This window comes from Trinickia sp., from assembly GCF_051961175.1.
Lineage (GTDB): Bacteria > Pseudomonadota > Gammaproteobacteria > Burkholderiales > Burkholderiaceae > Trinickia.
On sequence record NZ_JBQCDN010000446.1, the window covers coordinates 1 to 45,007 of the forward strand.

Consider the following 45,007-nt stretch of genomic DNA (forward strand, 5'->3'; position numbering starts at 1 on the left):
GCCGCATCGGCCGGGCGACTGCCCGCAAGTTCGCCGCCTTCGGCTGCCGCGTGCTGGCGCACGATCCGTTCATGCCGGCAGATGCGGCCGGGGTGGAGCCTGCCAGCCTCGAGGATGTGCTCAGGCAAAGCGATATCGTGGTCATCCATGCGCCGCTGACCAACGGCACGCATCATCTCATCGATCCAAATCGAATTGCGCTGATGAAGGCCGGGAGCCTGCTGATCAACGTGAGCCGCGGCGCGATCGTCGATACGGAGGCTGTTGTCGAAGCCCTGCGGCGCGGCCATCTGTCGGCGGCTGCGCTCGATGTCATCGAATCGGAGCCCACGGTTCCTCAGGCGTTGCTCGATCAACCCGGTGCGATGTTGACGCCGCATGTCGCGTTCTCCTCGGATGCTTCTCTACTCGAATTGCGCCGCCGCGCAGCCGAAGAAGTTGTGCGTGTGTTGCGTGGCGAAGCACCGCGCAATCCGTGCAATTTGCATAAAGCTTGATCCCGACGCCGACGTTCCGTTTTCCAATGACTGCCCTGCCCATGATGAACGAACAAAATAGCCCCGACGCGCGGCTCGATGCCTTTCTGGTCGAGCAGCGGCTCGCGGCGCCGAATGAATCCGCGTCTTGGCACGCGTTGACGGGCGGCGTGTCGTCCGACATTTGGCGCGTGGATCTGCCGGGCCGATCGCTTTGTGTGAAGCGAGCCCTGTCCACGCTGAAAGTTGCCGCGCAATGGCAAGCCCCGGTCTCGCGAAACGCGTTTGAATGGGCCTGGATGCAGTTCGCGGCGCAGCACTGCGCCGACAATGTGCCCACCCCGCTTGCGCATGACGCGGGGCTCGGTGTATTTGCCATGTCCTTCCTCCCACCCGACGAACATCCGGTATGGAAGCAGCAACTCATGGCGGGCCAAGTGGACATCGAGACCGCAAAGGCGGTCGGCCATCTCATCGGCAATCTGCACTCGGCCAGCGCGGACAGCAGCGAGTTGGCGCAGACCTTCGATACGAGGGAGAATTTTTATGCACTGCGCCTCGATCCGTATCTCATGGCCATGTCCTCACGGCACCCGGCGTTGGCGGAACGGTTCGCAACGCTGGCTCGCCGTACGGCCTCCGTCCGTACCGCACTCGTACACGGCGATGTCAGTCCGAAAAACATTCTCGTCGGGCCAAAGGGCCCAGTGCTGCTCGATGCCGAGTGCGCGTGGTTCGGTGATCCGGCATTCGATCTCGCGTTCTGCCTGAACCACCTGCTGCTCAAATGCCTCGCCCGTCCCGACAAGACGGAAGCCCTGATTTTGTCCTTCAAGGCGTTGACCGAAGCCTACTTCGACGAAGCGGACTGGGAATTGCGCGCGGGCCTCGAGGCGCGCGCCGCGGCATTGCTGCCCGCGTTGCTGTTGGCGCGCGTGGATGGCAAGTCGCCCGTCGAGTATCTGAACGATGACCGGCTGCGAGACCTGGTCCGCTGGGTTGCCGTTCCGCTTTTGTGGGAGCCCGTGGATCATCTCTATCAGGTGGCGGCGGCATGGATCGAAGGCATCGAACGGTATACGCGGCAGGGGTAAAGCTCGCCTTTTGAACGGGGCGATCGCGAACAATACTTTAGGAGACCCGCGACCATGCACGGCGACAGGGCGATCAGCGGCGTCGAGTATGTGCTCGACGATTCGATTGCGATGATTTCGAAGGGCGATCTTGACGGCAAGATCACCTACGCCAATCGGGATTTCGTTCAGGTAAGCGGATATTCGGAAGACCAATTGCTCGGGGCACCGCAAAGTCTCCTCGCGCATCCCGATACGCCGCGTGAAGTGTTCGAGGACTTCCTGCGCACAGTCGGGGCCAACAAGACCTGGACCGGCATAGCCAAGGGCCTTCGCAGGAACGGCGATCATTTCTGGGTCGAAATGACCGCCGCCCCGATTCACGCGAATCATCGCACCGTCGGCTACATCACGATTCGCGCGAAGGCTGCACCGGAGAAGGTCCGGTTGGCGAACCAAGCGTATAGCGCCATGAAATCCGGTCGTGCCGACTTCGCGCTTCAAGGCGGCACGATCGTCAAACGATCGCCGCTTACACGCGCGCGTGGTTTGTCCAGGCTTTCCGTCGCGACGAAGATGAATGTGCTCACCGCACTCACCACCGTATTGTGCGCAGGCAATCTTGCCGCGCTCGCGTATCAGGGCAGTAGCTCGATCCGATGGGTGATATCGTCGTCGGCCGCCAGTGTCGCCTGTTGCCTGCTGTCCTCGCTGCTTTTTCGTCGAGGCGTCCTCGCGCCCTTTGCACAAGTCAAAGACCACATCGACGATTTAGGAGAAGGCAATTTATCCCGAGCCATCGAAGCCCTCGGGCAGGACGAAGCCACACAGATCCGGCACGCGCTGCGCATTCTGCAGATCAACCTCACACTGCTCGTCTCGCAGATCAAGGAAACCACTGCGCTCGTCGGCAGCGGCGTCGCCGAGATCGCATCGGGCAACGCCGACCTTTCCGCGAGAACGGAGGCGCAGGCCGCTTCCTTGACTCAGATCGCAGCATCGATGGCCGAGCTCACCGCCATCGTCGCAAAAAATTCGGAAAGCGCACGCGAGGCCAACGGGTTGTCGATGACGACGTCGAGTGTCGCCGCAAAAGGCCGGCAGGCCGTTGGCAAAGTCATCGAAACCATGGTGTCGATCGAAGATAGTTCGCGCAGGATTGTCGATATCATCGGCGTGATCGACAGCATCGCGTTCCAGACCAACATCCTCGCTCTGAATGCCGCGGTGGAAGCTGCGCGGGCGGGCGCACAAGGGCGCGGCTTTGCAGTCGTCGCAGGGGAAGTCCGCAATCTGGCGCGACGTTGCGCCGACGCAGCCAAGGAAATCAAATCGTTGATTGGTGATTCCACGGCCAGAGTGGAGACCGGGAGCCGGCTCGTGAGCGAGGCCGGAGCGACCATGACGGACATCGTTGCGGCCGTCGAACGGGTGGCCACGGTACTGAACGATATTTCAACGGCCAGTCGAACGCAAAGCGACGGGATTGCGCAAGTCAACGAAGCGTTGGCTCGCGTGGAGCACACGACGGAGCGCAATGCGAGACTCGTGGATCAGGCCGGCGCCGGATCGCGCCGCATGCAGGAAGAAGCCGGCAAACTGGCGAAATTGGTCGAAGCGTTCAAGCTTTCGAGCGTGGCGTAAGTGTTGCGTTAGCCGCACGGGAATCTTCGCCGGGCACTCGCGCCGCCGCTTGATGCAAGCGATGAAGCTCGGCGGCTCGTGCGAATGCGCCGCCCCGAGGCCGAGGCGGCGTGAGGATGGACTAAAGCAAACTTCCGCGCTGCGCCTCAATCGTCGAGATTGAGCGAGCGCGCCTCAGCTACGACGGAATTGCGCAGCACACCGATCGGGGGGACTTCGACCTCGATAGTGTCGCCGACTTGGATCGGACCTACGCCGGCCGGTGTTCCTGTCATGATGACATCGCCCGGCAGCAGCGTCAGATATCGGCTGAGGTAAGCGATCAAGCGCGGCACCGGAAACAACAAATCGGCCGTATTGCCGTTTTGCCTGACTTCACCGTTGACGCGCGTAATGATCGGCAGACTGGATGGATCGAGGTCTGTCGCTATCACCGGCCCGAGCGGTGCGAAGGTATCGTAGCCTTTGCCCGCGAAGAGACACCCGAACGCACTCTCTCTACGCTGCAGCACTCTATCGCTGACGTCGTTTCCGCAGGTATATCCGAGCACGTATTCCAAGGCGCGGGCTTCGGGCACGTAGCGCGCGGCCTTGCCGATGACGATGCACAATTCGCCCTCGAAATGGATGATCTCTCCATCCGCAGGGTAGATGATCGCCTCGTCGGGACCGATCACGGCGGTACTGGGCTTCATGAAAAGAACCGGCAAGTCCGGTACGGGCTTGCCGACTTCGTTCGAATGCGCCTTGTAGTTATAGCCAAGACCGAAGATGCGCGGCTGGTGGACAGGTGCAAGTAGGCGTACATCGCTGAGCAGATCGCACACCCCGCTCCTCTGCAAACCCTGATACGGCGATCCGGCTAAGCGCACGATGGCCGTATCGCCCTCGAGGAGGCCATAGTGAGTCGATCCGCCTAGCGCGTATCGAACAATGTGAACGGATGACACGGGTGACTCCCTGTTCCAGACGTTTTGCTAACGTTAGCACCATCAAAGCATTCAGTCAATCGATGCCGGGAGGCGCAAATTGCACATCGCGCTATTGACAATCGGAGCAAGCCTCCGCCAGAATTGATGCAAACGTTAGCATTCAAGGAGACAACGCCGCTATGAGCACATCGGATTCCACTTCGGATGCCGGCGTACCCCTGGCAATGCGCCGCGTCGTGACCGGCCACGACGAGAACGGCTCGTCGATGGTGGCGCTCGACGGCGCCGCGCCTCGTTCCGATGCATTCGTCCACATACCCGGCATGATGTCCCGGCTCATTTGGTCGACCGAGCCTGATCCGACGTTGCCGTCCAACGCGGCAGACCCGACAGTATCCGTTGCGAGCATCGTGCCGCCCCAATCGGGAACGCGATTCCTGGTGGTCACGTTTCCGCCCGACAGCGTGTTTTTTTCGCCGGATTTCGATCCCGCCGCTGCCGCGGCGGAAAACTCGGCCATCAGTCCTGGCCTCGCCGAGTTGTTCGAGGCCGACGGAATGCATGCCACGCCGACAATCGACTACGGCATCGTGCTCGATGGCGAAATTTGGCTCGAGCTCGACGACGGTCGTGCCGAATTGCTGCACCGGCATGACGTAATTATCCAGAACGGAACGCGCCATGCTTGGCGAAACAAGAGCGAGCGCTCCGCGACGCTCGCGTTCATCTTGATCGGCGCCGTACGCGCGCGCTGATCATGGCGAAGTAGCGTTCGACAACGAACTCCATAGAGAAAATAGAGAAAACATATGACAGACACAACAATCGCGCAGGTCCGCGGCCGCCGCGTGTGGGATTCACGCGGGCGTCCGACGGTGGAAGTGGAGGTCACGCTGAAAAGCGGCGTAACCGGTCGAGCCATCGCTCCGGCCGGTGCCTCGATGGGAACCGGCGAAGCCGTTGACCTGCGTGACGGAGGCGATGCTTTCGGCGGCCTCGACGTAACGAATGCGCTGGCCGGCGTCAACGGGGAAATCGCGAACGCGCTTTCTTCGATGGACGCCTACGCTCAATCGGAAGTCGACTCGCAGCTGGTGCAATTGGATGGCACACCGAATCGCAGCCGGCTCGGCGGCAACGCGATCGTCGCGACGTCGATGGCTGTGCTGCACGCAGCGGCCGCGGCCAGTAGCCAGCCGCTCTGGCGCTATCTGGCGGGCGACGGCCCCGTACGAACGCCGCTGCCCGAGATACAGATCTTCGGCGGCGGTGCGCATGCGGCACGGCGTGTCGACGTGCAGGATTTCATGGTGATGTGCCCATCGGCGAGCAGCTTCGGCGAGGCGCTGGAATGGACAGCAGAAGTTTATCGGGCGGCCGGCGCCCTCATGAAACAAGCCGGTAAGTTGCAAGGCGTGGCCGACGAAGGGGGGTACTGGCCCGCTTTCGACAGCAACGAAGAAGCACTCGAAACGCTAACGCATGCTATTTCCGAAACGGGGCTGCGCCCCGGCAAAGACATCGGGATTTCGCTCGACATCGCCGCATCCGAATTCGGGCGCGACGGCCGTTATACGCTGGCACTCGACGGCCGCACACTCGACACCGCGCAAATGATCGATATGCTCGGCCGCTGGCTCGACGCCTATCCGATTCTGTCGATCGAGGACCCGCTTGCCGAAGACGACCCGGAAGGATTTCGTCAGTTTAATGAACGATACGGCTGGCGCTGCCAGATTATTGGCGACGATTTCCTCGTCACGAATGCCGCGCGCGTCGACGCGGCCGCAGCGGCCGGTGCGCTCAATGCCGTCTTGATCAAACCCAATCAGGCGGGAACCATCAGCGAAGCGCACGCGGCATTGATGGCCGGCAAGAAGGCAGGGTTCGGCACGATCGTTTCAGCGCGTTCCGGTGAAACAGAAGATGTGACAATCGCGCATCTGGCCGTCGGCTGGAACGCGGGCCAACTCAAAGTGGGCTCGTTCTCTCGTTCCGAACGCATGGCTAAGTGGAACGAAGTTCTGCGCATCGAAGAGTCTCTCGGCCGGCTGGCGTTGTTCAGCGGGTGGGCGGCCCTGCCCTTCCACAAGCGGCCTGCGCCTGCGGCCGGTCAGTCTCATCGTCAGTGCTAACGTTAGCTATAAAGTGCACGATTTGCTTGAACGACAATTCCAGCGAGGTCAATCATGCTGCCCCCAGTCAATCTGAAGCCGCCATTCAACATCACACGCGCGAGCCACATCGTTTTGAACGTCGCCGACTTGGCGAAGAGCCGTGCGTTCTACGTCGACATCGTCGGCTTGATCGTCACAGAGGAAACGGCAGACACGTGTTATCTGCGGGGACTGTCCGAGGCTTGCCACCACAGCCTCGTGCTGATTCAGTCGAAGGATGCCGCAGCCACCTGCAAGCGCATCGGCTTTCGCGTGTTCCTCGAGGAAGATCTGGATCTTGCCTATACCTTTTTCAAGGAGAAAGGGCTTCCGGCCGAGTGGGTCGAGGTCGCGCATCAAGGTCGAACGTTGCACGTCGCCGATCCATTCGGCACGAAGATCGAACTGTGCGCGCAAATGGAAACGCGTCCTCGCCTCTATCTCGATCGCGACAAGTTCAAAGGCGCGCATGCGCAGCGGATCGATCACTATCAGATCTTCTCACCCGATACTTACCAATCCTGTGAATTCTACAGCCAGCTCGGTTTTCGTAACTCTGAATACCTCGAGCACGGCGATACCCTGCTCGGCGCGTTCATGTACCGCAAAGGAACGTGCTTGGACTTGGCGATCGTTCAGAACGACGGCCCGTGCATGCACCATTTCGCGTACATCGTGCCGGAGTCGCACAACATCTTCACGGCCTGTGACCTGGCCGGGATTTACGGGTACGCGCACGAGGTGGAGCGCGGCCCGGGCCGGCATGGCCCCGGCGGCATGCTGTTCGTTTATCTGCGGGATCCGGACGGCCATCGCGTGGAATTATGCGACGGGCACTACCAAACGATCGACGTCGAGATCGAGCCGGTGCGGTGGGATGCGGCTTCGCTGAACACGAGCGTTCGCTGGGGACTGCCTGCGCTTCATCGGTGGTATTTCGAAGCATCGCGCTTCGAAGATACGGCGCTCATCGAAACGCCGAGCAAGCCGACGCCCGAAACGCTCGAAAGTTATGTGAAAAAACTTTCGGCACACAACTAACCTGACTTCAACTAACGGCAACAATGACATGGCACGCGTCAAATATCTTCAGCGTTCGGATGTCGCAGGCGTCAACGACGCCCTGTTCGACCGGCTCGAACGCGAACGCAAAGTCCCGACCGCTAATATCTTTCGCGCGCTTGCGCATGCACCAGACATCCTCGATCAATTCCTCTCGTACGCCAATGCGATCAGGGCATCGTCCATCAACCCCAAGCTTCGTGAGCTGGCGATTCTCACGGTTGGACACTACACGGGATCGGTGTACGAAATCGCGCATCATCAATCGCATGGTTTGAAGGCTGGCATCAGCCCGGAGCAGTTGAGGGCCATCCCCGACTTCGATGCGTCGCCGCTCTTCGACGATGAAGAGCGCGCCGTCATGGCAGTGGCCAGAGAGTCCACGCTGAAAGTCGACGTCAGCGACACAACGTGGCAGCGCGCCGCCGCGTTCCTCGACGAACGTCAACTCGTCGAACTGGCACTCAACGTAGCTTGGTACAACTCGGGCGTGCGCATCATGGGTGCACTCGGTATCGAACTCGAAGAAAGTTATCGCTGAACGATTCGGCAGTTGCGATCGGATGTCAGTGCATGCAGATTTGATAAGGAAAGAGGTAGACATGGAACGAACAATGGTTGCAGCGCGGCTGCACGCGCTCGGCACACCGATGACGCTCGATACGATTCCGCTCCCTAAGCCGCGGCCGACGGATGTGCTCGTTCGCGTCAAGGCATGCGGCATCGTGCCGAACATGGCCAACGTCATCAATAACTGGCCTACGTGGTTTCCGCATCAGCCGCTGCCGAAATTCCCTGCGATCTTCGGGCTGGACCCGACCGGCGTGGTCGAGGAAGTCGGCGAGGCCGTCATCAACGCCAAACCCGGCGATCGCGTGTACGTGAGCCCGTTGCGCTCTTGCGGCTCATGCAAGGCATGCCGCGGTGGCCGGCGCAGCGAGTGCCGCTACTACACGCTCAACGGCTACTTCAGCACGAGCCGCGACGGCCAGCGCATATTCGACTTGTACCCGTACGGCGGCTTCAGCGAGTACATGACTGCGCCGGAATACGCGCTCGTCAACATTCCCGATAATCTGAGCTTCGAACAGGCAGGACGCTTCGGCTACCTCGGCACGTCGTACGGCGCGTTGAAAAATGCCGGGGCGGCGTCCGGTCAAGTCGCATTGATCGACGGCATTACGGGAACGCTGGGCGTCGCATCGACGGTGCTCGGCCTGGCCATGGGGCTGACACGTGTGCTCGGCACGGGGCGCGACAAGCGGCTGCTCGAACGCGTCAAGTCGCTTGCGCCGGATCGCATCGAAGTGATGGAGCTCGGGGAAGGATCGGTCGGCGATTGGGCCAAGTCGCTTACAGGTGGCGAGGGCGTCGATTTTGTCATTAGCGCGCTTGGCGCGAAGGCGCCCGCATCGACCATGCTCGATTCGATGAAGGGCGTTCGCCGCGGCGGAAAGGTCGTCAACGTAGGCGGTGTGGCGGAAGAGCTTCCGATCGATGTCAAGTGGCTCATGGACGAGCAGGTTCACCTGATCGGCTCAAATTGGTTTACCACCGAACAAGGGCAAGAGATGGCCGATATGGTTGGAACAGGTGCGCTGAATCTGTCGTATCTCGAGCATCGCAGGTTCCCGCTGTCGCGCGTCAACGAGGCGATCTCCGGCCTCAAGGATCGAGACGGCGGTTTCAGCAACTATGTCGTCATGCCTTGAAATCCAGCTTGCGCCGCGCGTCGGCGCATCGATGCAGCACCAGGTGTGATGCACCCATTGGCCAGCCGCTCGGTTGGCCTTTTTTTATTGCACTTCCTTCCCCATGCATCGGGGGCGTTGCAGCTCGCCTCGACTCCCGCACACACGTGATTACCGCTGCGGCCTGCAACACTGCGTTCGCAGTCGTAGGTATTCACCCTAATCGCTAGTCTCTCTACACTGCATACATCGGTTAAGGAAACCAAGCCGATAACACTAATGCGACAACGAACGTCGCAGTCAACGCAGAGGTTAGCCATGAAGAAGTCGCTGATGCAGGCCATTGTCATTGCTGTCGCCGCTACCGTGCCCGTCGTCTCGTTCGCGCAAGCGAGCGCACCGGTTACGCGCGGACAACTGAAGCGCGAGATCGCACGGCTCGAGCAAGCCGGCTACTCTCCCGCCGATAGCAACATCGACTATCCCACGAAACTGCAAGCTGCTGAAGCGCGCATCGGGGAGGAGGAAAGCCCGGCTGTGACAACGACCTATGGCGGCGAGATCGCAGGAAAAAATGCAGCGGGTTCGCGCGCCTCACGCGCGGATCGCTCGAAGTCGCCCTACGTCGACAACGCAAACTCGCTGTATGTCGGCGACTGAACGGCGCACCGCCCCTACACGCTCGACGCGAGGATCAATCAACGCTGGTGCCGATAGGCGCGTTGCCTTCGATGCGGGCGACCGCTTGACGATCCGCCGCGAGCGTCGCGCTCAGGTCCTCGCGCAAAAACGAGATCCACGTGCGAATCTTTGCATCGACGAATCGCCTCGAGTGATACAGCGCGTGAACCACGACGGGCTGAACTTCGTAGCCGTGAAGCACCCTGACGAGCTCGCCCGATGCAAGACCGGGCAACGCGACACCCGCGGGCAGGATGCCGATCCCGAGGCCTGCTCTGATGGCGGGCTCCAGTGCCTCGATGACGTTGACGGCGTAGCGCGGCGCGCCGAAGTCCACCGCGGAGGGCGTATCGGGGCCTTCGAACATCCATTTATTGATGGGAAAGACCGGAGTCGCAAGCTGAAGACAATGATGATCGCGCAGATCGCCCGGTTGCATCGGCTGGCCGCGGCGGGCCAGGTATCGCGGAGAGGCGCAGACGATACCGGGGATGCTGCCGAGCCTGATGCTGATCAGACCGGAATCCGGCAATCCGGGGGCAACGACGATCGACACGTCGTATCCGTCCTCCAAAATATCCGGCACCGCACCCGATAGCGTCAGCTCGACCCGCAGGGATGCGAACTGCTGTTGATATCGCAGCATGGCGGGCACGACGAGATGATGTCCGAAGCTCGATAGGGCATGCACGCGAAGGCAGCCGGACGGATGCTGTCTCGCGGAACTCGCCTCAGACTCCGCCTCCTCGACGTTGGCCAGTATTTGCCGGCATCGATGCAGATAACGTTCGCCCGCTTCGGTAAGCGCAGTGTTTCTCGTCGTTCTGTGCAACAGGCGGGAACCCAAATGATCTTCAAGCGAGGACACTGCCCGCGAAGCGACCGATGTCGTGAGATTGAGCTTGCGCGCAGCCGCGGCAAAACCGCCCTCCGCCGCTACCTTCGCAAAGATGCGCATACTTTGAAGTGTGTCCATCGCAAATTTCCTGCATTCCTCGACGAGTGACGGCGGCCGGTTATTCGGCGACGCGACAAATCGACAAGCTTCCTCTCGTGCACCGAGGGGCTTCCAATCCATGCGGTGACCACGGTCGCGAATTGCGTCGATGCTTTCATGCTATCGTTAGCATAGCATAATCGCTCGGATGCAGCGCCTTCGCACGCATCCGGTCACTGCGTCGTATCTCGACCCATCCGAATTCCGATGCCACCCTCGCTTCGTACGGGTCTGCCGGGGCGATCCTAGGCCGAATTCGCGCTACCATTAAGCAGCGCATCCGCGAGGCGCTTGATATGTTCCGGGCCAATACCGCAGCAGCCGCCGATTAGCGATGCACCGGCCTCGGCCCACGTTTGCGCAAACCGCGCATATCCGTCCGGCTCAAGATCTGCACGCAAGCCGCTCAAGCCGTCATTGGCGGCACGGCTACTGCGCTCCGGCTCAAACGCATTCGCATAGACGCCCAGTTCCAACGATGCGCCGCTGCCGTCGCGCACACGCCGTGCTTCGACAACCGCCGCGCGCATGATCTCCGCTTGGCTGCAGTTGAAGAGAAACGCCTCGGCGTTTAGCGCGATTGCAGTCTCGATGGCGTCCTCGATACGTTCACCGGAACGCAACCGTGCCCCTACACTGCCTTGCGCGATCGCATCAACATCCTCGCTGTCGTCCAGCGTGAACGAGAGCCAAAGAGGACGTGTATCGTTGCCGATCGCCTTGCGCACCGCGCGCGCCTCGGCGGTCGAACTGAGCGTTTCGCCCAGCCATAGATCGACGTGCTGTGAAAGACCCTGAACCAGCGCATCCAAAATCGGTGCGGCTTTGTCTGCGTCAAATAGGTCCGGGCGATAGGAGCCAAACACGGGTGGCAAGGAGCCCGCAACCAGCGCTCGGCGCGAAGCAGCATCGGCCGCTTCGCGGGCAAGCCGTCCCGCTCGCGCCGCAAGTTCGACACCCTGCCGCGCGAAACGCTCCTCGCCGATATGAAACGGCACCACCGCATACGAATTGGTGGTGACGACATCGGCGCCGGCGCGCAGGAATGCGTCATGTGCCGCACGCACGTACTCAGGCGCTTCGATCAGCGCAAGCGCCGACCATTCCGGCTGTTTGAAAGGCGCGCCCATGCGCAATAGTTCGCGGCCCATGCCGCCATCGAGAATCCGGATCATTTACGTCATATCTCCATTCGTCCATTGCGCCACCCGCACTTCGCTGCATTGAGCGATTTGGCGGTTCCCAGATAGCGATTGAGGTGTCGTTCGAGCAATGCGGCGGGCAACGCCAGTGCAATCACGAGCGCCACATAAACAATCGCCGCGCCCGCGAGCGGTTCGTACACACGGAAGGTCTCGAAACGCAGCGCGTTGGCAGTGCCCAGAACGTCAAATACGGTGATGGTCGAAGCCAGCAGCGTCGACTTCATCAGCAGGATCACTTCACTGATCAGCGCGGGCAGCGCGAGCCGAAATGCGCGCGGGCCAACGATGCTCAGCAACACGCGCGTGCGCGTCATGCCGAACGCAAACCCCGCTTCCACCTCGCCGCGCGGCACGCCGGCTATCCCGCCGCGCAATATCGTCGCCACATAGGCACTCTCATTGACAGCAAGCGCAAGGACCGCATACCAGTATGCATCGCGAAGAAACGGCGATGCCCAGCTGTCGCGCATCCATTCGCGCGGCACCATTTGACCAAAACCATAGTAGAGCAGATAAATCTGCACGAGCAGCGGCGTGCCGCGTATCAGGGTGATCCAGGCCCGTGCGGACCAGCGCGATACACGAGACTTCGCCGCATAAGCAAGCGCGAGTGGCACGCCAATCACGAAGCTTGCCGCGCCGGAGAGCAGCGTGAGCGAGAACGTCGTAGGCACGGCTTCGATGAGCTTCGGCATCACCGTGCCGGTCAGGAACATGAGTGAGAACATCAGAGCGCCGCGATCACACCACGATTGACACGTCGTTCGATGCAGCCAAACACAGCCATGGAGCCGATGCTCAGCGATAAGAACAGGCCGGCCGTGACCAGATGAAAAAAAAGATAGTGGCGCGTCGCGCCCGCGGCGAGCTGGCTGGCCTTGAGCAGATCGGAAAACGAGCCAAGTACGCTGATGTAGGAAGCATCCTTGGTTGCATTGAGCCAGACGTTGCTCACCCCGGGCAGTGCGAGGCGTGACGCGAGTGGCAACTGTACGCGGCGAAACGTCTGCGTGCCCGTCATGCCGAACGCTTGCGCCGCCTCCACCTGCCCAGTTGGCACTGCGACAAGCGCGCTGCGAAAGATATCGGTCAAGTAGGCGCCCTGGATCAAACCCAACGAGCCGATCGCGACAGCCAGCGGGTCGAAGGCAAAGCGGGCGGAAACGATGTTCAATGCGCGCAACGTCGCTTCGACGGCGGGCGCAAGCGCATAGAACGCGATCAGCAGGCAGAGGAGTTCAGGCAACGCCCGTACGATGGTCGTATAAGCTCCGCCCAGGAACCGGGGCAGCGCATGCGGCGAGAGCTTCGCACTACCGCCAGCAAGCCCGGCCAGTGCGCCAACTCCGAAGGACCCCGCCGCCACCGTCACCGTCTGCACGAAGGCGGCGGCAAATTCATGGCCGTAGCCGCCATCGCCGAATGACAACAGCGCGAAGACCGAGGTGTCGTTCGGCACGCCTAGTGGCCTTTCACAATCGTGCCTTGAAGCTTCGGATAGCGCGCCGTGATCGCATCCCAGGTACCGTCGCTCTGGACTTGAGCGATGGCGTCGGAAAGGCGCGCACGCAACGCGTTGCCATGTCGTACTCCGCCGCCAATTCCCAAACCCAACACCGGATTGTCCGGGCATGAGCCCTTGATCTCGAAGTCCTTGCCGTCCGGCGAATTGAGGAATGCCGTGAAGAGGCCCTTGCCCTCTTGCACGTAGTCGACTCGACCGGCAACGAGATCCGCGAGCGCGTTATCGAGCTTGTCGAACGATTTTATCTTGGCATCGTGCGAGAACCGGGAATCGAGGAATGCGGAGAAGTTCGTACCGGCTTCCACGCCGATCACGCTGCCTTTGAAGGTTTCAGGTACGGCGCAATTGACTTTACGTCGGTCGCTTTTCGCACCGACGAACACTGTCGGCGACTCATAATACGGGCGAGTGAAGTCGATCACCTTCTGGCGCTCTGCGGTAATCGTCATCGACGACCAAATCACATCGATCTTGTCGTTCTGCAACGACGGGACGAGTCCATCCCACGCCACGTCGATCAACTGGCAATGGACATTCAGTTTCGAGCAAACCGCATTGAGCAGATCGATCTCCCAGCCCTTCCACGTACCGGACGCGTCCTTGGAAAAGAACGGCGGATACGATTCCGCGTCGATGCCGATCCGCAGCGTCGGCTGGGCAGCGAAAGAAAGCGAGCAGACACTCGCGGCGAAGAAGGCTGCAGCGAGGCGAACGGCACGAAAACGCATGTCAATGAATCCCATGATTGTTGTCGGACAGCGGAGAAAATCGCAACGGCCATCCGGGGTAGGCAGCGACTTTATTCGCAATGCAGAGGGGCGACAAACAATCAATGGTGGTTTAGATATTCTTAGCGCTTGCAACGCGGCGTCTCAAGATTCACATCCAGTGATTGCGTCAGGGCATGGCCATCGACGGCGCTGCGGCCGCACCGAGCCTCATGCGCCGGTGCCGCTCGGCGGTCATCCCTGATGCGGACTAATGCCGATGCCGATGATGAATATCCGGAAAATGCGCGTGCGAATGCGTGATGGGCAGATGGACGTGCGGATGCGTGTGCGGCTCGTCGCCTTGATAGGGAAAGTCGTGCCCGTGCTGGTGGTGCTGGTCGTGCCGGTGCCGGTGCGTATGCTCCATCCTTTCATGCGTATGCTCATGCAGGTGCCGTTCCCGCACGTGCAGCCAGATGCCTAGCGCCATCAACGCCGCGGCGATCCAGAAAGTCACCGAAGGCATCTCCGGCCAGATCAGCAGCGACAGCGCGACGCCGAACAGTGGCGCGACCGAGAAATACGCGCCGGTTCGCGCGGTTCCCAAGTTGCGTAATGCGACAACGAACAGTACGAGGCTGATGCCGTAACCGCCCAGCCCCGTCAGCATGGCGGCTGCCGTAGTCACGAACGCCGGCAGTGTCGCGCCGGTTGCGGCAGCGATCGCTATATTCACCGGGCCGGCTATCAACCCTTTGAGGCAGGCAATCACCATCGCGTCATTCGCGGACACCTTGCGCGTGAGATTGTTGTCGATCGCCCAGCACAGACAGGCGCCGATGATCAGCAGGGCCCCTACCGACACTGTCGCGCCGGCATGCCACGAGAGCAGTACGCCACCCGCAACGATCGCCACCATCCCGAGGAACACCTGCACATCGACGTTCTCTTTGAAGACGACCCACGCAATAACGGCGGTCAGGACACCTTCGAGATTGAGCAGCAGTGCGCTGGTGGCAGCAGGGGTGCTGGATAGGCCGACCATCAGCAGCGCGGGCCCAGCCACGCCACCCGCCGCGATCGCGCCGGCGAGCCAAGGGATTTCTGCCCTTTGCAGATGTTGGCCAGGATCGATCTGCCCCGCCGGCCGCCGGAGCCGGCGAATAACGATGCCGATGCCAAGGCCAATCCCGCTCCCGAGGTAAAACAGCCCGGCCACCATGAACGGCGACAGCGAACCGAGCAAAGCCTTGGCCAAAGGCGTGGCGACACCGAACAAGGCGGCGGCAGTCAGGGCGATTACGATCGCATTGATTCTTAAGTTCATTGCTTCGGAAGCATCATTGATGGCCCGCGTCGAGCGTTCGAATCGACAGTTTACCGGACGCACTTCAAGAACCTTGTGCTCGGGGCCCAAAACGCCAAGACGGCCATCGTGAGCAGTAAAGTAGGATGCCATCGAAAAATCCTACTTTGGTGCGCTGATATTTTGACGAGGTGTGAGCAATAGAGTATGATTTTCGTAAGACATCCTACTTTGGTGCTCATGCAAACGCTAACGGACATCGCCGGTTTTCTTCGGCAGCAGCTGAAAAATATGTCGATCACACAGCGGGAATTGGGTGCCGAGGCCGGCCTCGCGCGACGCACGCTCACTGGCGTGCTCAGCGGCCAAGCCGATTACAAGGTCACGACACTCATCGCTGTGCTGGACCGCCTGGGTTATGAACTCACCTTCGTCCCCAAAGAAGCCGCTGCCGGATTGACCGCACAAGCATCGCTTGCTCCGACTACCCCGACAGTCAAGACTCGAGTCGAGCGAGCGCGGGATCAAGTCAAATCTCCCATGGCCGTGATCGCTCCGAAGAGCGGGAAGACCGAGTAAAGAGCGCGACGACAGCGGGTGCAGGACAGAGTAAGGCCAGGGTACGAATGAACGTCAAAGCACTAGGTATCTTCATCGGCACGGGGCAGCGCATTGGCGTGCTTTTTCAATACGCCCTGGGCGACAGCCAGGTTCTGAACCGCTTCGTAGCCGACGACGCGTTCGCGAACGCCGGTCGCGCCCCCAGTTTGTCGCTATCGATGCTGGCGGACGATCCCGCGGCACAGAGAGCGCTTTGGGCCGACATCGGATCCACGCTCTTTAACGGTTCGTATAGCCACACAAACAGCTGGCTGCTCCCCGCTTTTTTTCAAAACCTGCTGCCTGAGGGCGTGTTCCGCGATCATGTCGCAGCGCAGCGCCACTGCAATCCGAAGGATCACTTCGAGATGCTGGCCGCATGTGGTCGTGACCTGCCCGGCAATGTGTATGCCCTACCGCTCGAGCTCACCCGAGGCGAATTGGCCCGCTACGTGACACAGGACGCTGATTCGCTAGAGATGTCCGTGACTGCCGAGCCGCTCGACGACGGGGTTTCTCTTTCCGGCGTGCAGCCGAAAGTCGGCGTGATCAAGGAAGGGGGGCGTTACGTCGGCCGCACGAAAATGCAGGACACGCACATCATTGCCAAGTTGCCTGTCGTCGGCCAACCCCTGCTGCCCGAGCTCGAATATGTGTCGCTGCGCTTGGCGGCCGCCGCGGGCGTGCGTGTTACCGAAGCGCACCTCGAGCCACTTGAAGCGCTGGCGGTCGAACACGGCTACGACCTCGGTGAAGCGGACAAGAAGACGAATTTCCTCGCCGTGACCCGCTATGACCGCACGCCACATGGTCGGATCCATTGCGAGGACTTTGCGCAGGTGCTCGGGATACAGCCGGAGCAGAAGTATCTCGGCGCCAGCTATCTGGATATCGCGAGTGTGATGATGGCATTCCCGTCTCTAGGGGAGCCGGCCGTACACGAGTTGCTGAGACGCATCGTCGTCAACGAGATGCTCGGCAATCCCGACATGCACCTCAAAAATATCGGCATCTGGTATCCGGATGGGCACACCCCTGAAATGCCTCCCGCATATGACATAGTGGCCTACGCGGCCTACCACCGACGCATCGGGCACGCGCTCCACATCCTGCCTGCCGGGCAGGAAAAGCCACGGATGCGTGTCGAAGATGCCCGCGAAGGGAGAGCGGCAAAGCCTCAAATCGGTCCAAACGTTATCCGGCAGTTTTGTGCGAAGTTGGGGATTCCGGAGAAGCCCGCGGCGGCTGTCATTCGCAAGTCCGTGACCAACGCTGTACAGGCGTGGCCTGCGATGATTCAGGGGGCGCCGCTGACGGCCACTCAAAAGGAACGGTTGATCGCGCATTTCAACGCTCACCCGCTTGTCGAGTCGCTGATGCGGCGGCGATCGGCCGTGCAGCACGCATCGCGATAGACGGCGCGTAGCTCAAATAATCAGTAGCCGCTTCGTCGACTTAACCTGACGCAGCGAAATGTTCGAGCGAATTCCAAAAACGCCAGAGCGCTTTTTGGTCAGAGAGGAAAAAATGAAAGCTATAGTCTACGAATCGTTTGGCGCCGCGCCGAAACTGATCAACGTCGCCGACCCAACGCCGGCTCCGCACGGCGTCGTGGTCCAGGTGATGGCCACCGGCGTGTGCCGCAGCGACTGGCACGGCTGGATGGGCCATGATCCCGACATCGTGCTTCCGCACGTGCCGGGTCACGAACTGGCAGGCGTTATCTCGGCGGTCGGCTCCGACGTCACCCGCTGGAAAATCGGCGACCGCGTGACAGTTCCGTTCGTCGCCGGTTGCGGCCACTGCCCGGAATGCCACTCCGGCAACCAGCAGGTCTGCGAAAGCCAGTTTCAGCCCGGATTCACGCATTGGGGTTCGTTTGCCGAATACGTGGGCATTCATTACGCCGATCTCAATCTCGTGCGTTTGCCGGATGCGCTCGACTTCACGACCGCGGCCAGCCTCGGCTGTCGATTCGTCACCTCGTTCCGCGCGGTGGTCGATCAGGGTAAGACGTCGGCCGGACAGTGGGTGGCCGTGCACGGCTGCGGCGGGGTCGGCCTGTCGGCGATCATGATCGCGAACGCAATCGGTGCGAATGTGGTGGCAGTCGATATTTCGGATCGCGCGCTCGAGCTGGCGAGTTCGTTGGGCGCCGTCGCGATTGTCAACGCATCGCGCGTCGCCAATGTCGTCGAAGCCGTGAAAGACATCACGCACGGGGGTGCGCACGTTTCGCTGGATGCGCTCGGTCATCCGACAACCTGCTTCAATTCGATCAGCAACTTGCGCCGCCGCGGCAAGCACGTGCAGGTCGGTCTGATGCTGGGCGAACATTCGACGCCGCAGGTGCCCATGAGCAAGGTCATCGCGCATGAATTGGAAATTCTTGGCAGCCACGGCATGCAGGCCCACCGCTACGACGCGATGCTGGACATGGTTCGTACAGGCAAGCTGCAGCCGGAGCGTTTAGTCGGCAAGGAAATCAGCCTGAGTGCATCGGTTGATGCGCTGATGGGCATGGATCGTTTCGAAGGTGCGGGCGTGACGGTCATCACCGATTTCGCCTCCTGAAGCGGCAAGGGCCACGCGCCCTGCCGTCTTTCCCTGATCTTGGCGCGTATGACGCGATGGCATCCATCCGCCTGCCAACGCACGTTCGTCAGACGGGAAGCTGCCCGCGCTCGCGCCGGCTCTGGCCACGGGCTCGCGCTTGCGTTTGCCCGCGCGCTGGGAGAGTACGGTTCGGTTAAGCGCGAACAAGCCCTGTTCATCCGCCCCGCCTCGCTCATTTGGTACGATCGCCCCTTTCGCCTTCGTACAGATCGATGATCGAGCCCGCCCAACGATTGCTTTTGTCCGCGCGCAAGCTGGCGCTTGCCGGGCTCGCGCGCGTGCGTCACCCCACGCGACGGGGCGTGCTGCTGGCCCTTGCCGCGCCGCCTGCGTTATTGCTGCTCTACGTGCTGGTGTTGATTCCCTTCACACCCGGCATTGGCGACATCCGTAAAGCGCGTGTCGACCGCCCGGCCCGAATCCTATCGTCTGATGGAAAGCTGCTGGCCGAATTCAAACCGTCGAACCGTGAGTGGGTCACCCTCGCCGAGATTTCGCCGCACGTCGTCGATGCCCTTATCTCTACGGAAGATCATCGCTTCTACGAACATCACGGGATCGACTGGCGGCGTACGGTCGGCGCGGCACTGCATACATTCTCGGGCGACCGCCAGGGCGGCTCGACCATCACGCAGCAGCTTGCCCGCAACCTCTATCCGGACGAAATCGGGCGCGCACCCACGCTCACGCGCAAAATTAAAGAGGCGATCACCGCGCTGAAAATCGAAGCGATCTATAGCAAGCAGCAGATCCTCGAGACTTACCTGAACACGGTGCCGTTTCTTTATAACGCGTACGGTATCGAAATGGCCGCTCGCACCTACTTCGGCGAGTCGGCTTCCGATCTCGACGTGCGCGAAGCGGCGACATTGATCGGAATGCTGAAAGGCAATGCCTATTACAATCCGCGGCTCAACCCCACCCGTGCGCTGCTGCGGCGTAACACGGTGCTCGCGCAAATGGTCAAATACGGGCGGCTTACTCCGCCCCAATTTGCCTCGCTGAAAACGCGTCCGTTGGGAATCGATTTCGAACGGCAAACCGAATCGCCCGGCCCTGCGCCTCACTTCGCGCAGCAGTTGCGCAAGTGGCTGATTGCCTGGGCCGACCGCAACGATTACAACATCTACGCCGATGGCCTCGTCGTGCACACGACGATCGACTCGCGGCTGCAGGCGATGGCGACGCAGGCCGTCGCGTCGCAGGCCAATCAGTTGCAAGGGGTCGCCAACCGCGCATGGTCGGGGCGTGACGGCTGTTCGGCGGCCAACCCGTTGTTTGTCACATTCATGCGCGAGACGCCCGACTATCACGCCGCTCGCACAGCGGGACAGAACGACGCCGACGCGATCAAGGCGCTCGCTCGTAACCGGGCTTTCATGCGCGACCTGTGCACAAGCAAGACCGACGTGCAGGCCGGCTTGCTCGCGATCGATCCGCGCAACGGGCAGATTCGCGCATGGGTAGGTAGCCGCGACTTCGTGCGCGAGCCTTTCGATCATGTCGAGCAAGCGCGCCGTCAACCGGGTTCGACCTTCAAGGCGTTCGTCTACGGCGCGGCCTTCGCTGGCGGAGCAAAAGAGGATGATGCGTTCGTCGATCAACCTGTCCAGATCGCCCTCAAGGGCGGAGAGATTTGGAGCCCGGAAGACGAAACGCCGCCCAACGGCCAGACATTCACGCTCAAACGTGCGCTCGCCCTTTCACGCAATCGGATTACCGCGCAGGTGATCGAACGTGTCGGCCCCGCGAAGGTGGCAAAGCTGGCCCGTGCGATGGGCGTCCGCGAGAGTCCCCTCGAGCCAGTGCCCTCGCTCGCACTCGGTACCAGTCCCGTCACGCTGAAAGAAATGGTCACCGCCTACAGCACCATCGCCGACGATGGGCTGTACCGCGCGCCGCAGATGGTGACGAGTATCGACGACGCGAATGGCAATGTGCTGGCCGAATTCGCGCCGGAGCCGTCGGAGCGCGCACTGTCCTCCGATGCCGATCGTACGCTTCTCGATGCGATGCGTGATGTGGTGGCCTACGGTACGGGCTCGTCGATCCGCAGTCGATTCGGCATTCGGGCCGACGTCGCCGGGAAGACGGGTACGACGCAAGATGGCGCGGATGGGTGGTTCATCTTGATGCATCCGCAATTGGTAGCCGGCGCATGGGTGGGATTCGACGATGGCCGGGTCACCCTACGCAGCGATTATTGGGGGCAAGGTGCCCATACGGCCTTGCCGATCATCGGCGATGTCTTTCAGCGGGCATTGCGGGCACGCATCGTGGATGCACGGGTCAAGTTCGATACGGCCGTTGAACCCTCTGCATTCGAGCAGTTCCGTTCACGGCTGACCGAGCGTCTGCAAGCATGGCGGGAGGGGCTGTTCGGATCCACGCCGCGGCAAGAATCGAGTCCACGCCCGATCCGGCCTCGTCCGCCTGTCGCGAGCGTAGCCAGCGAGACTGCCATCGCGACGGGAGGCAGCGAAGCCTCTGCCGCATCGGCGGTTGATGCAATCGGTGCATTCGGGTTGCCGGGGGCGTCGCCACCGGTCGATGTATCGGCGGGTGCCTCAGCCGTGACGTCGTCCTCTGGGCCGCCTACCGCAGTCGCACCCGGGCGCACCACTTCCCCGCCCGCTGTTACGGAGCCTCAGGCACCGCCCGATACCGAGCAGGAAACCGTGACGCCCGGATCGCAGCCAGCCGCTCCCGCATCCGGCACCGCAGCAGGAAACTAGCTCGGCTCAGGGCGTGAAACGGAGCGCCGTGGTCGGCCTGGTCCACCGGCAGCCTTGACCATCGGGGGCCGGGCGCTGGCTCACGTCTTATTGACGCTGTTACTCGGGCGCGGAGCCAAGCGCCGTAGGATCGCCGCGTGGCTTGGGTACTTCGTCGCAAGCGCGTCGACATCCGCCAACTCGAAATCGCTGAATTCGAACCCCGGGGCGACCGTACAACCGACGAACGCCAACCCGGTTGCATCGCCGTGAGCGGCGAGCGAGGAACGCTCGGCGGAAAACCAGCAGCCCGACGGGACGATCACCTGAAATTCGGCATCGTTGTCCACCAACGCATTGCCGAGCCGATGCGTCACTCGCTGCCCGGCTGCATCGATCACGTGCACATCGAGTGGATCGCCAGCGTAGAAATGCCAGACTTCGTCGGAGCGGATCCGGTGCCACGCCGAATAGGCACCGTCGCATAGCATGTAGTAAATGCAAGTCGAGGCCGATCGCGCGATCGCTCCGGTGTCGCCGCCCGGGGCGACCGGGCCCAGGAGCCGGGCAACCCGCACCGAATCGCGATGCGTTTCGCGGTAGTAACCGCCTTCGGGATGCGGGACGAGTTCAAAGCGGTCGATTAGGCGCTGCTTCGCTAGCTTGCCATCGCTCATGAGGTCACTCTCCGTTTTAGGCTGTCACAGTATCAGAACGAGCCCGATGCCTGAGTAGCCTGCGAGAAAAGCTGCAACGTCTGCTCCCACTTGGTCTTCGATAGCAGGTACATGAGCGAGTTCTCCGGGGCCGCGAGGCCCCCTAATCGTAGACGCGCTTCAATCCGGCGCGTACAACGTCGAATCGGCAAATTGTTCGGCGGCGAGGACGCGCCCGACCAGAATCAATGCGGTGCGTTCGATATCGGTGCGCGCCACTTTCTCGACGATATCCGCCAACGTGCCGACCACCCGCTCTTCATCGGGCCAACTCGCTCGGTACACAACGGCGATAGGGCAATCGTCGCCATAGTGCGGCCGCAATTCGGCCACGATGCGAGCGAGATGCCGCACGCCAAGATGGATCGCCATCGTCGAACCGTGGCGAGCGAGGTCGCCAAGGCTCTCGTTAGCAGGCATCGCCGTTTTGGTGGCATAACGCGTGAGAATGACCGTCTGCGATACGCCGGGTAGCGTCAGCTCGCAGCCCAGCATGGCGGCACATGCCGCCGTCGCGGTCACGCCCGGCACGATCTCGTAGGGAATCCCCAGTGCACGAATGCGGCGAATCTGCTCGCCGATGGCACCGTACAGCGAAGGATCACCGGAGTGCACACGTGCCACGTCCTTGCCTTTCGCATGGGCATCGGCCAGCAAGCTCACAATCGCATCGAGATCGAGATCGGCCGTATTGACCACGCGTTCCGCCGTATGACCGGCCAACACCGCATCCGGCACCAGCGAGCCGGCATAGAGAATGACAGGGGCGGTGCGGATCAACCGCTGCCCTTTTACCGTCACGAGTTCAGGGTCGCCAGGGCCGGCGCCGATAAAATAAACCGTCATGCTTCACTCCGTCGTGAACCGGGCGGGATCATACGAGCATCGTTTTCGGCACGCAACGTTTCGAGCGCAGCCAGCAGCGCATCCGTGGTGTCGAAGGTCCGATCCACATCAGGCAACGGCGGACGCTCGAGCATGAGAACCGGCAACCCGCGCTCGCGCGCGACGTCCAATTTCGCTTCTGTCGCAGCGCCGCCGCTATTTTTGCTGATCACTACATCGAATCGGCATTGCTCGAATAATGCATGCTCGCCTTCCAGCGTAAACGGGCCTCGTGCGCCGATGACGCGTGCACGCTCGTTGCCGGGGTGCGCGTCGAGGCAACGGACAGTCCAATATTGATGCGCGGGAATGGTATCCAGATGAGACAGCGGCTCTCGCCCAAGCGTGAAAAACGGGCGCGCGAACGGATTCAATTGAATGCACAATGCATCCCACCCGCTCACGAAGCGCCAATCGTCGCCCGGCCGCGGCCGCCATGGAGCGCGACGCAGCGCCCAGCACTGGATGCCGGCCAGACGAGCGGCCAGTGCGGCGTTTGCGCTGATCTGCGCTGCATAGGGATGCGTCGCATCGACGATCAATCCGATGCGCTCGGCCGCGAGATTTCGAGCGAGGCCATCGGCGCCGCCGAAGCCGCCCACCCGAACCTGACAAGGCAAATCTTCCGCTATCCTGCCGAGCCCCGCCAAGCTGTAGACATCGTTCGATCCAAGGCGGCGGGCGATTTTCAATGCGTCGCCCGTTCCGCCCAACAATAGAATGCGCGTCACGATGCGACTCCCACGAAGCGTCCTTCGCGGTCGATCGCGAACACTTCAACCGCGACTTCCGGTGGCACGATGCCCCGCGCCACCTCGCGCGCATGCCGGCAGACGATGTCGCCCAACGTGATATTTTGTTTCGCGGCCAATACAAGCGCTTCCTGGCTTGTGTTCGCTGCACGGATCTGCGCCTGCAACGCAGCATCGCCCCCGGCTTCGGCCGCCCACTGCGCGAGCAAGGGCAAATCGATACTGGAACTGCGACTGTGCAAATCCAGGTGCCCGGCAGCCAGCTTGCTGAACTTGCCGAAGCCGCCGCACAGGCTGAGCTTGACCACCGGCGCGCGACGCAAGTGCTTGAGCACCGCGCCCACAAAATCCCCCATCTCGATCAACGCGATATCCGGCAAGCCGTAATGCGCGCGCATGGCGTCTTCGCTTGCATTGCCCGTGCACGCAGCGACGTGCGAATAGCCGTTAGCCCGCGCAACATCGATACCTTGATGGATCGACGCGATATACGCCGAGCAAGAAAAGGGACGGACGATGCCCGTCGTCCCAAGGATCGACAAGCCCCCGACAATGCCTAATCTCGGGTTCATCGTTTTTAAAGCCAGCGCCTCGCCGTTTTCGACGCCGATCGTCACGTCGAATCCGCCCGCGTATCCGTATTCCGCTGCCAGTTCCGTCAGATGATCCTGCATCATCCGGCGCGGCACCGGGTTAATCGCCGGCTCGCCGATCGGCAACGTCAAGCCGGCTCGGGTGACGGTACCCACTCCAGGCCCCGCGTGAAAACGGACGCCGGGTTCCGCGCTGAGCTGAACGCGTGCGAACACCAGCGCGCCGTGCGTGACGTCCGGATCGTCGCCCGCATCTTTGATGGTGCCGGCCTCGGCGCCGACCGAGGCATCCGCTGCGTTGACGAAGCGGCAAAACGTGAGCGGCAGCGAAACATGCCGTCCTTTCGGAAGGACGATGTCCGCCCTATCGCTACGAATCCCCCCCAGCAGCAAGCGCGCCGCAGCCAGCGAGGTGGCCGTGGCGCAACTTCCGGTGGTGTAGCCGCTGCGCAGCGGACGGGCGTCTTCAGGCGTTTCCTCGCGCATGATTAACCCGGCTCGCTCAATTTGCTTGACTCGCTCGATTCACCGCGCTCGCCGGCGGCCGTTTTGGTCACGTCGAGCAACGTGATCGGCAATGCGGGACGCCACGTGTCGAAGCCGCCCAACGGCTGCGCCTCGCTGATGGCGATCCGCGTCAATGTGCCGCCGTGGCGATGGCGCCATTCGACGAGCGTCGCCTCGCCTTGCAGCGTCACGGCGTTCGCTACGAGCCGTCCGCCTTCGCGCAGGCTCGACCAACAGGCATCGAGTACACCCGGTATCGTCACCCCGCCGCCGATGAACACGGCATCGGGTGCGGGCAGGCCGGCCAATGCCTCAGGTGCGCGTCCCGCGACGAGTTGCAGACCCGGTACGCCAAGCGCGTCGCGGTTCTGCGCAATGAACGCCTGCCGACGCGCGTTCGATTCGATGGCAATCGCCCGGCAGGCGGGATGCGCGCGCATCCACTCGATTCCGATGGATCCGCAGCCCGCGCCGACATCCCACAACAAAGCACCGGGAGATGGCGCGAGACGCGCGAGCGTCACCGCGCGGACATCGCGTTTCGTGAGCTGACCGTCGTTTGCGAAAGCGCTGTCCGGCAAGCCAATCGTCAATGGCAGTGAGTTCGCATCGCAGGAAGTACGGCATTGCAACGCCACGACATTCAAGGGGCCGACCGTTTCGTCGTCGCGCCAAGTGCCGGCTCGCCTATCGACGCGGTGTTCATTCGGGCCGCCCAGATTTTCAAAGACTGTCATCGAGGTATCGCCGAAGCCGCGGTCATTCAACAGCCCGGCAATCTCGAACGGCGAGCTGCCGTCTCGGCTCAATATCAGCAGGCGTGCACCGTCGCGTAAGGCGGCATTGAGCGTCGCCAGCGGTCGCCCAACCAAGGAAACGACGGGCACATCGTGCAATGGCCAGCCCATCCGGGCCGCGGCCAACGACAGTGAGGAAGGCCCGGAGATCACGCGCATTTCCGCGAGCGGGACCGTGCGCGCGAGCGTCGCGCCCACGCCAAACCACATCGGATCGCCGCTGGCCAGCACGCAAACCGGCTTGCCCCGAAACGCCTGCACGGGGGCAAGATCGAACGGTTTAGGCCATGCGATACGCTGCGCGCGGATCTTCGCCGGCAGCATGGCGAGATGACGATCGCCCCCGATGACGGCCACCGCCTCCAGCAGGGCCCGTCGCGCAGCGCGCCCCAATCCGAAAAAACCGTCTTCTCCGACGCCGACAATCGTCAGCCAAGGCTCCATTGCTCCCTCGTCAGCCATACCAGTTCGTATCCATCGCTTGCCGCATCGGGCGGTATTCGGAACGTTGCAAGAAGGGCATAATACCCGCTTTGCCGGTGCCCCTCGGGGCTCAAAAGGGAACACAGTCGACGCTGTGGCTGCCCCCGCAACTGTAAGCAGCGAGTCCGCACTGCACGATGCCACTGGTCATACGGGAAGGCCGGTGCGGGCAAGAACCTGCGAGCCAGGAGACCTGCCGGCGCTAATCGTTCGCGCAAGCCATCACCGGGCGGGGTGCACCGGTGAACGTTCTCTCGTCGTCGAGACAACGTGGCCGTCGTGCGGCGCCAATTTGGTTGAACCTTTGGGCTACCCTTCGTCTCCTTCGCCTCGGCCGTCGGCATGTCCCGCGCTCACGCGAATTGTCGCCGCGCGCGACGGCGGGCTATGCCGCGTCAAGCTGCCCGGCGGCCAACTGCTTTCACGGCAGGCAATCGCGATCGCCGATGCGGCCGATGCGCATGCCTCGGGGCTGATCGAATTGACGAATCGCTCGAATCTGCAATTGCGCGGGGTGAAAGCCGGCGCCGAGGCGGCGCTGAGCCGGCAGTTGGCGGACGCTGGCCTCGGCCCTCGGGTTGCGGCAAGCGAATCGCTCGATCCCCTACTGGCCGCGCGGCAAGCTGCTGTCGCCGACGACGCCCGCAACCTGCTGCTCAGCCCCACGGCGGGCTTGGACGTGTTCGCCCTGTGCGACACGGTGCCGCTTGCCGAACGCATGCTCGCGCTGCTGCAGAGTGAGCCGCGCCTTGCCGAGCTCTCGCCGAAATTTTCGGTGTTGCTGGACGGCGGCGAACGACTGGCGGCGCTCGATCATCCACACGATGTGTGGTTTGCCGCCATGCCGGCCGCGCCGGAAGCAGCAGGCACAGGCGCGGAGCCACGATTTGCTGTCGGTCTCGCGGGACAACCATCGGCGCACGAAGGTCATGCACTCGCCGCGGTGCGGGCCAATGAAGTCGTGCCGTTGGTGCACGCGCTGCTTCACGCCTTCCTCGATCTCGCGGCGCCCGATGAACACCGCATGCGCGATCTGCTGCGGTCGCATGATGGTCATGAAGTACTCGCTCGGGCTGCGGCGCGCGCCGGCATCGAGCTCCAACGGGACGGTGCGGTCAACGCGTGGCAGCGAACGGCCGCGGAACCCGCTCGACGATTCGGCGCCCATGCACAAGGCCGCGCCGGTCTTTGGTATGTGGGGGCACAACCGCCATTGGCCCGCATCGATGCCACCACGCTACGAGGCTTGGCTGGCGTTGCCTCGGCTCACGCCGACGGCTGCGTGCGCATGACGCCCTGGCAGAGCATCCTCGTGCCCAATGTGGCCGAACGCGCCGTATCGCAAGTCGAAAACGCGTTGCGCTCGCTCGGCTTCGTGCTCGACGCACAGCACCCGTTCGCCCGGATCATCGCCTGCGCGGGCTCGACCGGCTGTGCGAAAGGGCTGGCCGATACGAAAGCCGACGCACGCCATTTGATAGACTCACTGCCCGCCGCTGTGGAAGTGCACCTGAGCGGATGCATCCGCTCGTGCGCCGCCGCGCATTGCGCGCCCTACACTTTACTGGCCGTGGCGCCGGCTCGCTACGACGTCTATCGACGAGCGCGAGCGCCCGAATCCGAATCCATTGCGGCTCGCGACAACCGTGACACTAGCGACACGGCCGACAATAGCGACGATGCGCATCGCTTCGGCGAACGCATCGGCCTCTCGCTCACTATCGAAGAGGCCGCGCAGCGGCTTGCCGAATCGCCCAGGAATTTGACCCATGATTGACTACGTCCGCGACGGACAAGCCATCTACCGCCAATCGTTCGCGACAATACGTGCCGAAGCGGACCTGTCCGGTGTTCCCGCCGACCTCGAAAAGCTCGTCGTACGCGTGATTCATGCGTGCGGGATGGTCGATGTCGCGCGCGATATCCGGTTCTCCGATGGCGCGGGAACGTCCGGCCGCACGGCGCTCGCCAACGGCGCGCCGATTCTATGCGATGCCCGCATGGTGGCCGACGGCATTACGCGTACGCGGCTGCCAGCCTCGAATCAGGTGCTTTGCATGCTAGGCGATCCAGCCGTCCCGCAGATCGCCCAAACGATCGGCAATACGCGGTCGGCTGCTGCGCTCGAATTATGGCGTCCCTGGCTCGAAGGCAGCGTCGTTGCGATCGGCAATGCCCCCACCGCCCTCTTCCACCTGCTCGACATGCTGGACGCCGGTGCACCACGCCCCGCTTTGATTCTCGGCTTCCCGGTTGGATTCGTCGGCGCCGCGGAGTCGAAGGCCATGCTCGCTGCCGATAGCCGCGGCGTGCCTTACGTGATCGTCGAAGGCCGGCGCGGCGGCAGCGCGATGGCAGCAGCGGCGGTTAACGCACTCGCATCGGAACAAGAATGATGAATCATCGCGGACATCTTTACGGCATCGGTGTCGGTCCCGGCGATCCGGAACTGCTGACGCTGAAGGCGCTGCGCTTGCTGAAGGCCGCGCCGGTCGTTGCGTACTTCGCCGCAAAGGGTAAGAAAGGAAACGCGTTCAGCATCGTCGAAACGTACCTGTTGGATGGGCAAATTCGATTGCCCCTTATCTACCCGGTCACGACCGAAGCACTCGAGCCGCCGCTTTCCTATGAGGCGGTCATTGCCGACTTCTACGACACGGCCGCCGGCGTCATCGGCGAGCATCTGAACGCAGGGCGCGATGTGGCCGTCGTATGCGAAGGCGATCCGCTCTTCTACGGCTCCTACATGTATTTGCACGATCGGTTGGCCCCGGCCTTTCCGGTCGAAGTCGTTCCCGGCGTTTGCTCGATGCTGGGGGGCACAGCGGTGCTCGGCACGCCGCTCGTCTATCGCAACCAGAGCTTGTCGATTCTCTCCGGCGTGATGAGCGAAGACGAATTGCGGCGCAAGCTCGCCGATACGGATGCGGCCGTCATCATGAAGCTGGGCCGCAATTTCGACAAAGTCCGGCGCGTGCTCGACGAGCTCGGGCTGGCCGAGCGCGCGCTGTATGTCGAACGGGCCACGATGCCGAATCAACGGGTCGTACCGCTAGCGGAAGTCGATCCCATGTCGTCGCCTTACTTCTCGCTGCTGATCTTGCCGGGGAAAAAATGGCAGGCGTAACGGCACCTCCCGCGATCGTCGTACTGGGGCGCAGTGCGTTGCCTACTGCGCGGCGCATTCAGGCCGCTTGTTCTGGCGCGCGAATCCATGGCCTGCAAGCGCGTGTCGACGGTGAAGCGGATGTCTGCTACCCGCAGCTCAGCGAACATCTGCGCGCGCTCTATGCGCAAGGCACGCCGATTGTCGCGCTGTGCGCGGCGGGGATCGTGATTCGGTGCATTGCTCCGATGCTCGCCAACAAGGGGATCGAGCCCCCTGTGTTGGCCGTGGCCGACGATGGCAGCGCGGTCGTTCCGCTGCTCGGCGGTCTGGCCGGCGTGAACGTGCTGGCGCGCGATATCGCGCAGGCCCTGGGCGTTGCTCCCGCCATTACAACGAGCGGCGAGCTCAGGTTCGGCACCTGCCTGCTCAATCCGCCCGACGGCTATCAATTGGCTGACTTGGAGCAAGGTAAGCACTTCGTATCCGATTTGCTGGCCGGGGAAACCGCGCGTATCGATGGCGAAGCGCCTTGGCTCGAAGACGCACAGCTCCCGCTAAGCGATGACGCTCGGCTGACGATCCGTGTGACGCCGCTGGCGTCGGATGGACGTCGCGACGAACTCGTGATTCACCCGCGCAGTATCGTGGCGGCGGTTTCTCAGGACGGTGCGATTACAGCGGATGTCGTCTATCGAGCGCTCAGCGCGCATGGATTCGCGGCGGGTTCGCTCGCGGCGTTGCTCGCCCCGGCCGCGCGGATCGGAGAGACAGGGATCGAGGAGGCGGCGCGCAGTCTCGGCGTCCCCCTCCGCTTCGCTCCCAGCAGTGCGCGAGACGCGGCGCAATGGTTGGCGGATTCGCTCGATGTGAATGTGCGCTACGAAGTTCGGACGCCGGACATTCACGGTGTTGCGCTCGGCGTGGCTGCGAGCCCGATCGATACGGCACGACTCGGCCGTCCCCGAGGCAGTTTGATCGTAGTCGGGCTCGGACCGGGGCATGACGGGCTCATGGCGCCCGATGCGCGCACCGCCTTGACCGAAGCCAGCGACGTGCTGGGCTACGAGACGTATGTGAAGATGGCCGGCCCGTTCCGCGCGGATCAACGCTTGCATTGCAGCGACAATCGCGAAGAATTGCAGCGGGCCCGGCATGCTTTCGAATTGGCGTGCGAAGGCCGGTGCGTCGTCGTGGTTTCGTCCGGCGATCCGGGCGTATTTGCCATGGCTTCCGCCGTGTTCGAAGCCCTCGACAAGAGCGACGATCCACACTGGAAAACCGTTGACCTGCGCATTGTCCCGGGCATTTCGGCTGCAATGGCGACAGCAGCTAAAGCCGGCGCACCGCTTGGCCACGATTTTTGCATCCTCTCGCTTTCCGACAATTTGAAACCGTGGAGCGTGATCGAGAAGCGGTTGGAGCATGCGGCCGCGGCTGATCTGGTGATGGCGTTCTATAACCCGATATCGCGTGCGCGCCCGTGGCAACTCGATCGCGCGCTCGAAATCGTGCGCGGCCACCGCGGCCCCGGTACACGCGTCGTGCTGGGCCGGGACATCGGCCGCCCCGGCGAGACGTTGACCACAACTACGCTAAGCGAGTTGCAATCGACGCAGGTCGACATGCGTACGATGGTCATCATCGGGTCGTCCACGACGCGCGGTGTTCCGGGCGGGCCACATGGAGAATGGATCTATACGCCGCGTTGGTATGAAGGGTAAGGCTAATGTGCCGTATAGGTGACGTCTAGGTGACGTTATCCGGCGATTCGCCTTTAATGTATCGTATGCGGAACATTATCGTCCCGCAGCCGCGACAACGTCCTCGGGACGCAGATAATGCGCCCCCCAGTCGTGGGCCAGTCGCTTCCAGCGCCCCAAGGCCCCATCGCCGCCTTCACAGTCGACAATAACAATCCGGTCCGCCGAACGCGGTTTCGCCGGCTGGTCGCGGGTACGCCCATCGCCAAGCACCCAAAGCACGCACTCTTGGGCAGCGTTCCGGCGCTTCGCCAGATCGAGCAGCTTTGCTGCAGCGGCGACCCCAATTTCGAACGATGTACCACCGCCCCCGCCGATCGGCTCCACCCAGCGTTCGTTCCACCAGCGCGGTATCGCAGGCCCGAACCGGAGATCGGCACGGCCGCCGCCAAAACAGATCAATGCCGCATGCGCCCGCTCCACGGCCGCACGATCGAAGCTCGCGAGCACGAGGCCCTTCGCTTTCGACAAGCGTTCGCCGCCCAACATCGAGGCCGAGCAATCGAGCAGAAAGCAATGCAAAGCGCCGCCACGGGGCTCCCGAGCGATGAAACGAAGATGATCGCTGCGCAAGGGGGCGCGTCCCTTCTGCGCAAGCGTGCTGCCCCATGCGATGCGGCGGCTGACTGCATCCGCCGATGTGCCGCGGCCCGTGACGCCATGAACGCCGGATTGCCATCGAAATCCGCCAGGTGATTCAGCGGAGGCGCCTTTTCGATGGCTCAGCGTTTTTTTGTCGAAAGCGGGATCACGCCCTTGACGTTCACGATGCCGGCGGGCTCGGGTGGTAGATAGCCCCAGTCCGGATCATCATGGTTCGAGCCGTTGTGCCCGTCGGACCCTTGGCCCTCGGAGGAATGCATGCCTCCTTCCCGCTTGCCCTCGGCTTCTTCTTCGCCGCGGCCTTGAAAGCTGCCTTGATTCGCTTGTGTCGAATGGCTCGGCGCATCGTTCATGCTCGGAGCCGGCTCACGCCTTCGATGGCGCAGGACGAGATCGGCCACCCGTTCAACGTGCTTGCCCGTGATCGCCGCAGCCGATTCCAAGGCCGCCAAGGCTCGCGCCGCCCGCAGCATCACCAGATCGGCGCGCATGCCGTCGACTCCGGCCTCGATGCAACGCATACTGACGGCGTCATGAACGTCGTCGCCAATGGATAGCGAAGACAAAACCGCCCTGGCCTCGCCAATACGATGCGCCAAGCTTTGCTGGGCCGCCGCATACGACTCGCGGAAGGCGTGCGGATCCAGATCGAATGCCATTCGCGCCTTGACGATCCGCTGCCTGATCTCTGCATCGAAGCAGTTCTCCAACTGCACCATCAAGCCGAATCGATCCAGCAACTGCGGACGCAGTTCTCCTTCCTCCGGATTCATCGTGCCGATCAACACAAAGCGTGCGGGATGGCGATGAGAAATTCCGTCGCGCTCGATCACGTTGATGCCGCTCGCGGCGGCATCCAATACGACGTCGACCAACGCATCGGCCAGCAGATTCACTTCGTCGACATAGAGCACGCCATGGTTCGCCCGCGCCAGCAAACCCGGCGAGAATTTGATCTCACCGCCACGCAGTGCTTCATCCAGATCGAGCGTGCCGACTACCCGGTCCTCGCTCGCACCCAATGGCAATGTAACGAAGTGCCCATCGGGCAGCAATTCGGCAAGCGAACGCGCCGCTGTGGATTTCGCCGTCCCGCGCGGGCCGCTCACGAGCACACCGCCGATCGACGGATCTACAGCCACGAGCAACAGCGCTTCGCGCAATGCGTTCTGCCCGATCAACGCACTGAGCGGAAACGGCGGTGCCACCTCGCCTGACGCGGGTGCGGGTGCGGATCCATTCGATGGATTCGGATTCAAGACGACCTCTCTTCGATCTGCTGCTCAGCGGTCAGCAGGTGTTCTTCTATCTGCGCACGATAGCCGCCGGGCGTTTGCCATAGCCCTCGTCCGATCGCCTCCAACAAGCGCTCGCAAATCGAATGGAGCGCATGCGGGTTGTGTCGCTGCATGAAAGCGCGCGTGCCGGGATCGTTCAGGTAGGCATCCGTGACAAGCGCGTACTGATGATCCGACACGACGCGTGCGGTGGCGTCGTATCCGAACAAGTAATCGACGGTAGCCGCGATTTCGGCCGCGCCTTTGTACCCGTGCCGCTTGACGCCATCGAGCCACTTCGGATTAACGACGCGCGAGCGAATCACGCGAGCGATTTCTTCGCTCAACGGGCGCACGCGCGGGGCCGCGGGATTGCTGTGATCGGCGTGATACATCCCGGGCTGCCGCCCCGAGAAGTGCCGGACGGCCGCGGCCATCCCGCCCTGGAACTGGTAGTAGTCGTTAGAATCGAGCAGATCGTGTTCGCGGTTGTCCTGGTTTTGCAGGACAACATCGATGCTCGCCAGCCGGGTCGCGAATGCGCCATGCGCGTCCTCGCCAGCACTCGCCGATGCGTAGGCATAGCCACCGAACGCCCGGTACGCATCGGCCAGATCGGCATCGGTGTCCCACCTTCCTGCATCGATCATCTGCTGCAATCCGGCGCCATACGCTCCCGGCTTCGAACTGAAGACGCGCCAGCCCGCACGCTTGCGGGCCTGAGCCGCATCGAGCCCGCGCGCCATCCACGCGTCGCGCTCCCGCAGCACACGAGCGCGTATCGGATTGACGTCATCGGGTTCATCGTCGAGATCCGCCACCGCTTGCACGGCCGCATCGAACAGATGCATGACGTTCGGGAACGCATCGCGGAAAAATCCCGACACGCGCAGGGTGACGTCGATGCGCGGCCGTTCGAGGACACCTGCCGGCAGGATCTCGAAATCCGTGACGCGATGGCTGCCGGGCGCCCATTTTGGACGTACGCCCAGCAGCGCCATCGCCTGCGCGATATCGTCGCCGCCCGTGCGCATCGTCGCCGTGCCCCAGACGGAAAGACCGACTGCACGCGGGTAATCGCCGTGCTCTTGTAAATGACGCTCAATTAATTGCCGAGCCGATTTCAAGCCCAACGCGTAGGCCGCTTGAGTGGGAATCGCGCGCGTATCGACGGAATAGAAGTTACGCCCCGTCGGCAGCACATCGGGCCTTCCGCGCGATGGCGCACCGCTCGGCCCAGGCGGCACGAAGCGCCCTTCGAGGCCGCGCATCAGCTGCCGAAGTTCTTCTGCGCCGCACGCATCCAGACGCGGCACGAGATCGTCGCGCACGCGATCGAGCACTTGCGCGGTGAGCGGCAGCGAGGAGATCGACGAATCGTTGATTCCCGGGCTCGCTTCGACCGGGGCAGTCAGCGTGTCCAGCAACCGTTGCGCAAGCAGTTCAAGCCGCTCGCGCGTGTCTCCGTTATGACGCCACGGCGCATCGCTGATTTGCTCCAGGATCGCGGGACGCGGCCCGGCCCATGGTGTAGACCACTCCGCTGTCAACGGATCGAACCATTGAGCCAATTTCAGATCGCCCGCCAGCGCATCGATGAGGCCCGCGTTTTTGCCGCGCCCGTCGCCAACGGGAAAACGGGCCAGCGCGAGCAGCGTATCGCGCCGCTCGCGCCCTGCCGGTGAACGGCCGAATATATGCAGGCCGTCGCGAATCTGCGCCTCTTTCAATTCGCACAGCCATGCATCGACGCGCGTCAGCAGTGCGTCTTCCTCGTCCTGCCCGCTGGGCTGCGCGAGACTCAACTCCTCATGCAGCCGGTGTTTGACAATCGTTTCGAGAATGGTGGCGCGCAGCAGCTTCGCCCGCCGCGCATCGACCATCAGCGCGTCGTAGTATTCATCCACCTGCCGCTCCAGATCTTGCAGCGGCCCATAGGACTCGGCACGCGTGAGCGGCGGCATCAGGTGATCGATGATGACCGCCTGCGCGCGTCGCTTCGCCTGGCTGCCCTCGCCGGGATCGTTGACGATGAACGGATAAAGATGCGGCATCGGGCCGAGCGTGAGATCGGGCCAGCAACTGTCGCTGAGCGCCACGCTCTTGCCCGGCAGCCATTCGAGACTGCCATGCTTGCCGACATGCACGAGCGCATCGATCCGAAACACATTGCGCAGCCAGACATAGAACGCCAGATACGCATGCGGTGGAACGAGATCCGCATCGTGATAGCTCGCGTAATCGCCGGCCACGCGCGAACGCGACGGCTGAATGCCGACGAAGACCCGGCCGCACCGCCACCCGGCGATCATGAAGCGCCCCGCGCGAATTGTCGGGTCTTGTTCGGGCGGCCCCCACCGTTCGTTCAACGCCTCCCGAACTTCAACCGGGAGCGCCGCGAACGCCTGCCGGTAATCGTCGAGGGAAAGACTTTGCAAGGCGGGACGCAGATCGCGGACATCAGGATCGTTGGTCACGCCTTGCGTCAAGCGCGCCATGAGCGCGTCGCCTTCTCTGGGTAGCGCGTCGAGTCGGTAGCCCTCGTGTTGCAGCGACTCCAGGATGGCGACGACCGAGGCAGGCGTATCGAGTCCCACGCCGTTGCCGATCCGCCCTTCGCTCATCGGGTAGTTCGCGAGTACGAGCGCCAGCCGCTTCTCTTCGTTGGGCAGCGTGCGCAGCCGGCACCAGCGGCGGCTGAGCTCCGCGACGAATGAGACACGCTCCGCATCGGGTTGATAACGCACCACATCGACTTCGGTATGCGGGCACCGATAGGCGAGGCCCTTGAAGCTGATCGCGCGTGTGATGATGCGGCCGTCCACTTCGGGCAGCGCGACATGCATGGCGATATCGCGCGAATTGAGGCCCTGCTCGTCCTTGATCCAATCTTCCCGATTGCCGCCGCTGAGAATGACCTGCAAGACGGGAGCGTCGAGGCCGAACTCGGGCGAGGTGTCGTCACCTGGCGCCGAAGCCGCGAACGCCGTCGTATTGAGAACGAGCCCCACGTGATGCTCACGGCACAGTTGCGCCAGCAAGTCCTGGCTGATCGCGTCCTTGAGCGAGGTAATCGCGATAGGCAGCGGGTTCAGTGCGAGTGCTTCAAGCGCATCGATAAGCGCGTCGAATACGGCCGTGTTTGATGCCTGCAGATGAGCACGATAAAACAGAATCGCGACGACGGGCGCCCCGGCTCGCCAGCGCGCCTGCCATTCGGCGATCGTCGGCCGATCGTGCTGCGGATGATAAAGCGTCGCGTTCGGCACCGATACGGGCAGGGGCGGTTCCTCGCCCCAATCGAGCGCGTGCCACGCGATTGCTCTGAGGAATGCCTCCGCATTGGCCGGACCGCCTTCGCGCAAATAGCGCCACAGCCGCGTACAAAACTCGGGCGCCGCCGTGCTTTGCGCGATCAGATTCGGGTCTTCCTGCAAATCGCCCGAGAACATGACGAGCGTTTGTCCGTTGCGCTTCGCCAGTTGGACGACGCGTTCGATCCCGTACGGCCAGTAGGCTTCGCCGCCCAGATGATCGATGACGACCACACGCGCATGCTGCAAGACATCGTCGATATAGAAATCGACGGACGCCGGTTGACGCAGATACGTGACGTTCGTCAGCCGCAGGCTGGGAAAGCCGGGGCCGAGCCGGTCCACCACGCCGGCCAGCAGCGAGAGCGTGGTATCCGCCGAGCTGAGAACGACGATGTCGCCCGGGCGTTGATCGATACGGATGACCCCGGCGGTGTCATCGACAAAGCCGCCCGGGACCGTGCGTAGCAAGTGCATGCGAGGCGCGCCTGAAGATGGCTTAGAGGGCCGGGGCCTGCGCGGCCGATTGAGCGCTGAGCGCCGCATCGAACTCGCGCTGCAGCACCGTGACGTCCAAATCCTCGCCGATCAAGACGAACTTGCTCGCACGCAGTTCGTCCTCGCGCCAGCGGCGGTCGAAATAGCTATCGAAACGCTGGCCCACCCCTTGAATGACGAGCCGCATCGGCGCATTCGGCAGCGCGGCAAATCCTTTCGCCCGATAAATCGTGTGCCGCTCGACGAGTTGCGTGAGCGCGGCTATCGCACCCTCGCGCGTGGCCGGCGAGCCCGAGACGATGACCGAATCGAAATCGTCGTGATGGTGATCGGGATCGTGGCCCGAACCATGATGGTCAGGCCGTTCGTCGATCGTGGCCTCCGACGCCGAATTCAAGCCGAGCAGGACAGGCAAATCGAGCTTTCCGTTGCAGGCCGGCACGATTTTCACGTGGGGGGGAATATCCTCGCGGATGAGCGCCGAGACGGCCGCTTGCGCCGATTCGTCGAGCAAATCCGTTTTGTTCAACACGACGAGATCCGCCGAGCTCAGCTGATCCTCGAACAACTCATGCAGCGGCGATTCATGATCGAGATTCGGATCGCGCTTGCGCTGCTCGTCGACCGCGTTCGGATCGTCCGCGAACTGTCCGCTCGCGGCGGCTGGGCCGTCCACCACCGTCACCACCGCATCGACAGTGAAGCTGTTGCGGATCGAGGGCCAGTTGAACGCCTGCACGAGCGGTTTGGGCAGCGCGAGCCCCGACGTTTCGATCAACACGTGGTCGATTGTCGAACGCCGCTCCACCAGCGCTTCCATCACCGGGAAGAATTCTTCCTGTACGGTGCAGCACAAGCAGCCATTGGCGAGCTCATACAGTTGCCCGGCTTGCTCGTTGCCCGCCTCGTCGCAGCCGATGCCGCAACCTTTCAGGATCTCGCCGTCGATACCGAGTTCGCCGAACTCGTTCACGATCACGGCGATACGCAGGCCATTCGCCTGGGACAGCATGTGACGCAGCAGCGTGGTTTTACCACTGCCGAGGAAACCCGTGATGACGGTCACGGGGATCTTGCGCATTGGGGTCGACATAAAGTGGAGAAATGTGACGAAGCACCGATACGTCGACAGCACGCCGCCTACCCGCAGCGCGTGTCGTCTTCTCCGGCCGGTATCCGGGCTGGCGAACATACCGCTTCACCTTCCCACGCCGCCGTTCAGGCTGAAGCGCAGTGGTATTGCAGCCGCACGCGAATGCGGATGCCGAAGCCGGCCGTGTATCGCACGCATGCGACACATTCGCTTACCGTTGCGGGGGCAGCACAGGCAGGTTCGCCGCGGCGCATTGCCGTGCCGAACCGCTGTTTCCCGTTTAACTGCGCGTGTCGGAACGCACGCGCGAGCACCAGATTAGTCGCGAGTTTAGGGACAGGCGGTGGGTCCGTCAAGGAACGGACTCAGGAACAACCCCTGGGCCAACCTCAGGAGCGGCCGCAACCGAAGCAATACTAGCAAGGCTGCGTCCAAGGTTATACGCACCGAATCGGTCTCACCCTCGCCGCTCCAGTTGCACACGGGCATTCCTGGGGCGAAGAGAAAACCAACCTTGCGGAGTCGCTTCTTCGAGAATCGTCATGTCCCAGTGCTGAACCCAATAGGCGAGCGAAACTGCCAGATCCATCATGGCCATGCCGGTACCGGGGCAGGCTCGCTCGCCGACACCAAATGGAAAATATGCCCCGCGCGGCCAAGTCGACTCTTCCAGAAACCGCTCTGGCCGAAATGCATCGGGCTCGGGAAACCAACGCGCATCGCGGTGCGTGATCCAGCTGGAGATCATCACGATGTCACCGCGCCGGAGCGATGTCCCGGACACACTCACGGACCGCGACAATTGACGGGGCACCAGTGCATAAGCCGGCGGATACAGGCGCAAGGTCTCTTGAATGACGGCTCGCAGCAAGGGGGCCAGCTCCAAGTCCTGCAACTGATTCACGCTGGCCCAGTCCACCGCGCCAAGCTCACGGCGTAGCGCGGCCAACACACGGGGATGCCGGGCCAGCAGCAGCTGTGCCCAAGCCAGGGTTGCACCTGTAGCCTGATGAGAGGCCATCAACAATGTGGCAAGGTCGTCGCGATGCACAGCCAAAGGGCGACGCGATTCGCTCGCCACCTGCTCGATCTGCGCCCGCATCACGCGGAGCGCCCACCGCTTACGCGGACAAAGCTTGCTGGGAAACCAATGACCAAGCGGGAGCCCTGTGCTGGTTTCGAGCAATGCGACACGCGACAAAATACGCACCGCCTTGGCAATCGTTTCCGCCTGCGGGCCAAGATCGATGTCGAACAAGGCGTGACCCGCCAGAGTGACGCTGTAGGCTGCCATTTCCAGATCGAGATCCACCACCTGCCCCGGCATGATATGCGCCGACCAGCGCCGGGCGACGCTCTGGATGTCATGAACCCCGGGAGCCTGGATGTGTGGGCGTATTGCCTGGCGTTGACGGCGTGCCGCCTCGCCTTCCTTCATCATGAAGCTAGACCCATTCCACTGGCGCATGATGCACAGACTGGGCTCCCAGCGCTGGACGGCTGCCCGCTGGGACACCATCAGTTCATGGATCGCCTCAGGATGAAACACACACCAGAGTCGCCTGGTGCCGATGCGCAGACTGGCCAGGTCGGCAGAATTCCGGTGCATCTGGGCAAGCCATGCCAACGGATCGCGCTGAATTTCGAGCCAATGATTCAGACCGACATCCGGCAGCCGTCGATATTGACGACGCAAAGCAAGACGCTTTCGAACTGGACAGGTCGTTACAGCCGGGACGTCTTTGTTCATTCGGTTCGATCCATCTTTTTCGATCGTTATTGTGTCTTCACGCCGCGCACTTCTCGATTTCCGTTGGCTCATTGATTGTACTGGGGACCGTTGGCACCAAGCATTCCGGTATTTGTGCCGTCAGTATTACCGCCGGTCTTCCCCGTATCCCCGTTACTGGACACGGTCGCTGTAGGCGGCACCTATCCAGGGCTCCCAGGAATCGCAACGGTCGGACCAGGAACCGGCCCTTCAGGCGTCATCACCGTCGTCGTCGTTACTACCGCAGGCGTCGGCGGTGTCCCGTTCCCACGTTCGTCACATCGACCAGCGGATTAGCGTCACCCTGCTGCACATTGCTTGGAATGCGCGGCACCTGATTCGCCAAATCGTGCGGCAAGTGCAGCACATCCTGCCCGAACTGCTGCATGCCCCGCGAGAACTGATCCCACTGGCTCAGACCAAGATCCGCTGCCCGCAGCCCAAGCGTGTAATCGAACTGCCCGCCCGGCACTCTCTGGCTATCGACCCACGACAACTCCGAGGCCAAACCTGCCGCCTCTTGCGGGCTTACATAGTTCCGCAACCACTCATTGCTGTTCGGCGAGTACTGCGCCCAGCACTGCACCCGATAGCACGCCGCTTCCGTCAGCTTCTTTTCTTCCGCCGCATCGCCGTTCGCATGGTCGTGGATCTTCTGCTTTTCATCGGGGGGAGTTGCCGATTGTAAAGGGCCTCGCTGTGCCATTTACTTTCCAGCCCGCCCCGTTGCATGCTCGATGAAGTCGATTTTGGCTTTCTCCATCATCTCCTGAGGCGCAATAGGGCGTCTGATATATCTATCGATCTTTTCGAAGCCGTTGTCGATGGCCTTCACGCGATCATACTCCGTGTGGAGGCAAAATTCGCCTAGACGGTCATATTCGCGCCTCGCAGCCTCCGAGTCTTTCATGTACATATCCTGCATCATGTCACTCACCTTCTTCTCTTTCGCAGAATAGGCGTCCAGATCGATCGACTGGGCCACAACATGAAAGAAAATTTCCCGCAAATTCGCCTCCCAAGATTTCTCGTATGCAAGCTCCGCGTCCGAATCACTCATGTTGCCATGCTGATAAACGCTTGTCTCAAAGTGCCAATTACTTTCATAGATAGCCTTTTCGCACGCCACAAGTTCGGTCTGTACGTCCGCGCTAGCGAACGCTCCGTACCCTTCGCTGCCCGGCATCTCTCGCGCGGCCGCCAAATCAAAAATTAGTAAAGCGGCACAGCAAACCAATAGGTACCTATTCATATATTTCGACAACCACTTAATATTCAATTTTTATTTATCAAAAACTTGTACGGTAAAATTCCTTAAAACTAACCTCGACACCGATGATGCCCACCAACTCGGCTTCGACCGCAACGGCGATCACCGCGCGTTTCTTGTAGTTCGTAATGCGAAGCCCAGGCCGAATGTCATCGCGCCGATGGCCCCGGTACGGAAACGTCCGCAGGCTCTCCCAATAGCTGACGATGGCCTCGGTGTAGCTCAAGGCGATGCCCGGCGACGCTTCGGCCGCAATGTAACCTAGAGTGCCGCAAGCTCGTCCTCCGCTTCCGGCGTAAAAACAATGTGGTAACTCATCGAGCCTTTGCATGTTCAGCGGCCAGGCGAGCGCGGACCTGGTCGGCCGTGACGGCGCGAGAAGGATCCGCCTTCAGCGCATCGTAAGCCGGCCCCACCTGCTCGTGCAGCCAGTTTTCCACCGCACGGTCCCGCGCCAACAATGCGCGGAGCCCGTCACGGATGACCTCGCTTTCGCTGGCGTACTCGCCCGCTCGGACTTTGGCCCTCACAACATCAACCATTTCGTTCGGCAGCGTAATGCTCCGTTGTTGCGTCGTTCGCATGGCGAACCCCTGTTCCAGTTTGGGTAGGATTTAATCCTACTCCCTCGGCCGGCGGCGTCCAGCCGCCTCGTCGGCTTCCGGCCGCTTATCTTCATTCGTCGCACGCTCAGGCCGCATGGCCTGCTCGAACTCTCATCGGCCTTCGCAAACTGTCACCGCGTCGGTAACTGAGGAAGAGCGCCGTCATTGCGCAACACTTGTCGCCGGATATTGCTGGCGCGCGTGCAGCACACGAAGCACAAGCACAGCTGTGCCCGTCACACGGTAGACGACGACATAGTTCGGGTGCGCAACGACCTCGCGCGTACCCGCCACGCGCCCGGTACGGAACAGATAGCGATGCTCGGCCAGCGGCAACCGAGTCCTCGATGAAGCTCTTGATACGACGCGCGGCAGCAGGATTGTGTTCGGCGATGAAGCCAAGGATCGCCGCAAGATTACGGCGTGCGGCAGGAAGCCAGACGATAGGCAGCATTAGCGTTATCCGGGCAAGTCGGCTGGGTCGAGCCGTCAGGACCGTTTAGCTGCAAGTCGGAGCTCTGCCTCGTGGATGATGGCCTCCATGTCGGCCATCACTTCGTCATGGGGAACAAACACCACCCGAGGCGCATCGGCCTCGCGCAGCGCAGCCTCCACCTCCGCACGGAACCAGCGGTCGTGCGCCTGGGCCTCTTCGGCCGTAGCGAATTCCGATTCGATGGGGGAGAGAACGGTAGGCATGGGTCGTAGCATACACCCATCTTGCGGACCAGTTGACCCGTACATCTCGTTACTGCGATACGTCCTTTCCATCAATCGATTCTCCATTTTACTGAGCAACATTTCCTTTCCACACACCCGCTTGAGCAGCCGGTTCGGCTGCGCCTGCTCGATCCGCTCGGCCGGTGGCGCCGAGTACATGCCGAGGCAAGCGGTTTTCCGCCAGCGGCATGCCGATGGCGGCTGCCGGATTCGACAGGATCGTGGTTGCGCGTCAGCCACCGGAACCGCACCTTCATTCGCACTTGTGCATATGCTGACTGCATCCCGACAGCCCTTCGGCGTTTCCCTTGTGAAATAGGAACAAGTAACGCTGATAGCGCTCCGGCACCGAGCGTGTCACCTCCTGCGGGGACGTCACGCCCCCGTCCGTCGCACCACGCGATGAACGCGCGTAAGTGCGTCTCGCGATACTCCACCGTCCCCTTGCTGTATTTGCGCATGCGCATCCGTTCGGCCAAAGTCAACGACACCCCTTTAATGTCCCATCCTCGATACCTTATACTGTTGTTTTGCCAGACGAATCGAGGAACTGGGGTACAGTCATGGCATCCGTAACGCTATGGTTCTTGCCCATGAATTTCCCCGCACGCCTGATCCAGGTGCGCAAAGCCGCCAACCTCACGCAGCAAGCGCTGGCCGGGGCGGCGGCTTTGCACGTCAATCAGATTCGTCGATATGAAGCAGGGTCGGCTCAGCCTACCTTAGAAGCCCTCATCCGGTTGGCTAAGACATTGCACGTGGGCCTCGACGACTTGGTCTTCGAAGCCAACGAGCGTGGCCCCTCCGACGATCTACGCTTGCAGTTCGAGGCCGTCAGCCACATGCCCGAGGAGGAGCGCAACATCATCAAGGCCCTGCTTGACGGCATGATCCTCAAGTACCAGGCCAAGCAGATCGTCGGCCGCGCCAGCGGCTAAAGGAAGGAACGGGGGAGAGATCGCTGGAGAACTGCACAATTGAAGCGCGGGCCGTATGTGCTACCAACACACACGGCCCGCTGACCACCACCAACTCATACGAGGAGTTGATCATGGGTAACGCCAATCTTAAACCACGATCATCACGCGCACGACCGAGCAACAGCATCAGCGTGACGCTGCGCGATTCGCCCGACCACGGCATACCAGCCGGGCAACCGTCGCTCATGCCCTGGACCCAGGTTGCCGACCTCTGGCTCCATCACGCAGGGTTCGCTCCCGGCCAACGCATGCGCATCGCCTTCGACTACCGCAATGCCCGTCTCACGATTTCGCCCGACTTCGAATAGGCCGTTGGGCTCTCGGCATCGATGCACAATGTGAGGCCTTGTCCGCCCGGCTGATGCCTCACATAGCGCACGTCTTTCCATCGCCTTATTGCAGAACGCGCTTGCCGTAGATCCATTCGATGCTCCCATAAGGAGCAATATGGTCGAGGATAGCCAACCGGTTGCGTCCCGCGTCGGCATTGCCCTTGACAAACTTCGCATAGGCGCCGAGATAGAACTGCTCTTCTGCTTCGGCCTCCTCTCGGTCTTCCGCTGACAGCCCGGCGTTAATGATCGAAAGCTCGTTCAGGGCATCCTCGCCTTGCCATGTGCGCAGCAAAAGGCCGTATTGGTTCTTATCGTTGGCAGCGTAATACTGTGCGTCGTGTTCAAGCCTTTGATTGGCCAACGAGGCGTCATGGGCTCGAGCCATGATGTAGCGGTAAACCAGAGCGCGATACGCGTAGAAGCTCGGGCCCTCCAGCGGGGACTCGGCGTCGGCCAACGTATCGATTGCCGCCTTCCATTGCTCCAATTGCATGTGAGCGAAAGTCGCAGTGATAAATCCTTCGGTGTAGGTACCTAGCACGCCGACGCGCGCAAGCTGCGGGTTGTTTGCCGCAAACTGGCGCGTCTTCTCGATTTCGGGCGTGAGGAGCGCCAATGCCTGCTGCGGGTTGTTCACCGAGAACTCTATGCCTGCCTTGGTGGCGATCAAGTCCTTGCTTCTCGAGGCGTCTACGAGACCCAACGCCTCGTCGATACGAGCAAGCGCCTCGTCCGATTTGCCGAGGGAGTCCAAAGCGGCAGCAGCGTCCTGCAAAGCAGACGCTTTATCTGCCGCCGTAGCTGCCGCTGCCACCTTTTTACGAGCTTCCTTGAGCGCTCGTTCGTGCTTCGTTCGCAGCGGATTCCCGTCGGCATAAATTCCATCGCCGCGCGAACCGCAATGTAGCGGGCGTCCGACGGGAACAGGTTTGTCTCGAACCGTGATGTCGGTCAGGCTCTGCGAGCAGCTCTGCATGCCATTGAACACAAAATCGACGTTGTATGTGTGCCCCGTTTCGGGGGTGAAAGCCGTAACGAGCGGTCCGCATGAACTGAAGCGGTGGTCCGTATCGTCGCCGAAAAGTCCTTGTACCTGGATAGGCACGCCGGCTTGAACGTTTACTGTTCGCGACGTCTCGGCCCTTAAAAACGCCTTGTTGAGCTTCTGTGTCAAGCGCGCAACCGAGGGGAGTAGACCACCTCGAACGCCATCGTAGACGTTCCCGACTGGTTGAAACCCGTAACATGCGCTGTCCGATGTACTAGTCGAGAAGCGCACGATCATGGGCATCCCGCTCGCTGTGAAGACAACTTTGGCGCCATCCTTGGGGGTCTCGGCGATGTTTTCGGTTTGACTGGCATCCTTGTGCGCTACTCGCTTGTCAGCCCTATGCGATGCCACGTGCTTCGTCGCACACCCGGCGATAAGCATGATCGAGACTAACGTTGCGCAAACGGTGCGTGTGGGAATTAGTTTGGTTACAGACATGTGGTTCGTTATGTTGATGTAGATTCACTCGCCGCGAAAATCCTTCCATAACGGCTGAGCGG

General features: G+C 61.9%; 43 protein-coding genes and 2 riboswitches. Of the genes, 19 read left to right on the plus strand and 24 right to left on the minus strand.

Annotated elements, in window-relative coordinates:
• From ACTHL0_RS25305 to ACTHL0_RS25315, 3 genes are all read left to right on the plus strand, one after another.
• Positions 1-497 (plus strand): NAD(P)-dependent oxidoreductase (locus ACTHL0_RS25305; protein ID WP_440569814.1); only part of this gene is annotated, 497 nt, incomplete at its 5' end.
• A 41-nt stretch (positions 498-538) separates the two neighbouring features.
• A complete protein-coding gene (locus ACTHL0_RS25310; RefSeq protein ID WP_440569815.1) occupies positions 539-1,570 on the plus strand; it encodes a phosphotransferase family protein in 1,032 nt (343 codons plus the stop codon).
• A 54-nt stretch (positions 1,571-1,624) separates the two neighbouring features.
• Complete coding sequence (locus ACTHL0_RS25315) at positions 1,625-3,193, plus strand: methyl-accepting chemotaxis protein (RefSeq protein WP_440569816.1); 1,569 nt, start codon at positions 1,625-1,627, stop codon at positions 3,191-3,193.
• Between the two features lie 146 nt (positions 3,194-3,339).
• Here the strand turns inward: ACTHL0_RS25315 and ACTHL0_RS25320 are convergent, their stop codons facing one another.
• Positions 3,340-4,143, minus strand: a complete 804-nt coding sequence (locus tag ACTHL0_RS25320; protein ID WP_440569817.1) for a fumarylacetoacetate hydrolase family protein — start codon at positions 4,141-4,143, stop codon at positions 3,340-3,342.
• 161 nt (positions 4,144-4,304) lie between these two features.
• Here ACTHL0_RS25320 and ACTHL0_RS25325 point away from each other — a divergent pair, with 161 nt between their 5' ends.
• The 6 genes from ACTHL0_RS25325 to ACTHL0_RS25350 all read left to right on the plus strand — a co-directional run bounded on the left by ACTHL0_RS25325 (position 4,305) and on the right by ACTHL0_RS25350 (position 9,694).
• Positions 4,305-4,880: a cupin domain-containing protein gene (locus tag ACTHL0_RS25325; RefSeq protein WP_440569818.1), complete on the plus strand. Its 576-nt coding sequence runs from the start codon at positions 4,305-4,307 to the stop codon at positions 4,878-4,880.
• 54 nt (positions 4,881-4,934) lie between these two features.
• Positions 4,935-6,260 (plus strand): phosphopyruvate hydratase, encoded by a 1,326-nt coding sequence (gene eno / locus ACTHL0_RS25330; RefSeq protein WP_440569819.1) that lies wholly within the window; start codon positions 4,935-4,937, stop codon positions 6,258-6,260.
• A gap of 54 nt (positions 6,261-6,314) precedes the next feature.
• On the plus strand, positions 6,315-7,322 hold the full coding sequence (locus ACTHL0_RS25335; RefSeq protein WP_440569820.1) for a VOC family protein: 1,008 nt from the start codon (positions 6,315-6,317) through the stop codon (positions 7,320-7,322).
• A gap of 28 nt (positions 7,323-7,350) precedes the next feature.
• The gene (locus tag ACTHL0_RS25340) at positions 7,351-7,884 is read left to right on the plus strand and encodes a carboxymuconolactone decarboxylase family protein (protein ID WP_440569821.1); all 534 of its coding nucleotides are present in this window, start codon (positions 7,351-7,353) and stop codon (positions 7,882-7,884) included.
• A 61-nt stretch (positions 7,885-7,945) separates the two neighbouring features.
• The gene (locus ACTHL0_RS25345; protein WP_440569822.1) at positions 7,946-9,055 is read left to right on the plus strand and encodes an alcohol dehydrogenase catalytic domain-containing protein; all 1,110 of its coding nucleotides are present in this window, start codon (positions 7,946-7,948) and stop codon (positions 9,053-9,055) included.
• Positions 9,056-9,352: 297 nt separating this feature from the next.
• Positions 9,353-9,694 (plus strand): DUF4148 domain-containing protein, encoded by a 342-nt coding sequence (locus ACTHL0_RS25350; RefSeq protein WP_440569823.1) that lies wholly within the window; start codon positions 9,353-9,355, stop codon positions 9,692-9,694.
• Positions 9,695-9,728: 34 nt separating this feature from the next.
• Here ACTHL0_RS25350 and ACTHL0_RS25355 read toward each other — a convergent pair whose 3' ends face one another.
• From ACTHL0_RS25355 to ACTHL0_RS25380, 6 genes are all read right to left on the minus strand, one after another.
• Positions 9,729-10,691, minus strand: a complete 963-nt coding sequence (locus ACTHL0_RS25355) for a LysR family transcriptional regulator (RefSeq protein WP_440569824.1) — start codon at positions 10,689-10,691, stop codon at positions 9,729-9,731.
• 266 nt (positions 10,692-10,957) lie between these two features.
• Entirely contained in the window at positions 10,958-11,887 is a 930-nt protein-coding gene (locus ACTHL0_RS25360; protein WP_440569825.1) for a homocysteine S-methyltransferase family protein, read from the minus strand.
• A 5-nt stretch (positions 11,888-11,892) separates the two neighbouring features.
• A complete protein-coding gene (locus ACTHL0_RS25365) occupies positions 11,893-12,645 on the minus strand; it encodes an ABC transporter permease (RefSeq protein ID WP_440569826.1) in 753 nt (250 codons plus the stop codon).
• A complete protein-coding gene (locus ACTHL0_RS25370) occupies positions 12,645-13,376 on the minus strand; it encodes an ABC transporter permease (protein WP_440569827.1) in 732 nt (243 codons plus the stop codon). Before ACTHL0_RS25370 ends, ACTHL0_RS25365 begins: the two co-directional genes overlap by 1 nt.
• Positions 13,377-13,378: 2 nt before the next feature.
• Positions 13,379-14,185 carry a transporter substrate-binding domain-containing protein gene (locus ACTHL0_RS25375; RefSeq protein ID WP_440569828.1) on the minus strand — a complete coding sequence of 269 codons (807 nt, stop codon included), beginning with the start codon at positions 14,183-14,185 and terminating at the stop codon, positions 13,379-13,381.
• Positions 14,186-14,420: 235 nt separating this feature from the next.
• Positions 14,421-15,479, minus strand: a complete 1,059-nt coding sequence (locus tag ACTHL0_RS25380) for a DMT family transporter (protein WP_440569829.1) — start codon at positions 15,477-15,479, stop codon at positions 14,421-14,423.
• Between the two features lie 219 nt (positions 15,480-15,698).
• On the opposite strand from ACTHL0_RS25380, the gene ACTHL0_RS25385 reads away from it, so the two are divergent.
• From ACTHL0_RS25385 to ACTHL0_RS25400, 4 genes are all read left to right on the plus strand, one after another.
• Positions 15,699-16,037 (plus strand): helix-turn-helix domain-containing protein, encoded by a 339-nt coding sequence (locus ACTHL0_RS25385; RefSeq protein WP_440569830.1) that lies wholly within the window; start codon positions 15,699-15,701, stop codon positions 16,035-16,037.
• Positions 16,038-16,084: 47 nt separating this feature from the next.
• A complete protein-coding gene (locus tag ACTHL0_RS25390) occupies positions 16,085-17,473 on the plus strand; it encodes a type II toxin-antitoxin system HipA family toxin (protein ID WP_440569831.1) in 1,389 nt (462 codons plus the stop codon).
• A gap of 112 nt (positions 17,474-17,585) precedes the next feature.
• On the plus strand, positions 17,586-18,632 hold the full coding sequence (locus tag ACTHL0_RS25395; protein ID WP_440569832.1) for a zinc-dependent alcohol dehydrogenase family protein: 1,047 nt from the start codon (positions 17,586-17,588) through the stop codon (positions 18,630-18,632).
• A 254-nt stretch (positions 18,633-18,886) separates the two neighbouring features.
• Positions 18,887-21,409: a transglycosylase domain-containing protein gene (locus ACTHL0_RS25400; RefSeq protein WP_440569833.1), complete on the plus strand. Its 2,523-nt coding sequence runs from the start codon at positions 18,887-18,889 to the stop codon at positions 21,407-21,409.
• Between the two features lie 80 nt (positions 21,410-21,489).
• Here the strand turns inward: ACTHL0_RS25400 and ACTHL0_RS25405 are convergent, their stop codons facing one another.
• The 5 genes from ACTHL0_RS25405 to cbiE all read right to left on the minus strand — a co-directional run bounded on the left by ACTHL0_RS25405 (position 21,490) and on the right by cbiE (position 26,082).
• Positions 21,490-22,065, minus strand: a complete 576-nt coding sequence (locus ACTHL0_RS25405; RefSeq protein ID WP_440569834.1) for a cupin domain-containing protein — start codon at positions 22,063-22,065, stop codon at positions 21,490-21,492.
• 159 nt (positions 22,066-22,224) lie between these two features.
• Positions 22,225-22,950, minus strand: a complete 726-nt coding sequence (gene cobM / locus ACTHL0_RS25410) for a precorrin-4 C(11)-methyltransferase (protein ID WP_440569836.1) — start codon at positions 22,948-22,950, stop codon at positions 22,225-22,227.
• Positions 22,947-23,723: a cobalt-precorrin-6A reductase gene (locus ACTHL0_RS25415; protein WP_440569856.1), complete on the minus strand. Its 777-nt coding sequence runs from the start codon at positions 23,721-23,723 to the stop codon at positions 22,947-22,949. The genes cobM and ACTHL0_RS25415 overlap by 4 nt, the downstream gene beginning before the upstream one ends.
• Positions 23,717-24,820, minus strand: coding sequence for a cobalt-precorrin-5B (C(1))-methyltransferase (locus ACTHL0_RS25420; protein ID WP_440569837.1), 1,104 nt, complete (start codon positions 24,818-24,820; stop codon positions 23,717-23,719). Before ACTHL0_RS25420 ends, ACTHL0_RS25415 begins: the two co-directional genes overlap by 7 nt.
• A 2-nt stretch (positions 24,821-24,822) precedes the next feature.
• Positions 24,823-26,082, minus strand: coding sequence for a precorrin-6y C5,15-methyltransferase (decarboxylating) subunit CbiE (gene cbiE, locus ACTHL0_RS25425; protein ID WP_440569857.1), 1,260 nt, complete (start codon positions 26,080-26,082; stop codon positions 24,823-24,825).
• Between the two features lie 78 nt (positions 26,083-26,160).
• Positions 26,161-26,336, plus strand: a riboswitch (cobalamin riboswitch).
• 89 nt (positions 26,337-26,425) lie between these two features.
• Here cbiE and cobG point away from each other — a divergent pair.
• From cobG to cobJ, 4 genes are read left to right on the plus strand one after another with little or no spacing between them, the layout of a single operon-like run.
• Positions 26,426-27,898 (plus strand): precorrin-3B synthase, encoded by a 1,473-nt coding sequence (gene cobG / locus ACTHL0_RS25430; RefSeq protein ID WP_440569838.1) that lies wholly within the window; start codon positions 26,426-26,428, stop codon positions 27,896-27,898.
• Entirely contained in the window at positions 27,891-28,517 is a 627-nt protein-coding gene (locus ACTHL0_RS25435; protein WP_440569839.1) for a precorrin-8X methylmutase, read from the plus strand. Before cobG ends, ACTHL0_RS25435 begins: the two co-directional genes overlap by 8 nt.
• A complete protein-coding gene (locus ACTHL0_RS25440) occupies positions 28,514-29,248 on the plus strand; it encodes a precorrin-2 C(20)-methyltransferase (protein ID WP_440569840.1) in 735 nt (244 codons plus the stop codon). Before ACTHL0_RS25435 ends, ACTHL0_RS25440 begins: the two co-directional genes overlap by 4 nt.
• Positions 29,236-30,951, plus strand: a complete 1,716-nt coding sequence (gene cobJ / locus ACTHL0_RS25445; RefSeq protein ID WP_440569841.1) for a precorrin-3B C(17)-methyltransferase — start codon at positions 29,236-29,238, stop codon at positions 30,949-30,951. Before ACTHL0_RS25440 ends, cobJ begins: the two co-directional genes overlap by 13 nt.
• Before the next feature lie 75 nt (positions 30,952-31,026).
• On the opposite strand, the gene ACTHL0_RS25450 is transcribed toward cobJ, so the two are convergent.
• The 11 genes from ACTHL0_RS25450 to relB form a co-directional block, all read right to left on the minus strand.
• Positions 31,027-31,440, minus strand: a complete 414-nt coding sequence (locus tag ACTHL0_RS25450) for a magnesium chelatase (RefSeq protein WP_440569842.1) — start codon at positions 31,438-31,440, stop codon at positions 31,027-31,029.
• Between the two features lie 272 nt (positions 31,441-31,712).
• On the minus strand, positions 31,713-32,852 hold the full coding sequence (locus ACTHL0_RS25455) for an ATP-binding protein (protein WP_440569843.1): 1,140 nt from the start codon (positions 32,850-32,852) through the stop codon (positions 31,713-31,715).
• The gene (cobN, locus tag ACTHL0_RS25460) at positions 32,849-36,661 is read right to left on the minus strand and encodes a cobaltochelatase subunit CobN (protein ID WP_440569844.1); all 3,813 of its coding nucleotides are present in this window, start codon (positions 36,659-36,661) and stop codon (positions 32,849-32,851) included. The genes ACTHL0_RS25455 and cobN overlap by 4 nt, the downstream gene beginning before the upstream one ends.
• 22 nt (positions 36,662-36,683) lie before the next feature.
• Entirely contained in the window at positions 36,684-37,775 is a 1,092-nt protein-coding gene (gene cobW / locus ACTHL0_RS25465) for a cobalamin biosynthesis protein CobW (protein ID WP_440569858.1), read from the minus strand.
• A gap of 57 nt (positions 37,776-37,832) precedes the next feature.
• Positions 37,833-38,108: riboswitch (cobalamin riboswitch) on the minus strand.
• 124 nt (positions 38,109-38,232) lie between these two features.
• Positions 38,233-39,525 carry a cytochrome P450 gene (locus ACTHL0_RS25470; protein WP_440569845.1) on the minus strand — a complete coding sequence of 431 codons (1,293 nt, stop codon included), beginning with the start codon at positions 39,523-39,525 and terminating at the stop codon, positions 38,233-38,235.
• Positions 39,526-39,784: 259 nt separating this feature from the next.
• Entirely contained in the window at positions 39,785-40,252 is a 468-nt protein-coding gene (locus tag ACTHL0_RS25475; protein WP_440569846.1) for a hypothetical protein, read from the minus strand.
• Positions 40,253-40,732, minus strand: a complete 480-nt coding sequence (locus ACTHL0_RS25480; protein ID WP_440569847.1) for a hypothetical protein — start codon at positions 40,730-40,732, stop codon at positions 40,253-40,255. It abuts the gene before it with no gap.
• A gap of 103 nt (positions 40,733-40,835) precedes the next feature.
• A complete protein-coding gene (locus ACTHL0_RS25485; protein WP_440569848.1) occupies positions 40,836-41,147 on the minus strand; it encodes a type II toxin-antitoxin system RelE/ParE family toxin in 312 nt (103 codons plus the stop codon).
• A complete protein-coding gene (locus tag ACTHL0_RS25490) occupies positions 41,131-41,400 on the minus strand; it encodes a ribbon-helix-helix domain-containing protein (RefSeq protein WP_440569850.1) in 270 nt (89 codons plus the stop codon). The genes ACTHL0_RS25485 and ACTHL0_RS25490 overlap by 17 nt, the downstream gene beginning before the upstream one ends.
• A gap of 183 nt (positions 41,401-41,583) precedes the next feature.
• Entirely contained in the window at positions 41,584-41,757 is a 174-nt protein-coding gene (locus ACTHL0_RS25495; protein WP_440569851.1) for a type II toxin-antitoxin system RelE/ParE family toxin, read from the minus strand.
• A 153-nt stretch (positions 41,758-41,910) separates the two neighbouring features.
• Complete coding sequence (gene relB / locus ACTHL0_RS25500) at positions 41,911-42,300, minus strand: type II toxin-antitoxin system RelB family antitoxin (protein ID WP_440569852.1); 390 nt, start codon at positions 42,298-42,300, stop codon at positions 41,911-41,913.
• 434 nt (positions 42,301-42,734) lie between these two features.
• Between relB and ACTHL0_RS25505 the strand changes: the two genes are divergently transcribed.
• Both ACTHL0_RS25505 and ACTHL0_RS25510 read left to right on the plus strand, forming a co-directional pair.
• Complete coding sequence (locus tag ACTHL0_RS25505; protein WP_440569853.1) at positions 42,735-43,079, plus strand: helix-turn-helix domain-containing protein; 345 nt, start codon at positions 42,735-42,737, stop codon at positions 43,077-43,079.
• Positions 43,080-43,192: 113 nt separating this feature from the next.
• On the plus strand, positions 43,193-43,429 hold the full coding sequence (locus tag ACTHL0_RS25510; RefSeq protein ID WP_440569854.1) for a hypothetical protein: 237 nt from the start codon (positions 43,193-43,195) through the stop codon (positions 43,427-43,429).
• 85 nt (positions 43,430-43,514) lie between these two features.
• Here ACTHL0_RS25510 and ACTHL0_RS25515 read toward each other — a convergent pair whose 3' ends face one another.
• The gene (locus ACTHL0_RS25515) at positions 43,515-44,630 is read right to left on the minus strand and encodes a hypothetical protein (RefSeq protein ID WP_440569855.1); all 1,116 of its coding nucleotides are present in this window, start codon (positions 44,628-44,630) and stop codon (positions 43,515-43,517) included.
• Positions 44,631-45,007: the final 377 nt, after the last annotated feature.

Bases quoted from the DNA above. Each gene is read 5' to 3' on its own strand.
- ACTHL0_RS25310 (WP_440569815.1), top strand. From the start codon at position 539: ATGATGAACGAACAAAATAGCCCCGACGCGCGGCTCGATGCCTTTCTG.
- ACTHL0_RS25315 (WP_440569816.1), top strand. From the start codon at position 1,625: ATGCACGGCGACAGGGCGATCAGCGGCGTCGAGTATGTGCTCGACGAT.
- ACTHL0_RS25325 (WP_440569818.1), top strand. From the start codon at position 4,305: ATGAGCACATCGGATTCCACTTCGGATGCCGGCGTACCCCTGGCAATG.
- eno (WP_440569819.1), top strand. From the start codon at position 4,935: ATGACAGACACAACAATCGCGCAGGTCCGCGGCCGCCGCGTGTGGGAT.
- ACTHL0_RS25335 (WP_440569820.1), top strand. From the start codon at position 6,315: ATGCTGCCCCCAGTCAATCTGAAGCCGCCATTCAACATCACACGCGCG.
- ACTHL0_RS25340 (WP_440569821.1), top strand. From the start codon at position 7,351: ATGGCACGCGTCAAATATCTTCAGCGTTCGGATGTCGCAGGCGTCAAC.
- ACTHL0_RS25345 (WP_440569822.1), top strand. From the start codon at position 7,946: ATGGAACGAACAATGGTTGCAGCGCGGCTGCACGCGCTCGGCACACCG.
- ACTHL0_RS25350 (WP_440569823.1), top strand. From the start codon at position 9,353: ATGAAGAAGTCGCTGATGCAGGCCATTGTCATTGCTGTCGCCGCTACC.
- ACTHL0_RS25355 (WP_440569824.1), bottom strand. From the start codon at position 10,691: ATGGACACACTTCAAAGTATGCGCATCTTTGCGAAGGTAGCGGCGGAG.
- ACTHL0_RS25360 (WP_440569825.1), bottom strand. From the start codon at position 11,887: ATGATCCGGATTCTCGATGGCGGCATGGGCCGCGAACTATTGCGCATG.
- ACTHL0_RS25365 (WP_440569826.1), bottom strand. From the start codon at position 12,645: ATGTTCTCACTCATGTTCCTGACCGGCACGGTGATGCCGAAGCTCATC.
- ACTHL0_RS25375 (WP_440569828.1), bottom strand. From the start codon at position 14,185: ATGGGATTCATTGACATGCGTTTTCGTGCCGTTCGCCTCGCTGCAGCC.
- ACTHL0_RS25380 (WP_440569829.1), bottom strand. From the start codon at position 15,479: ATGAACTTAAGAATCAATGCGATCGTAATCGCCCTGACTGCCGCCGCC.
- ACTHL0_RS25385 (WP_440569830.1), top strand. From the start codon at position 15,699: ATGCAAACGCTAACGGACATCGCCGGTTTTCTTCGGCAGCAGCTGAAA.
- ACTHL0_RS25390 (WP_440569831.1), top strand. From the start codon at position 16,085: ATGAACGTCAAAGCACTAGGTATCTTCATCGGCACGGGGCAGCGCATT.
- ACTHL0_RS25395 (WP_440569832.1), top strand. From the start codon at position 17,586: ATGAAAGCTATAGTCTACGAATCGTTTGGCGCCGCGCCGAAACTGATC.
- ACTHL0_RS25400 (WP_440569833.1), top strand. From the start codon at position 18,887: ATGATCGAGCCCGCCCAACGATTGCTTTTGTCCGCGCGCAAGCTGGCG.
- ACTHL0_RS25405 (WP_440569834.1), bottom strand. From the start codon at position 22,065: ATGAGCGATGGCAAGCTAGCGAAGCAGCGCCTAATCGACCGCTTTGAA.
- cobM (WP_440569836.1), bottom strand. From the start codon at position 22,950: ATGACGGTTTATTTTATCGGCGCCGGCCCTGGCGACCCTGAACTCGTG.
- ACTHL0_RS25420 (WP_440569837.1), bottom strand. From the start codon at position 24,820: ATGCGCGAGGAAACGCCTGAAGACGCCCGTCCGCTGCGCAGCGGCTAC.
- cbiE (WP_440569857.1), bottom strand. From the start codon at position 26,082: ATGGAGCCTTGGCTGACGATTGTCGGCGTCGGAGAAGACGGTTTTTTC.
- ACTHL0_RS25435 (WP_440569839.1), top strand. From the start codon at position 27,891: ATGATTGACTACGTCCGCGACGGACAAGCCATCTACCGCCAATCGTTC.
- ACTHL0_RS25440 (WP_440569840.1), top strand. From the start codon at position 28,514: ATGATGAATCATCGCGGACATCTTTACGGCATCGGTGTCGGTCCCGGC.
- cobJ (WP_440569841.1), top strand. From the start codon at position 29,236: ATGGCAGGCGTAACGGCACCTCCCGCGATCGTCGTACTGGGGCGCAGT.
- cobN (WP_440569844.1), bottom strand. From the start codon at position 36,661: ATGCACTTGCTACGCACGGTCCCGGGCGGCTTTGTCGATGACACCGCC.
- cobW (WP_440569858.1), bottom strand. From the start codon at position 37,775: ATGTCGACCCCAATGCGCAAGATCCCCGTGACCGTCATCACGGGTTTC.
- ACTHL0_RS25470 (WP_440569845.1), bottom strand. From the start codon at position 39,525: ATGAACAAAGACGTCCCGGCTGTAACGACCTGTCCAGTTCGAAAGCGT.
- ACTHL0_RS25475 (WP_440569846.1), bottom strand. From the start codon at position 40,252: ATGGCACAGCGAGGCCCTTTACAATCGGCAACTCCCCCCGATGAAAAG.
- ACTHL0_RS25480 (WP_440569847.1), bottom strand. From the start codon at position 40,732: ATGCCGGGCAGCGAAGGGTACGGAGCGTTCGCTAGCGCGGACGTACAG.
- ACTHL0_RS25485 (WP_440569848.1), bottom strand. From the start codon at position 41,147: ATGCAAAGGCTCGATGAGTTACCACATTGTTTTTACGCCGGAAGCGGA.
- ACTHL0_RS25490 (WP_440569850.1), bottom strand. From the start codon at position 41,400: ATGCGAACGACGCAACAACGGAGCATTACGCTGCCGAACGAAATGGTT.
- relB (WP_440569852.1), bottom strand. From the start codon at position 42,300: ATGTACTCGGCGCCACCGGCCGAGCGGATCGAGCAGGCGCAGCCGAAC.
- ACTHL0_RS25505 (WP_440569853.1), top strand. From the start codon at position 42,735: ATGAATTTCCCCGCACGCCTGATCCAGGTGCGCAAAGCCGCCAACCTC.
- ACTHL0_RS25510 (WP_440569854.1), top strand. From the start codon at position 43,193: ATGGGTAACGCCAATCTTAAACCACGATCATCACGCGCACGACCGAGC.